At 69.4% G+C, this 54,546-nt stretch carries 54 protein-coding genes, 1 tRNA gene and 1 rRNA gene; 34 read left to right on the forward strand and 22 right to left on the reverse strand.

Going from position 1 to position 54,546, the window contains the following annotated elements; all coding sequences use genetic code 11:
• The first annotated feature begins 130 nt into the window (after positions 1 to 130).
• A 5S ribosomal RNA gene (rrf, locus tag CVH10_RS02885) occupies positions 131 to 245 on the forward strand.
• A gap of 523 nt (positions 246 to 768) precedes the next feature.
• On the opposite strand, the gene CVH10_RS02890 is transcribed toward rrf, so the two are convergent.
• Positions 769 to 1,599 (reverse strand): Tim44 domain-containing protein, encoded by an 831-nt coding sequence (locus tag CVH10_RS02890; protein ID WP_035599827.1) that lies wholly within the window; start codon positions 1,597 to 1,599, stop codon positions 769 to 771.
• 107 nt (positions 1,600 to 1,706) lie between these two features.
• Here CVH10_RS02890 and CVH10_RS02895 point away from each other — a divergent pair, with 107 nt between their 5' ends.
• Complete coding sequence (locus CVH10_RS02895; protein WP_035599825.1) at positions 1,707 to 2,285, forward strand: isochorismatase family protein; 579 nt, start codon at positions 1,707 to 1,709, stop codon at positions 2,283 to 2,285.
• Between the two features lie 6 nt (positions 2,286 to 2,291).
• Here the strand turns inward: CVH10_RS02895 and yaaA are convergent, their stop codons facing one another.
• Positions 2,292 to 3,074, reverse strand: coding sequence for a peroxide stress protein YaaA (gene yaaA / locus CVH10_RS02900; protein WP_106487780.1), 783 nt, complete (start codon positions 3,072 to 3,074; stop codon positions 2,292 to 2,294).
• 104 nt (positions 3,075 to 3,178) lie between these two features.
• Entirely contained in the window at positions 3,179 to 4,210 is a 1,032-nt protein-coding gene (locus tag CVH10_RS02905) for an NADP(H)-dependent aldo-keto reductase (RefSeq protein WP_035599820.1), read from the reverse strand.
• Positions 4,211 to 4,431: 221 nt separating this feature from the next.
• Here CVH10_RS02905 and CVH10_RS02910 point away from each other — a divergent pair, with 221 nt between their 5' ends.
• Both CVH10_RS02910 and CVH10_RS02915 read left to right on the forward strand, forming a co-directional pair.
• A complete protein-coding gene (locus CVH10_RS02910) occupies positions 4,432 to 4,947 on the forward strand; it encodes a tetratricopeptide repeat protein (protein ID WP_035599818.1) in 516 nt (171 codons plus the stop codon).
• A gap of 79 nt (positions 4,948 to 5,026) precedes the next feature.
• Positions 5,027 to 5,521, forward strand: a complete 495-nt coding sequence (locus CVH10_RS02915; RefSeq protein WP_035599816.1) for a hypothetical protein — start codon at positions 5,027 to 5,029, stop codon at positions 5,519 to 5,521.
• Between the two features lie 72 nt (positions 5,522 to 5,593).
• Here the strand turns inward: CVH10_RS02915 and CVH10_RS02920 are convergent, their stop codons facing one another.
• The 6 genes from CVH10_RS02920 to CVH10_RS02945 all read right to left on the reverse strand — a co-directional run bounded on the left by CVH10_RS02920 (position 5,594) and on the right by CVH10_RS02945 (position 8,898).
• Positions 5,594 to 6,145 carry a TIGR00730 family Rossman fold protein gene (locus tag CVH10_RS02920; RefSeq protein ID WP_106487781.1) on the reverse strand — a complete coding sequence of 184 codons (552 nt, stop codon included), beginning with the start codon at positions 6,143 to 6,145 and terminating at the stop codon, positions 5,594 to 5,596.
• A 103-nt stretch (positions 6,146 to 6,248) separates the two neighbouring features.
• Positions 6,249 to 6,770: a DUF501 domain-containing protein gene (locus CVH10_RS02925; RefSeq protein ID WP_106487782.1), complete on the reverse strand. Its 522-nt coding sequence runs from the start codon at positions 6,768 to 6,770 to the stop codon at positions 6,249 to 6,251.
• Positions 6,754 to 7,071 (reverse strand): hypothetical protein, encoded by a 318-nt coding sequence (locus tag CVH10_RS02930; protein ID WP_016856333.1) that lies wholly within the window; start codon positions 7,069 to 7,071, stop codon positions 6,754 to 6,756. Before CVH10_RS02930 ends, CVH10_RS02925 begins: the two co-directional genes overlap by 17 nt.
• 60 nt (positions 7,072 to 7,131) lie before the next feature.
• The gene (gene ybaK, locus CVH10_RS02935; RefSeq protein ID WP_035599810.1) at positions 7,132 to 7,599 is read right to left on the reverse strand and encodes a Cys-tRNA(Pro) deacylase; all 468 of its coding nucleotides are present in this window, start codon (positions 7,597 to 7,599) and stop codon (positions 7,132 to 7,134) included.
• On the reverse strand, positions 7,596 to 8,006 hold the full coding sequence (locus CVH10_RS02940) for a thioesterase family protein (RefSeq protein WP_035599808.1): 411 nt from the start codon (positions 8,004 to 8,006) through the stop codon (positions 7,596 to 7,598). Before CVH10_RS02940 ends, ybaK begins: the two co-directional genes overlap by 4 nt.
• Positions 8,007 to 8,079: 73 nt before the next feature.
• Positions 8,080 to 8,898 (reverse strand): hypothetical protein, encoded by an 819-nt coding sequence (locus CVH10_RS02945; RefSeq protein ID WP_035599806.1) that lies wholly within the window; start codon positions 8,896 to 8,898, stop codon positions 8,080 to 8,082.
• Positions 8,899 to 8,943: 45 nt separating this feature from the next.
• Between CVH10_RS02945 and CVH10_RS02950 the strand changes: the two genes are divergently transcribed.
• Positions 8,944 to 9,282, forward strand: coding sequence for a hypothetical protein (locus tag CVH10_RS02950; RefSeq protein ID WP_106487783.1), 339 nt, complete (start codon positions 8,944 to 8,946; stop codon positions 9,280 to 9,282).
• Positions 9,283 to 9,359: 77 nt separating this feature from the next.
• Here CVH10_RS02950 and CVH10_RS02955 read toward each other — a convergent pair whose 3' ends face one another.
• Positions 9,360 to 9,794 carry a hypothetical protein gene (locus CVH10_RS02955; RefSeq protein ID WP_106487784.1) on the reverse strand — a complete coding sequence of 145 codons (435 nt, stop codon included), beginning with the start codon at positions 9,792 to 9,794 and terminating at the stop codon, positions 9,360 to 9,362.
• Positions 9,795 to 9,836: 42 nt separating this feature from the next.
• Between CVH10_RS02955 and CVH10_RS02960 the strand changes: the two genes are divergently transcribed.
• Positions 9,837 to 11,012, forward strand: coding sequence for a MalY/PatB family protein (locus CVH10_RS02960; protein ID WP_106487785.1), 1,176 nt, complete (start codon positions 9,837 to 9,839; stop codon positions 11,010 to 11,012).
• Positions 11,013 to 11,069: 57 nt separating this feature from the next.
• Here the strand turns inward: CVH10_RS02960 and CVH10_RS02965 are convergent, their stop codons facing one another.
• Complete coding sequence (locus tag CVH10_RS02965) at positions 11,070 to 12,017, reverse strand: tetratricopeptide repeat protein (protein ID WP_035599796.1); 948 nt, start codon at positions 12,015 to 12,017, stop codon at positions 11,070 to 11,072.
• Between the two features lie 332 nt (positions 12,018 to 12,349).
• Positions 12,350 to 12,426, reverse strand: a tRNA-Met gene (locus CVH10_RS02970).
• A gap of 202 nt (positions 12,427 to 12,628) precedes the next feature.
• On the opposite strand from CVH10_RS02970, the gene phbB reads away from it, so the two are divergent.
• A complete protein-coding gene (gene phbB, locus CVH10_RS02975) occupies positions 12,629 to 13,375 on the forward strand; it encodes an acetoacetyl-CoA reductase (protein WP_106487787.1) in 747 nt (248 codons plus the stop codon).
• Between the two features lie 125 nt (positions 13,376 to 13,500).
• Here phbB and CVH10_RS02980 read toward each other — a convergent pair whose 3' ends face one another.
• Positions 13,501 to 16,284, reverse strand: coding sequence for a DUF349 domain-containing protein (locus CVH10_RS02980; protein WP_106487788.1), 2,784 nt, complete (start codon positions 16,282 to 16,284; stop codon positions 13,501 to 13,503).
• A 257-nt stretch (positions 16,285 to 16,541) separates the two neighbouring features.
• On the opposite strand from CVH10_RS02980, the gene minC reads away from it, so the two are divergent.
• The 4 genes from minC to sbcB all read left to right on the forward strand — a co-directional run bounded on the left by minC (position 16,542) and on the right by sbcB (position 19,995).
• On the forward strand, positions 16,542 to 17,291 hold the full coding sequence (gene minC, locus CVH10_RS02985) for a septum site-determining protein MinC (RefSeq protein WP_106487789.1): 750 nt from the start codon (positions 16,542 to 16,544) through the stop codon (positions 17,289 to 17,291).
• A 71-nt stretch (positions 17,292 to 17,362) separates the two neighbouring features.
• Positions 17,363 to 18,181 (forward strand): septum site-determining protein MinD, encoded by an 819-nt coding sequence (gene minD, locus CVH10_RS02990; protein ID WP_035592796.1) that lies wholly within the window; start codon positions 17,363 to 17,365, stop codon positions 18,179 to 18,181.
• Complete coding sequence (gene minE, locus CVH10_RS02995) at positions 18,178 to 18,429, forward strand: cell division topological specificity factor MinE (protein ID WP_016856346.1); 252 nt, start codon at positions 18,178 to 18,180, stop codon at positions 18,427 to 18,429. Before minD ends, minE begins: the two co-directional genes overlap by 4 nt.
• Before the next feature lie 75 nt (positions 18,430 to 18,504).
• Positions 18,505 to 19,995 carry an exodeoxyribonuclease I gene (sbcB, locus tag CVH10_RS03000; RefSeq protein ID WP_106487790.1) on the forward strand — a complete coding sequence of 497 codons (1,491 nt, stop codon included), beginning with the start codon at positions 18,505 to 18,507 and terminating at the stop codon, positions 19,993 to 19,995.
• A 94-nt stretch (positions 19,996 to 20,089) separates the two neighbouring features.
• Here sbcB and CVH10_RS03005 read toward each other — a convergent pair whose 3' ends face one another.
• The gene (locus CVH10_RS03005; RefSeq protein WP_106487791.1) at positions 20,090 to 22,924 is read right to left on the reverse strand and encodes an insulinase family protein; all 2,835 of its coding nucleotides are present in this window, start codon (positions 22,922 to 22,924) and stop codon (positions 20,090 to 20,092) included.
• A gap of 2 nt (positions 22,925 to 22,926) precedes the next feature.
• Entirely contained in the window at positions 22,927 to 23,607 is a 681-nt protein-coding gene (locus CVH10_RS03010) for an SOS response-associated peptidase (protein WP_106487792.1), read from the reverse strand.
• A gap of 183 nt (positions 23,608 to 23,790) precedes the next feature.
• On the opposite strand from CVH10_RS03010, the gene CVH10_RS03015 reads away from it, so the two are divergent.
• Both CVH10_RS03015 and CVH10_RS03020 read left to right on the forward strand, forming a co-directional pair.
• Positions 23,791 to 24,408 (forward strand): TetR/AcrR family transcriptional regulator, encoded by a 618-nt coding sequence (locus tag CVH10_RS03015; protein ID WP_035592789.1) that lies wholly within the window; start codon positions 23,791 to 23,793, stop codon positions 24,406 to 24,408.
• Between the two features lie 77 nt (positions 24,409 to 24,485).
• Complete coding sequence (locus CVH10_RS03020; protein WP_181244352.1) at positions 24,486 to 25,112, forward strand: 1-acyl-sn-glycerol-3-phosphate acyltransferase; 627 nt, start codon at positions 24,486 to 24,488, stop codon at positions 25,110 to 25,112.
• A 1-nt stretch (position 25,113) separates the two neighbouring features.
• Here CVH10_RS03020 and CVH10_RS03025 read toward each other — a convergent pair whose 3' ends face one another.
• Complete coding sequence (locus tag CVH10_RS03025; protein ID WP_106487793.1) at positions 25,114 to 26,400, reverse strand: HlyC/CorC family transporter; 1,287 nt, start codon at positions 26,398 to 26,400, stop codon at positions 25,114 to 25,116.
• A 59-nt stretch (positions 26,401 to 26,459) separates the two neighbouring features.
• A complete protein-coding gene (locus tag CVH10_RS03030; RefSeq protein ID WP_035592785.1) occupies positions 26,460 to 27,260 on the reverse strand; it encodes an inner membrane protein YpjD in 801 nt (266 codons plus the stop codon).
• A gap of 220 nt (positions 27,261 to 27,480) precedes the next feature.
• Here CVH10_RS03030 and ffh point away from each other — a divergent pair, with 220 nt between their 5' ends.
• The 10 genes from ffh to CVH10_RS03085 all read left to right on the forward strand — a co-directional run bounded on the left by ffh (position 27,481) and on the right by CVH10_RS03085 (position 37,859).
• On the forward strand, positions 27,481 to 28,911 hold the full coding sequence (gene ffh / locus CVH10_RS03040; RefSeq protein ID WP_035592783.1) for a signal recognition particle protein: 1,431 nt from the start codon (positions 27,481 to 27,483) through the stop codon (positions 28,909 to 28,911).
• 206 nt (positions 28,912 to 29,117) lie between these two features.
• Complete coding sequence (gene rpsP, locus CVH10_RS03045; RefSeq protein ID WP_035592782.1) at positions 29,118 to 29,366, forward strand: 30S ribosomal protein S16; 249 nt, start codon at positions 29,118 to 29,120, stop codon at positions 29,364 to 29,366.
• A gap of 36 nt (positions 29,367 to 29,402) precedes the next feature.
• A complete protein-coding gene (gene rimM, locus CVH10_RS03050; RefSeq protein WP_035592780.1) occupies positions 29,403 to 29,948 on the forward strand; it encodes a ribosome maturation factor RimM in 546 nt (181 codons plus the stop codon).
• A gap of 17 nt (positions 29,949 to 29,965) precedes the next feature.
• Complete coding sequence (trmD, locus tag CVH10_RS03055; protein WP_035592778.1) at positions 29,966 to 30,730, forward strand: tRNA (guanosine(37)-N1)-methyltransferase TrmD; 765 nt, start codon at positions 29,966 to 29,968, stop codon at positions 30,728 to 30,730.
• Positions 30,731 to 30,883: 153 nt separating this feature from the next.
• Positions 30,884 to 31,240, forward strand: coding sequence for a 50S ribosomal protein L19 (gene rplS, locus CVH10_RS03060; protein WP_035592776.1), 357 nt, complete (start codon positions 30,884 to 30,886; stop codon positions 31,238 to 31,240).
• A 111-nt stretch (positions 31,241 to 31,351) separates the two neighbouring features.
• A complete protein-coding gene (gene xerD, locus CVH10_RS03065) occupies positions 31,352 to 32,257 on the forward strand; it encodes a site-specific tyrosine recombinase XerD (protein WP_369335716.1) in 906 nt (301 codons plus the stop codon).
• A gap of 3 nt (positions 32,258 to 32,260) precedes the next feature.
• Positions 32,261 to 33,001 (forward strand): DsbC family protein, encoded by a 741-nt coding sequence (locus CVH10_RS03070; protein WP_035592775.1) that lies wholly within the window; start codon positions 32,261 to 32,263, stop codon positions 32,999 to 33,001.
• 72 nt (positions 33,002 to 33,073) lie between these two features.
• On the forward strand, positions 33,074 to 34,387 hold the full coding sequence (locus CVH10_RS03075) for a homoserine dehydrogenase (protein WP_035592774.1): 1,314 nt from the start codon (positions 33,074 to 33,076) through the stop codon (positions 34,385 to 34,387).
• A 161-nt stretch (positions 34,388 to 34,548) separates the two neighbouring features.
• Complete coding sequence (thrC, locus tag CVH10_RS03080; RefSeq protein WP_106487795.1) at positions 34,549 to 35,937, forward strand: threonine synthase; 1,389 nt, start codon at positions 34,549 to 34,551, stop codon at positions 35,935 to 35,937.
• 119 nt (positions 35,938 to 36,056) lie between these two features.
• The gene (locus CVH10_RS03085; protein WP_106487796.1) at positions 36,057 to 37,859 is read left to right on the forward strand and encodes a DHH family phosphoesterase; all 1,803 of its coding nucleotides are present in this window, start codon (positions 36,057 to 36,059) and stop codon (positions 37,857 to 37,859) included.
• Between the two features lie 194 nt (positions 37,860 to 38,053).
• Here the strand turns inward: CVH10_RS03085 and CVH10_RS03090 are convergent, their stop codons facing one another.
• From CVH10_RS03090 to CVH10_RS03100, 3 genes are all read right to left on the reverse strand, one after another.
• Positions 38,054 to 38,473, reverse strand: coding sequence for a VOC family protein (locus tag CVH10_RS03090; protein WP_106487797.1), 420 nt, complete (start codon positions 38,471 to 38,473; stop codon positions 38,054 to 38,056).
• Positions 38,474 to 38,603: 130 nt separating this feature from the next.
• Entirely contained in the window at positions 38,604 to 41,159 is a 2,556-nt protein-coding gene (locus tag CVH10_RS03095; RefSeq protein WP_106487985.1) for a heavy metal translocating P-type ATPase, read from the reverse strand.
• Positions 41,160 to 41,425: 266 nt separating this feature from the next.
• On the reverse strand, positions 41,426 to 41,878 hold the full coding sequence (locus tag CVH10_RS03100) for a MerR family transcriptional regulator (protein WP_035592768.1): 453 nt from the start codon (positions 41,876 to 41,878) through the stop codon (positions 41,426 to 41,428).
• Between the two features lie 267 nt (positions 41,879 to 42,145).
• Here CVH10_RS03100 and CVH10_RS03105 point away from each other — a divergent pair, with 267 nt between their 5' ends.
• The 8 genes from CVH10_RS03105 to rimI all read left to right on the forward strand — a co-directional run bounded on the left by CVH10_RS03105 (position 42,146) and on the right by rimI (position 50,251).
• The gene (locus CVH10_RS03105; RefSeq protein ID WP_106487798.1) at positions 42,146 to 43,489 is read left to right on the forward strand and encodes an OmpP1/FadL family transporter; all 1,344 of its coding nucleotides are present in this window, start codon (positions 42,146 to 42,148) and stop codon (positions 43,487 to 43,489) included.
• A gap of 187 nt (positions 43,490 to 43,676) precedes the next feature.
• Positions 43,677 to 44,775 (forward strand): peptide chain release factor 2 gene (prfB, locus tag CVH10_RS03110; protein WP_106487799.1). Its coding sequence is split into 2 segments (ribosomal slippage): positions 43,677 to 43,751 and positions 43,753 to 44,775, totalling 1,098 coding nucleotides; the frame shifts between segments, so codons are not numbered across the junction.
• Positions 44,776 to 44,938: 163 nt separating this feature from the next.
• Positions 44,939 to 46,474, forward strand: a complete 1,536-nt coding sequence (lysS, locus tag CVH10_RS03115) for a lysine--tRNA ligase (RefSeq protein WP_035592765.1) — start codon at positions 44,939 to 44,941, stop codon at positions 46,472 to 46,474.
• A 264-nt stretch (positions 46,475 to 46,738) separates the two neighbouring features.
• Positions 46,739 to 47,125 (forward strand): hypothetical protein, encoded by a 387-nt coding sequence (locus tag CVH10_RS03120; RefSeq protein WP_035592764.1) that lies wholly within the window; start codon positions 46,739 to 46,741, stop codon positions 47,123 to 47,125.
• A 73-nt stretch (positions 47,126 to 47,198) separates the two neighbouring features.
• Entirely contained in the window at positions 47,199 to 48,611 is a 1,413-nt protein-coding gene (locus CVH10_RS03125; protein ID WP_106487800.1) for an MFS transporter, read from the forward strand.
• Positions 48,612 to 48,640: 29 nt separating this feature from the next.
• Positions 48,641 to 48,952: a BolA family transcriptional regulator gene (locus CVH10_RS03130; RefSeq protein ID WP_035592761.1), complete on the forward strand. Its 312-nt coding sequence runs from the start codon at positions 48,641 to 48,643 to the stop codon at positions 48,950 to 48,952.
• On the forward strand, positions 48,949 to 49,800 hold the full coding sequence (locus CVH10_RS03135) for a hypothetical protein (RefSeq protein ID WP_106487801.1): 852 nt from the start codon (positions 48,949 to 48,951) through the stop codon (positions 49,798 to 49,800). Before CVH10_RS03130 ends, CVH10_RS03135 begins: the two co-directional genes overlap by 4 nt.
• A complete protein-coding gene (gene rimI / locus CVH10_RS03140; protein WP_035592758.1) occupies positions 49,793 to 50,251 on the forward strand; it encodes a ribosomal protein S18-alanine N-acetyltransferase in 459 nt (152 codons plus the stop codon). The genes CVH10_RS03135 and rimI overlap by 8 nt, the downstream gene beginning before the upstream one ends.
• Before the next feature lie 39 nt (positions 50,252 to 50,290).
• On the opposite strand, the gene CVH10_RS03145 is transcribed toward rimI, so the two are convergent.
• Positions 50,291 to 50,500, reverse strand: a complete 210-nt coding sequence (locus tag CVH10_RS03145) for a cell division protein ZapB (protein WP_035592757.1) — start codon at positions 50,498 to 50,500, stop codon at positions 50,291 to 50,293.
• A 79-nt stretch (positions 50,501 to 50,579) separates the two neighbouring features.
• A complete protein-coding gene (gene rsmD, locus CVH10_RS03150; RefSeq protein WP_106487802.1) occupies positions 50,580 to 51,245 on the reverse strand; it encodes a 16S rRNA (guanine(966)-N(2))-methyltransferase RsmD in 666 nt (221 codons plus the stop codon).
• Positions 51,246 to 51,336: 91 nt separating this feature from the next.
• Between rsmD and ftsY the strand changes: the two genes are divergently transcribed.
• Genes ftsY through ftsX form a run of 3 tightly spaced genes read left to right on the forward strand, consistent with a single transcriptional unit; the run spans position 51,337 to position 54,454 of the window.
• The gene (gene ftsY / locus CVH10_RS03155; RefSeq protein WP_106487803.1) at positions 51,337 to 52,821 is read left to right on the forward strand and encodes a signal recognition particle-docking protein FtsY; all 1,485 of its coding nucleotides are present in this window, start codon (positions 51,337 to 51,339) and stop codon (positions 52,819 to 52,821) included.
• On the forward strand, positions 52,818 to 53,486 hold the full coding sequence (gene ftsE, locus CVH10_RS03160; RefSeq protein WP_035592751.1) for a cell division ATP-binding protein FtsE: 669 nt from the start codon (positions 52,818 to 52,820) through the stop codon (positions 53,484 to 53,486). Before ftsY ends, ftsE begins: the two co-directional genes overlap by 4 nt.
• Positions 53,483 to 54,454 carry a permease-like cell division protein FtsX gene (ftsX, locus tag CVH10_RS03165; protein ID WP_046078389.1) on the forward strand — a complete coding sequence of 324 codons (972 nt, stop codon included), beginning with the start codon at positions 53,483 to 53,485 and terminating at the stop codon, positions 54,452 to 54,454. The genes ftsE and ftsX overlap by 4 nt, the downstream gene beginning before the upstream one ends.
• Positions 54,455 to 54,546 lie beyond the last annotated feature (92 nt).

A 54,546-nucleotide genomic window follows, 5' to 3' on the forward strand; every position in this document is an offset into this window, starting at 1 on the left:
TTGAGCTAACCGATACTAATGGCCCGTGAGGCTTGACCATATAACACCCAAGTGGTCTGTGACTGACAACAGACGACAGCGGATACGCGAGAGACATATCTCGTCAGCATGATTCGCATTGCCTTTTTCGCCTGACGACCATAGCGTGCGGGAACCACCTGATCCCATGCCGAACTCAGCAGTGAAACCGCTCAGCGCCGATGGTAGTGTGGGAGTTCCCATGCGAGAGTAGGTCATCGTCAGGCACTTATCCCGAGAAAACCCCGAGCCCAAAAGGCTCGGGGTTTTTTCATGTCTGGCCGGCAGGTCGCGTATATGATCGGGGAGTTCCCATGGAGAGTATCGGAACGCCGACCGGGACATCGTCAGGCACTTATCCCGAGAAAACCCCGGCTCATCGAGTCGGGGTTTTTCATGTCTGGCCGGTCGAACAGGGTGCCGAGACTGAGCCTGGATCGATATCCGAAAAAACGCCCCGTCCTCTTCAAGAGGGCGGGGCGTTCGTGTATTTGGTCCGAGGAAGATGATGCCCTGAATGCCGTCACATGGCAGGTGTCACGGTCCGTCAGGATCGAAGGGGATAGGACCAGGGGCGAGAGCGCGGCTTGCTCTGAGGGGAATGACGAGCCAGGAGAGGCGTGTTGCGGTGGAGGCTCGAGAGGCTGATGAAGACCGAGGGCTGCGCCGATGGTGGGGTCTCTGAATGGCAAAAGGCCGGGCTATTGCCCGGCCTTTCTTGTGCCTGTCGTGGTCTGTGAAAGACGCGTATCAGGCGGGGTTCTGCTCGATGCCCTGAACGTGCCAGGGGGCGCCTTCGCGAAGCTCGCGCACCAGGTGCCAGGTCTCGTTGAAGGCGTTCTGCTCGCCGTTCTCGTCGAGAATGCCGTGGAAAAGCACCGTGGCCTCGGCCTGGGAGCCGATTTCCTGGATGCTGCCGAGCTCGGCGAACAGACGCACGACCTCGGTGCGGTTGTTCGCCGGCTGCTGGTCGCGTTCCTCGCGCAACAGGTTGTAGAGCTCCGGTGTCACGTAGTCCTGGATCTGCGAGAAGTCGTTGTTGTCCCAGGCGCGCTGCAGGGTCATGAAGTGCTCCTTGGCGCCGCCGAGGAAGCGCTCACGGTCGAACCACGCCGGCTCCTTGGCGAGACCGCCGCCGAGTGAACCGGTGAAGGCCTGGGGCTGAGCCTGAGCCTGCTCGTGAGACTCGCGTGTCTCCATGCCAGGGCCGCCTGCCGTTGCCGGGCGCCGCTTGCGGGCGAACAGCCTGAACAGCAGGAACAGCGCACCGCCGATCAACAGGATGTCGAAGAAGCGCAGGTCGTCGAAGGCGCCGCCGAAGAACAGCGAGGCCAGCAGGCCGCCGGCCAGCAGGCCGGCGAAGGGCCCGGCGAAGCGCGACAGGCCGCTGGACGGCTTGCGCTGGGTCGCGGCCGCACCGGCGGTGCCGTTGGTGCGCGTGCTGGTCGCGCTCGGCGAGTCCGCCGAGCGCGAATAACTGCCGAAGCTCTTGCCGCCACCCAGGCGGCGCGCGTCGGCATGGTCGACGGCGAGGCCGAAGCCCAGCAGGCCGACGACGAGCATGACGAAGAGTTGACGCATCGTGTGTCTCCAGGGAATGTGACGGGAGAGCCCGCCGGGAAGAAGCCGAAGCCACCATTCTAGCGACTTGGGGCGACACCGGCACCGTTTGCCGTGGAGGATCATCGATGCGTCTTGTTCGAGAGAAGAGCCTGCTGCTGATCGTCGATCTTCAGGCCGGGCTGCTGCCGGTGCTGGACGGCGGCGAGCAGGCCGTCGGGGAAGCGAGCTGGCTGGGTGGGGTCGCCTCTGCACTGGAGGTGCCGGTATGGCTGACCGAGCAGTATCCGGCGGGCCTCGGGGGCAGCGAGCCCCGGCTGCGCGAGGCACTCGAAGGCGCCCTTTATTGGGAAAAGAGCCGCTTCGATGCCCATGCGGAGCCTGACTTCGCCAAGGCGCTGGCTCAGAGCGGGCGGCATCAGGTGGTACTGTGCGGGGCCGAAGCCCACGTCTGCGTGCTGCAGACGGGGCTCGGGCTTCGTGAGGCGGGCTACGAGGTCTTCTGGTTGGCCGAGGCCACCGTCAGCCGGCGGCGCGAGGAAGCGTCCCTGGCCCGGCGGCGGATCGAGCGGGCCGGCGCTTGGGCGGTGAGCGCCGACATGGCGGCCTATGAGTGGCTCGAGCGCTGCGACGATGCCCGCTTCAGGGACGTGCATCGCCGCTTCCTCAAACCGCGCTCTCCGCGGCCGCTGCGCTTCTTCGACTGAGGTACGTTACGGGCGATCCTGTTCGGCGCGGCAGAACACCAGGGTATTGCCCTGGGACTCGGCGGCGCTGTAGCGATAGCCGGCCACGTCGAAGTCCTTGAGGCCTTCCGGATCGTCGAGGCGCTGCTGGATCATCCAGGCCGCCATCAGGCCGCGGGCCTTCTTGGCGTAGAAGCTGATGATCTTGTACTGGCCGTTCTTCTCGTCCTTGAACACCGGTGTGATCACACGGGCGTCGAGCTTCTTCGCATCGACGGCCTTGAAGTACTCGTTGGAGGCCAGGTTGACCAGTACCTTGCTGCCGCTCTCGGCGATGGCCCGATCGAGGGCATCGGTCAGGGTCGGCTTCCAGTAGGCATAGAGATCCATGCCGGCCGGGTTGGCGAGCTTGGTGCCCATTTCCAGCCGGTAGGGCTGGATCAGATCCAGCGGTCGCAGCAGGCCGTAGAGGCCGGAGAGGATGCGCAGGTGCTCCTGGGCGAAGGCGTTGTCGCCTTCGTCGAAGGTGGCGGCTTCCAGCCCCACGTAGACGTCACCCTGGAAGGCCTGGGCGGCGGGCTTGGCGTTGTCCGGCGTGAAAGGCGTCTGCCAATCGGCGAAGCGGGCCGCGTTGAGCCCGGCGATCTTGTCGCTGACGCCCATCAGCTCACCGATCTGCTGGGGCGAGAGGTCGCGCAGGATGCCGATCAGCTCACGGCTGCGGTCGAGAAAGTCGGGCTGGGTGGCCTGGGCCGTGGTCGCCGGGGTCTCGAAGTCCAGTGTCTTGGCGGGCGAGATCACGCTCAGCATGGGGCGCTCCTGTGCCTGAATTGAGTCGGCTACGAGTATATCAGGCAGTGTCCCGGGCCGGGGCTATCGCGCTCATAGCCTTGGCCCGGGAGGGAGCATCGGCCTCAGGGGCTGGGGTTGGGGTGACGCTGGTGCACCTCCTCAATGGCCGCGAGCACCTCGTCGTCGAGGCGCAGCGACTCGCTCTCCAGGTTGCTCTCCAGCTGCGCCATGGTGGTGGCGCCGATGATATTGCTGGTCAGGAAGGAGCGCGAATTGACGTAGGCCAGGGCCATCTGGGCCGGGTCGAGGCCATGCTGGCGAGCGATCTCGACGTAGGCGCGGGTCGCCTCCTCGGCCTGCGGCGAATTGTAGCGCTGGAAGCGCTCGAAGAGCGTCAGGCGCGCGCCTTCCGGCCGCGCGCCGTCGAGATACTTGCCGGACAGCTTGCCGAAGGCCAGCGGCGAGTAGGCCAGCAGGCCGACGTCCTCGCGATGGGCGATCTCGGCCAGTCCCACCTCGAAACTGCGGTTGAGCAGGCTGTAGGGGTTCTGCACCGAGGCGACCCGCGGCAGGCCCTGGCGCTCGGCCAGCTGGAGGGCATGCATCACGCCCCAGGGCGTCTCGTTGGAGAGGCCCACGGCGCGGATCTTGCCGGCCTGCACCAGCTCCTGCAGTGCCGACAGGCTCTCCTCGAGGGAGGTGGCGTCCTCTTCGGCGTCGTGCTCGTAGCCGAGACGGCCGAAGAAGTTGGCACGGCGGTCCGGCCAGTGCAGCTGGTAGAGGTCGACGTAATCGGTCTGCAGCCGGGCCAGGCTGGTGTCGATGGCCTGGTGCAGGTGTTCGCGGGTCAGGCGCGGGCCGCCGCGGATGTGGTCGAGTCCCGGGCCGGCGGCCTTGGTGGCGATGATGACGTCGTCCCTCGCGCCGCGGGCCTTGAGCCAGCTGCCGACGTAGGACTCGGTCAGGCCCTGGGTCTCGGCCCTGGGCGGCACCGGGTACATTTCGGCGGTGTCGATGAAGTTGACGCCGAAGGCCACGGCGCGGTCGAGCTGCTCGTGGGCCTCGGCCTCGCTGTTCTGCTCGCCGAAGGTCATGGTGCCGAGGCACAGCCGGCTGACGTCGAGGCCGGTTCGGCCCAGGGGGCGGGTCTGCATCCGTTTCTCCTCATCAAGGGGGGGCAGTGCCCTGGCATGGTAGCGCCGGGGGAGCGATATCGTAAACGCCGAGGGGTTGAGTCACTGCCGGGGCGGGCGTATGCTGCGCATCCGCTGCCTGGGAGGAGCCCACAAGGCGGCCGATTTTTCCGTACAGGACGCCGAGCACGGGAACATGCTCGACGTCATCAACCGACCCCCAGGACGCAAGGTTGTTTGTCATGCCGCAGGCATCGTCACTGTTCACTCGGCTCGAGTACCATCTGGCGCGCCAGCTGTTTCATACGCGCTGGCTGCCTCGCTCGCCGCGCACGCAGCGCCTGACCATGCATCTCTTCCAGCGCTGCGCGGATGCCGGCCACCCGGCTGCCCTGTCGCTGTACGGCCATATGCTGTTCCATCGTGCCGTCACGCCCCAGGACAAGGCACGCGGTGCCCGCTATGTGCTCGAGGCCGCCCAAGGGGGCGACCTGCATGCCCAGTATCAGGCCGGGCAGATCTACGAGCATGGCTGTGCCCAGTACCCGCATCGCGCCGACCGTGCGGTGACCTGGTACGCTCGGGCCGGCGAGGCGGGGCATCGTCTGGCGGCGGAGCGCCTGGCGCGGGCTTACCGCGACGGCGAGCTGGAGCTGCCGCAGGATCCCGAGCGTACCGCGCACTGGACGGCGCTGGCCGAACGCAACGCCGTGCCGGTGGCGCCACTGGACAGCGACGAAGCCGGGACGCGACACTAGGATGATGGCGCCTCATCCGGGGCAGTGACTTCGGCCGCCAATGATCGGCGGTCCTACATCATCAAGGACTCAGCAGCCCGTGACGTTACCGACACTGCTGGATATCGAAGCGTCCGGATTCGGACGCGGCAGCTACCCCATCGAGGTCGGCCTGGCTCGCGCGGACGGCAGCACCTGCGCCTTCCTGATCCAGCCCCTGGACGAGTGGACGCACTGGGATCCCAAGGCGGAACTCCTGCATGGCATCTCGCGCAATCGCCTGGCGCGCGAGGGCCACCCGGTACGTCAGGTGGCGCGCTGGCTAAACGACGAGCTGGCCGAGGTCGGCGTGGCCTACAGCGACAGCTGGGGCTACGACAACACCTGGCTGTCGCTGCTCTTCCACCACGCGGGCATGCTGCCCGCCTTCCGCCTCGAGGCCCTGCGCCGCCTGCTCAGCGAGGCGCAGATGGCGCGCTGGAGCGACATCAAGGAAGCGATCATCGAAGAGCGCGGCATCCATCGCCACCGCGCCGGGGAAGACGCCCTGCTGCTTCAGCTCACCTACCAGCGCACGCTGGAGATCGTCGACTGAGGCGACACCCCTGACTCTCCCTGACCGCCCGGCCCCGTGCCGGGCGGTCTGCGTCGTGGGGCGTGAAACGCCTCAGGCGGCGGCCAGGCGCGCCTCCAGGGCGTCGAGCAGCGACTCGGGCGCCTCGGCGGCGAGCAGGTCCTGGCGGGTGCGGGCGTTGAGGAAACCGTGCTCCACGGTGCTGTCGAGGAAGGTCAGCAGCGGCGAATAGAAACCGGCGGTGTCGAGCAGGCCGATCGGCTTGTCGTGCAGTCCCAGATAGCGCCAGGTCCAGGCCTCGAACAGCTCCTCCAGGGTGCCGATGCCGCCGGGCAGGGCGATGAAGGCATCGCAGTGGGCGGCCATGCTGGCCTTGCGTTCGTGCATGTTGCGCACGCGAATCAGCCGGGTCAGCGCCAGGTGCGCCTGCTCGCGCTCCACCAGGTGATCCGGCATCACGCCGATCACCTCACCGCCGGCCCCCAGCACGCTGTCGGCCAGCTCGCCCATCATGCCCACGCGGGCGCCGCCGTAGACCAGCGAGTGGCCTCGGCGGGCCAGCGCCTCGCCCAGCGTCCGGGCGGCGGCGAGAAAGCGCGGGTCGTGGCCGTCCCGCGAGCCCAGATAGACGCAGAATCTCGACATGATGTCCTCCTTGATGCGTGGTCGCCGGCAGCGGGCCGACGCAAGAAGGGCGCCGTCAGGCGCCCTCGTGTGATCTCGCTATGCCACGGCCGGCCGCGGCTGCTCAGGGCAGCAGGTCGATGACGCCATATTCGGCGTCCACCCACTGACCGATGACGTTGTGACCGCACAGATGATGGGCGTACTGGGTGTGCAGGCAGCGCACCTGGTCCCAGTTGGCGATGCCGCCGATGCCGCGCTGGCGAAGCACGTCGCCGTAGCCGCGGCGCTCGACCTCGGCGCGCTGGGCCTCGCTCATGTAGCCCCAGCGCGCGGCCACGTAGTCCTCGTGGCTCTGGTGATAGGCGGCCAGGAACTCGGGGTCCTCCTTCAGCCGGGCCTCGAGGGTCTTGATCACGCCGGCGGCCTCGATGCGCGACAGCTCGACCTTGAGCCGCTCGTCGCTCAGCCAGTAGAGCGTCGGGAAGGGCGTTTCGTCGACGATGGGCGCCATGCGCAGCACCAGCGGCGTGCCCTCGCCGTCGGTGGCGGCCAGGGCCTCGATGCCGCGGGGCGCGCGGCCGAGCTGCGCGGCGATGACGGCGAGCTGGCGCTCGTCGGGCAGGGTGTCAGGTTGAATCACCATCGTCGGGGTCGTCTCGTATGAACTTGGTCGAGCGTCCCACGGCGCGAAAGAAGGTGCGGTTGAGCTGCTCGGGGGTGGGCACGTAGTGCCAGTGCCGTTCGCAGTACTCGCCGCCGCGCGCGATCAGGACATCGTAGAGGCGGTTGAAGGGCGCATCATAATCGTAGGGGTCTGCCCCGAACAAGCGGATATGCGGGTAGTCGGCGAAGCGCTCGAGGAAGAAGTTCTCCAGGTCGGCCTCGACGGCGCGATGGCGGGCGACGTCGTCGGGATCGAGCCAGAGGTCGTAGCGGATGGCCATGGGGCTTCCTTGGGATCGATGGGGCGGATACGACTGGGACCGCAGACGGCGGCGTTCGGCTCAGCGTGCCAGGGGGGCGAAGGTCGCCGACAGCAGTCGCGCCAGGTCGGCCGGGGCGAGGGCGAGCTCCAGGCCGCGGCGTCCGCCGCTGACGTGGAAGCGCGCCAGCGCCTCGGCGCTGGCGTCGATGAAGGCCGGCAGGCGCTTCTTCTGGCCCAGCGGGCTGATGCCGCCGACCACATAGCCGGTGGCGCGTTCGGCCTCGGCGGACTCGGCCATCTGCGCCTTGCGGGCACCGGCCGCCCGGGCCAGCGCCTTGAGGTCGAGCTGGCCGGAGACCGGCACGATGGCCATCGCCAGCCGGCCGTCGTCGAGGCGTGCGAGCAGGGTCTTGAACACCGACTCGGCGGGAAGGCTCAGGGCTTCGGCAGCCTCCTCGCCGTAGGCGGGGCGGCGCGGGTCATGCTCGTAGCTGGCCGTCTCGAAGGCCACGCCGGCCTTTTCCAGGGCCTTGATGGCGGGGGTCATGCGTCCTGGGTCTCCGTGTCCTGCAGGTGGGCGGCGAGGGCCTCGCGGAGCGCGCCCTCGAGGGGGACCGCTCCCTTGGCCTGATGATCGTAGTGGACCAGTACGGTATGCCCCAGGTTGGCCAGCCGGCCCGACTGCCAGGCCTCCTGGGTCACGGTGAAGGAGCTGGTGCCGAGGCGAGTGAGATAGGTGCGGATCTCGATGTCGTGGCCGTAGTAGAGCTCGGCCCGGTAGTCGATCTCCATGCGCGCCATGATCAGCCGCCAGCGGCCCGGGTCGAGGTCCGGCGTGAACAGCCGGAAGAGGTCATTGCGCGCCAGCTCGAACCAGGCCGGCAGGCGGGTGTTGTTGATGTGCCCCAGGGCATCGGTGTCGTAGAAGGCGGGTTCGATGGTGCGCGTGAACATGGGCGTCCTCGTCGGTCATGGCCGGCCTGTCAGCATCGCCGCCGAGCAAGCGCTTGGTCAATGGGCGGCCCGTTCAGCCGCGCGCTGACGGCGTGCGGCGCTCGCGCCACCAGCGCTGCAGCCGGGTCCAGCCGAGCAGCCACAGCGTGGCCGCGGCGAAGCCCAGCAGCGTGCCCGGCCACAGGCCGAGGCTGTCGTAGGTCAGCGAGACCACCAGGGCGTACCACAGCAGCGAGCCGAGCCCCGCGGGATAGTGCTTGATCACGGTGGCCGTGGGCGCGGCGCCCTGGGTCAGGTGCAGGATCACCAGGAACGGATACATGGTCACCGGGAAGGCCGCCATCACCCCGGCCCAGGCCGAGGGCACCACGTGGGCGAGGCCGGTGATCAGGAAGATGATGCCCGCGGCGAGGCCGGCGCGCAGCGCCAGGGCGGGCCAGGAGAAGCCGCCCTTGGGACTGGCCTTGATGTCCGGCACCCGGCGATAGAGCCAGGTGAACACGGCGATGGCGGCCAGCGTCGTCAGGGTGCCGGTGACGCGATCGAAGTCGATCCGGGTCAGCACCAGGCTGGTGGCGAGCCAGCAGGCAAGCCCTGTCAGGGTGCCCAGCGCGATGCCCGCCAGGCCGTCGCGACGGCCGCCGAGCAGGTAGCCGCCGCCCAGCGCCAGGGTCGCCGTGAAGCCGGCCAGGGTGTGCACCGCGCTGTCGGCGGCGAAGGCGGGCGAGAGCTCGAGGCCGATGAAGAACAGGGCGATGGCGGTGCCCAGCGGATAGCCGGAGAGCAGTCCGGCGACGCGGGTGCTGACGCGCTCGGCGATCATCGACAGGCCGAGCACCACGCCGATCGAGACCGCGAGCTTGGCCAGCTGCCAGGTAAGCGGAACGTCCATGTGATTTTCCTTATCCTAGGGGCATGTATCGTCGTGGAGAGGGCCATGGCCGGACACGATCTCTCGCCGCCGCCCCGCCCCGAGGGCTGCGAGCTGTGCGGCCGGGCGGCGCCGCTGACCCGGCATCATCTGATTCCCCGCGCCCTGCACGGCAAGGCGCGCTACCGGCGTCGCTTCGATCGCGCCGAGCGGCTGACGGCGATCCTGTGGCTGTGTCACGCCTGCCACAAGCACATCCACGCGGTGCTCGGCGAGCGCGAGCTGGCCGAGCATTATCGCAGCCGGGAGGCGCTGCTGGCGCATCCGGAAGTTCGTGCTTTCGTCGAATGGCTGGCCACCAAGCCGGCGGGCTTCAAGCCCAAGAAGGCCGCGCGCCGGCGCTGATATGGTGGGCAGGCATCACACCAGCCCGAGGCCCTGGCGGTCCGTCCTGGCCGCCTCCTGAAGGCATCGGCGCGGCGTCACACCAGCCGCAGGCCCTGGCGATCCGTCCAGGCCGCCTTGAGAGCGGCGTCCAGCGGTTGGCGCAGGTGCTCGGGCAGGGCGTCGCGGGCGGCCTCGAAGCTGTCCGGATCGCGGTTGCGCAGCCAGCAGTAGGCCCAGGCGCAGGCCTCGTCATCATCGACCGGCAGCGGCCGGGCCGGCATCTGCACCAGCAGGAACAGCGCGGTACGGCCGGCCCACAGCGGCACCTCGTCCGGCGCCTCGGGATCGGCCCAGGCGGTGAGGGTGGCGGCGTCGGGCGTGGCCTCCGGCTGGCCCAGCTTGGCCACCCGGGCGGTTTCGGCCAGGATCAGCGCCAGGCGATCCGGCGAGTCGCGGCCGATGTCCTTCCAGCGGGCGATGAGGCCGGGCAGGCCGCGGCGTACCTTGGCATAGAAGCCGCCTTGCGGCATGGTTTCAGTCATGGTTCATGGCCTCTGGGAGCAGGGAACGCAATGGAGTTCGATTTTGCCACGCCCGTGGAGCGACGCCACCCGCCCGAGGGCGACTGGCCGTCACAGAAATGGCATCGGTACGGCGAGGACGTGCTGCCGCTGTGGGTCGCCGACATGGACTTCCGCTCGCCGCCGGCGGTGATCGAGGCGCTGCGCGCCCGGGTCGACCACGGCGTCTACGGCTACGGCCGGGTGCCGGATAGCCTGGGCCAGGCACTGTGCGACTGGAGTGCCACGCACTACGGCTGGGACATCGCGCCCGGCTGGCAGCTGTGGCTGCCGGGCGTGGTGCCGGCGCTGCACGTGGCCAGCCTGGCGCTGACCGAGCCGGGCGACGGCGTGCTGACGGTGACGCCGATCTATCCGCCCTTCCTGCAGGTGGCCGAGCGCACCGGCCGCCTGGCCCAGCAGGCCGCGATGCGCCCGCCCGAAGCGCCGGGCGACGACTGGCGGCTGGACCTCGATGCCCTGGAAGCGGCGATCACCCCCGAGACCCGGCTGCTGCTGTGGTGCCAGCCGCACAATCCCACCGGCCGCGTGTGGCGCGACGACGAGCTCGACGGCCTGGCCGAGCTGGTCGAACGCCACGATCTGATCGTGGTCTCCGACGAGCTGCACGCCGACCTGATGCTCGACGAGGGGGCACGGCACCGGCCGCTGGCCGCCGCCTATCCGCAGCTCGCCGAGCGGATCCTGACGCTGTGGGCGCCGTCGAAGACCTTCAACCTGGCCGGGCTGACCGCCGCCTGCGCGGTGATTCCCGATGCCGGCCTGCGTCGCCGTTTCGCGGCCATGGCCAAGGGGCTGCAGCCGGACGGCAACGTGCTCGGCCTGGTGGCCGCCGAGGCCGCCTATCGTCACGGCGATCCCTGGCGCCAGGCGCTGCTCGAGACCCTGCGCGGCCATCGGGCGCGGCTGATCGAGCGCGTGGCGCGCTGGCCGGGCGTGACCATGACGCCGCCCGAGGCCACCTATCTGGCCTGGCTCGACCTGCGCGAGGCGCCGGCACTGCAGGGCGTGGCCTCGCCCCAGCGGGCGCTGCTCGACCGCGCCGGGGTGGCGCTGTCCGACGGGGCGCCCTTCGGTCGGCCGGGCTTCGCGCGGCTCAACTTCGGTACCACCGCGACTCAGCTGGAAGCGGCGCTGGCGCGGCTGGACGGCGTGCTGGGGGCCTGACGCGACGCCGCCGCCCTCCGGAGAAGGGCGGCGGCGTTCGCTCGGTTCGGTCGCGGCTCAGTAGAGCAGGGCGAACAGCTTGCGGCGGTAGGTGGCGGTCAGCGGATGATCGTTGCCCAGAGCGTCGAAGACCCGCAGCAGGGTCTTGCGGGCGGCATCGTCGCCATAGGCGCGGTCCTGCTTCATCAGCGTCAGCAGCGCCTCGAGGCCGGCCTCGTACTGGCCGTCGGCCACCTGGCGCAGGGCGCGCTGGTACCGGGCCTCGCTGTCGTCGCGGCCTTCCAGGGCGGCCAGTGCCTCGCGGGACGGGGCCTCCTCGCCGAACTCGATGCTGGCGCGCACGCCGCGGGCCGGCGCGGCGTCGCGCTCCTCCGGCGGCAGGGCGTCGAGCAGCGCGCGGGCCTCGTCCGGATTGCCGGCGGCCACCAGGGCGCGGGCCAGCTCCACCTTGTAGGGGCCGTAGTCCGGCCACTGCTGGGCGAGCTCCGAGTAGATCGCACGGGCGGTCTCGGCATCGCCGGCTTCCAGCGCCGCGGCGGCCTGCTCCTCGGGGCTCTCCTGCACGCCCTCGGGCTCCGGGAAGTACTTGCCCAGCCACTCGCGGATCTGCTTCTCGGGCAGCGCGCCCTGGATCTGGTCGACCAGGCCGCCCTGGCTGATCAGCTTGACGTCCGGTACCGAGCGCACGCCCAGCTGGGCGGCGATGTCCTGATTGTCGTCGATGTTGAGCTTGGCCAGCAGGAAGGCGCCGTTGTACTCGCGGGTCAGCTTCTCCAGCACCGGCATCAGGTTCTTGCACGGCTCGCACCAGGGCGCCCAGCAGTCGAGCAGCACCGGCACCTGCATGGAGGTCTCGAGCAGCTGCTGGATGTTGCTGCGGTCGACGTCGATGATCAGATCATCGCGCTGCGCGGCCTGGCTTCCGCCCTGGGCGGCACCGGAGTTGGCGTCGGCCTGGCTGTCGGAGGTGAGCGGCTCACCGGTACGGGGATCGACGATCGGCATGGTGATCTGGCCTTGAACGGAGTGTGTTTGTCCTATGTTATGCGGGCGAGGGGGCGGAGATTCAAGGCCGGCCGGCTGGGCCGGATATGAACTGATGCTCTCCCCGGAGTTGTGAAGAGCCGAGCCCGACGAACGGTTTGATGACATCCGCAAAAACGAAAAAGGCCGATGTGCTGAGACATCGGCCCTTTTCTGAAATTTGGCGGCTGGGATCGGGTTTGAGCCGATGACCTTCCTGGGTTTGTGAAGAGCCGAGCCCGGCGATCGGATTGATAATATCCGCAAAAACGAAAAAGGCCGATGTCCTGAGACATCGGCCTTTTTCTTATGTTTGGTAGCGGGGACCGGATTTGAACCGATGACCTTCGGGTTATGAGCCCGACGAGCTACCAGACTGCTCCACCCCGCATCAACGTGAGGCACATTATACAGAGAACCTGACCTGCGTCAACCCTGCCTCGAGCGATCTTTGGGGGCCTCGTGTTGTCCGCGCTGACTGGTCCATACTCGGGACGAGCTGTCACGAAAATGACAGCCGGGCAGACGAGACTGTCTCGAGGGGCCGGGCCCGCCGCCCGGCCGCAGGTTGTATAACACCAGGGAGAGCATCAATGACAACATCCACTGCCGTAGCCTGGGTCACCGGAGGCACCGGGGGAATCGGAAGCGCCATCTGTCGCGCGCTGGCCGATGCCGGTTACCAGGTCGTCGCTGGATATCACAATCCCGAGAAGGCCCAGGCCTGGCTCGAGCAGCAGAAGGCCGACGGCTACGAGAATATCGCCCTGTCCGGCGTGGACCTCGCCGACTTCGATGCCTGCATGGCCGGCGCCAAGGAAATCCGCGAGACCCATGGGCCGATCAGCGTGCTGGTCAACTGCGCCGGCATCACCCGCGACGGCACCCTGAAGAAGATGAGCTCGGAGCAATGGAGCGAGGTCATCGACACCAACCTCAACAGCGTCTTCAATACCTGCCGCAGCGTGATCGAGGACATGCTCGAGCATAACTACGGGCGCATCGTGAACATTTCCTCGATCAACGGTCGCAAGGGGCAGTTCGGCCAGGTGAACTACGCCGCGGCCAAGGCCGGCATGCACGGCCTGACCATGTCGCTGGCCCAGGAGACCGCGACCAAGGGCATCACCGTCAACACGGTGTCGCCGGGCTATATCGCCACCGACATGATCATGAAGATTCCCGAGAAGGTGCGCGAGGCGATTCGCGAGACCATTCCGGTCAAGCGCTACGGCACGCCGGAGGAGATTGCTCGCCTGGTGGTGTTCCTGGCCGATCAGGAGTCCGGCTTCATCACCGGCGCCAACGTCGACATCAACGGCGGCCAGTTCATGGGCTGAGCCGAGAACAACAGGCGGCCCGACGAGGCCGTGCCCGGCAGGAGAAGAACGCGAGGCCAAAGGCCTCGCGTTCTCGTTTCGGGATAGTACACAGGCGCCGCGGTGTCTGGATGCTGCGCGGTGGGTCAGGGTGGCGGCAGCCGCGTCAGGCTCTCCAGGGTATGGTCGAGTTCGCCGACCTCGCGCTCCCACAGCGTCGGCGCGACCGGGCCGGTGGCCAGCAGCTCGATCAGCACGCCGCGCAGCTCCTCGGCGCGGGAGGGCGTGTGCCCGAGGTTCTCGTTGAGCCGCTCGACCTGGATGGCCAGCCGCAGCGGGTCGTCCTGGCGGTGGCTGGTGTCGCCGGCCAGCAGCGCCAGATGGACGCGCAGGCGCGCCAGACGCTCCTCGACCTCGGTCGCCGGCGGCGGATCGCGGCGGGCGGCGTTGCGCGCGTCGTGGGCGTCCTTCAGCGTGTCGGGCAGCTCGGCGGGGGCCGGCACGTCCCGGCATTCGCCGTCGTTCTGCGCGGCCGCGTCCGCTTCCAGGTGGGCCTCCAGCAGCGGGCGTGCCCGGCGCCAGCGCTCGACCACTTCGGCGAGCGCCAGGCGCGCCAGGCGCTCGCGCCTAGCGCGCACGATGCCGGACCAGCGGCGGCGCATGCCCTCGCTGCGGCGCCCGGCGGGCAGCGGCTCCAGCGCAGCGGCTTCCTGGACGGCCTCGTCGAGCGACGCCGTGTCGTCGCTGCGCGCCGGCTGCCAGGCGTCAATGCGGTCGATCAGCGCCTGCATGGTGTCGAGCCGGTCGCGGTGGCGCTGGGCCTGGTCGCTGCGGTCGGCGTCGCGCTGGGCGAAGATCTCGTCGCACAGGTGGCGAAACTCGCGCCACAGCGTCTGCTCCTCCCCCTTGGGCGCGCGGCCCAGCTCGCGCCAGCGGCGCTGTAGGGCCTTGGCCTGCTCCGCACGGCGCTTCGCCGGTTGGTCGCCGTCGCGCAGGGCCCGGGCCTCCTCGATCAGCCCGCGCTTGGCCTCGGCGATCTCGCCGGCGCGCTTCTCGATCAGCGCCTGGAGAGCGTGGCGGATGCGGCCGAAGCGCCGGCCGATGGCCTCGGCCTCACTCCGCGGCACCGGTGACAGTCGTCGCCACTGCTGGCGGGCGCGGTCGCGAATCTCCCGTAGCGCGTCCGGATCGGCCGCGGCGGCGGGCTGGTCGAGCAGGTGCTCGAGCTGGTCGCACAGGGTCTGACGGGCCGTCAGATTGGCCTGTCGCTGGCGGTCCTGGTGAGTCCGCCACTCGCGCAGGCGTTCGTGGATGTGGTCCGAGGCGGCCCGGAAGGCCGTGGACTGATCGCGGTTGGCGGCGGCGTCGCCCAGGTCGCGCCATTCCTTGACCAGCCGGCGGTGGCGCCGGTCGAGCTCGGCGTCGTCCAGCTCTTCCTCCTCGGCCAGGGCCTGGATGGCCTCGCACAGCTGGGTGCGCTTGGGGCCGGCGACGAAGCCGCGCCAGTCGCGCAGCTCGGCCAGTCGGGCGCCGAGGCGCTTGAGCCGGGCGGCTGGCTCGCCGCGCCGGGCCTCGGGCAGGTGGTCGATCTGCTGGCGCAGGCTCTGGTGGAGCCGGTTCGCGCCCTTGAAGGCACCGTTGTCGAGCAGGCGTTCCAGGCGGTCCAAGTCATCGCCCACGCGGGCCAGGCGCGCCTCGAGATCACCGGGCTCGGCCGCTTCGCCGGCCTCGTCGGCCAGGCGCCAGCCGGCGCGCTGCAGCAGCGGGGATGGCGGCAGGTCGTCGGGCCAGTCGCAGTCCTCGACGAGTTCGGCCAGCCGGTCGTCGTCGCCGTCGCGCAGCGCCTGTTCGATGGCCTCGGCACGCTCGTCGAGGCGCTCCCGGGCCTCGACGATGCGGGCGAAATCCGCCAGCGCCGCGTCATAGCGCTGGCGCAGCGTCTCGTCGGCGAGATGCTGTTCGGAGAGCGCCTGCCAGCGGGTCGCCAGCAGCTGTTTCTGGGCGCGCAGGCTGGCGATGTCCTGATCGGCGAGGCGCTGGGCGTTATGTAGCCCGTCGAGGCTTTCCTCCAGGGCGTCGATCAGTGCCTCGCGGGCCTGGTCGGCGTCCTCGCGACGTCGCTCGGCCGCGTCCTGGGCCTGTTCGTGGGCCTCGTGGTCGCTGAGCGTCTTGCGGCAGCGCAGGCAGGCCTCCTGATAGCGACGTTCCTGCTCGGCGTTCGGCATGTCGGACAGGCTCGCCCATTCGCGCATCAGATGGCGGAAGCGGGCACCGAACATCGGCTCCCAGGCGGAGTGGCCGAGGGTCTCCAGCTTGCCCAGCAGCGCTTCGCGGCGTTCCCGAGCCGCGGCCAGCGAGGCCGCGTCGGCACGTCGCCGCTGCAGGCGCTCCCGGGCCTGGCGCACCACCTGGCGGTCGCGTCTTGCGCCCTGGATCAGCCGCTGCAGGCCGGCCTCGCTCTCGACCCGGGCCGCGGCCGCCTGGCGCACGGCGGCGATGCCGTTGTCGCAGGCCTGGCGGATCAGGGCCTCCTCGTCGTCGAGGCGAGCCAGGGCGGCCAGGCGCAGTTGCTGGTTGTCTCCCTCCAGGACGAGGCGCTCGGCCAGGTCGGCGTCGTCCAGGGATTCCGCCAGGGCGATGCGGGCGGGCAGGTCCAGCTCGCCGTCGCGGCCGCTCAGCAGGGCCACCAGCCGCTCGCTCAGCTCCGCGCTCTCGCCCCCCTCGTGTCGCAGGGCCAGCAGCCGCTGCGGTTCCTCGAGCCGCGCCAGCGCCTCGCGACGGACGTCGGGATCGGCGTCCGTCGCCAGGCGCTCGAGCCGGGCGAGCTGAGCGGTCTGTGCGGGATCGAGGCGGGCGATGGCCTGGCGGCGTACCTCGGGGTTCGGGTGCTGCCAGCGGGGGGCGAACAGGCGGCGGAGGAGTCCTGGCATGGGAGATCCTGAGAGTGGTCGGCGAGCCTGGCATGACGGACCGGCGCGCAGATGCGTGAGACGCGCCGCAATGGCGCGCTATCATTGAATTATCTAAGCATGCGGCGTGCCGGCAGAAAAGGGCGCGATGTGCGACTGTAGCCGTTACGAGACACTGACAAGCCGCCCGGGCGTGACATATGATCGGTTGCGGGATCGGGGGGACTCGCATAGCTTGTGAGCAGGTCCCCGACCATCATCCGACGTGGAGTTCGGCCATGAGCCTCAAAGTGGACAGGGATGGGATGGCTTTCACCTTCAAGGGCGGCATGCTGCCGATGACGGTCATGGAACTGACCAGCGCCGACCCCGAACGCATTCGCGAACAGCTTGCCGGCAAGCTCAGCCAGTCACCCGCTTTCTTCCAGCATACCCCGGTGGTGCTCAGCGTCGAGCAGCTCGACGAGCCGCATCTGGCGCTCGAGCGGATCTGCGCCGTGTGCCGGGCCCACAAGCTGCTGCCGGTGGCGGTGCGGGGCGGTGCCGACCCCGTCAAGCAATCGTCCTGGGCGCTGGGGCTCGGCTGGTTCCCGCCCCAGGAAGCCGGGCGACCGCGCACCCTGGAAAGCGTGCCCGTCGGCGACGACGCTCCGGCGGCCGAGGCGCCCATCGCGGACGAGCCGGCACCGTCGACCGGTGCGGTGGGGCGCATCTATCGCGGCACCGTGCGTTCCGGACAGCAGGTCACCGCGCCCGAGGGTGATCTGGTGGTGGTAGGCGCGGTCAACGCCGGCGCCGAGGTGCTGGCCGGCGGCAGCGTCCATGTCTACGGGGCCCTGCGCGGTCGGGCCCTGGCCGGCATCCATGGCGATGCCGGGGCGGCGATCTTCTGTCGCGAGCTGCGCGCCGAGCTGCTCTCGGTGGCCGGCAACTACAAGCGGCTCGAGGACATCGATCCCCGGCTGCTGGGCATCGGGGTGCAGGTGCGCCTGAACGACGACCAGCTGGGCATCGCCCCGCTGGACTGACGCGCGGGCGTCGATGCGGCGGCCCGAGACCGGGCCGCCCTTTCCATTACATGACAGACAGGATGTGACACTTGGCCAAGATCATCGTTGTGACCTCCGGCAAGGGTGGGGTCGGCAAGACAACCAGTGCGGCCGCCATCGCGACGGGCCTGGCGCTGCGGGGCCAGAAGACCGCCGTCATCGACTTCGACGTGGGGCTGCGTAATCTCGACCTGATCATGGGCTGCGAGCGGCGCGTGGTCTATGACCTGGTCAACGTCATCCAGGGCGAGGCCGGGCTCAACCAAGCGCTGATCCGTGACAAGCGGGTCGACAACCTGCATATCCTGCCGGCCTCCCAGACCCGCGACAAGGACGCCCTGACGCTGGAAGGCGTCGAGACCGTGCTCAACACGCTGAACAAGGACTTCGACTACATCGTCTGCGATTCTCCGGCGGGCATCGAGCGCGGCGCCCAGCTGGCCATGTACTTCGCCGACGAGGCGATCGTGGTCACCAACCCCGAGGTGTCCTCGGTGCGTGACTCCGACCGCATCCTCGGGCTGCTGGCCTCCAAGACCCGGCGCGCCGAACGCGGCGAGGAGCCGATCAAGGAGCACCTGCTGATCACCCGCTACAACCCGAACCGGGTGGACAGCGGCGACATGCTCAACCTCGAGGACATCCAGGAGATCCTGGCCATCAAGCTGGTCGGCCTGATCCCCGAGTCCGAGGCGGTGCTACGGGCCTCGAACCAGGGCGTGCCGGTCACCCACGACGATCAGAGCGACGCGGGCCAAGCCTATTCCGACACCGTGGCCCGCCTCATGGAAGAAGACGTGCCGCTGCGCTTCCACCAGTATCAGAAGAAAGGGCTGCTCAGCCGCATGTTCGGAGGAAATCGCCGGTGAAGCTACTCGAATTCCTGAAGCGCGAGCGCAAGAAATCCGCCTCCGTCGCCAAGGAGCGGTTGCAGATCATCGTCGCGCACGAGCGCAGCCAGCGCGGCCAGCCGGACTACATGCCGATGCTCGAGCAGGAGCTGCTGGAGGTGATTCGCCGCTACGTCCAGGTCGACGATGAAGCGGTCAACATCTCCCTCGACAGCGAGGACAACTGTTCCGTGCTGGAGCTCAACGTCACCCTGCCACGGGGCTGAGCAGCGGCTGAGTCGTCGTGCCCCCTGTGCTAGGCTTGGGGGCCGTTTTCCTATGCCCGCTCGGAGAGCTCGCCCATGGCGAAGTCGCAAGCCGCCCCCCTGACCTTCCTCTGGCACGACTACGAGACCTTCGGGGCCGACCCGCGCCGCGATCGGCCCTCCCAGTTCGCGGCGATTCGCACCGACGCCGAGTTCAACGAGATCGGCGAGCCCATCGAGCTGTTCTGCAAGCCCGCCGACGACTACCTGCCGCATCCCCAGGCCTGTCTGATCACCGGCATCACGCCGCAGCAGGCGCGCCGCCGCGGGCTGCCCGAGGCCGAATTCGCCGGCCGGGTGATGGACGCCATGAGCCAGCCCGGCACCTGCGTGGTGGGTTACAACAACGTGCGCTTCGACGACGAGGTCGGTCGCCACCTGTTCTACCGCAACCTGCTCGACCCCTATGCCCGGGAGTGGCAGAACGGCAACTCGCGCTGGGATCTGATCGACGTGGTGCGGGCCTTCCACGCCCTGCGCCCCGAGGGCATCGAGTGGCCGACCCGCGAGGACGGCTCGCCGAGCTTCAAGCTCGAGCATCTGACCGCCGCCAACGGCATCGAGCATGCCGGCGCCCACGATGCGCTGGCCGACGTGCGGGCGACCATCGCCCTGGCCCGCCTGCTGCGCGACTGCAACGCCAAGCTCTTCGATTACCTGCTGGCCCAGCGCGGCAAGCGCCAGGTGGCGCGACAGCTCGACGTGCCGGGCCGCAAGCCGGTGCTGCACGTTTCGCGGCGCTACCCGGCCAGCCGCGGCTGCAGCGCCCTGGTGATGCCGCTGGCCGAGCATCCGACCAATCCCAACGGGGTGATCGTCTACGACCTCTCGGTGGACCCCGAGCCGCTGCTGACGCTCACGCCCGAGCAGATTCGCGAGCGGGTCTTCGTCAGCAACGACGACCTGGCCGAGGGCGAGTCGCGGATCCCGCTCAAGGTCATCCACATCAACAAGTGCCCTGTGGTGCTGCCCGCCAGCGCGCTCAAGGACGTCGCCGGCCCCCGCCAGGGCGAATACGGCGACATCGTCGAGCGCCTCAGCCTGGACATGGCCGCCTGCCGCCGGCACTGGAAGACCCTGGCCGATCACCCCGAGGTGATCGCTCGGGTCAGCGAGGTGTTCGCCGCGCCGCCGCCCGAGCCGCCCCACGATCCCGATCTGATGCTCTACTCCGGCGGCTTCTTCTCGCCCTCGGACCGCCAGCAGATGGAGCGGGTGCGGGCCACCGATCCCTGGGATCTGGTGGGGGCGGGCTTCGCCTTCCAGGATCCACGGCTGGAGGAGATGCTGTTCCGCTATCGGGCGCGCAGCTACCCGGACACCCTGACCGGCGAGGAGCAGGCGCGCTGGGAGGCCTTCCGCTGGGAGCGCATGAACGACGCCGCCGTGGCCGGCTTCACGCTCAAGGAGTTCGCCCGCGAGATCGACCGCCTGAACCAGGGGGCGCTCGGCGACCGCGAGCGTCAGATCCTCGAGGAGCTGGTGATGCACGTGGAGGCGATGATGCCGGCCCAGGCCTTCGGCTGACCGGCCTCGCCTTTTCGCTGCCCTGATCCTTTGCCCCTGAACGACGACGCCCGGCCAATCGGCCGGGCGTCGTCGTGTCGGGGAAGGCGATGCCTCAGTCGTCGCCGTCGGGCAGCGGCGGCAGGTCGGCCTTGAGCGCCATGACGTCACTGGCGGCGTCGCCCGGGTCGTGAGTGATCTGCACCGCGGCGCCGTCGATCAGGTTCGGCCACAGCTCTCGCAGCGCCTCGGGCGTCACCGTCAGGGCGCGCTCGGCCAGGCGCCGACGACGTTCGAAGTCGCCGCCGCTGATCGCCAGGGCCTGCCACAGCCGGTTGGTGCGGGCCGAGAGGCTGGGATCGCGGGTCAGCAGGTCGTCGTGGACCGCCTGGCGATAGGGCGCCAGGGCCTCGTCGTCGAGCTCGCCCAGGCGGTCGCCGAAACCGCTCAGGAAGGCGTCGATACGCTGCTGGATGGTGGTGCTGTCGGTGCCGGGTGACTGCACGAGGAAGCCGAGGCCCGGGGCGTCGAGCAGCGGCCGGTAGCCGGCGTTGACGATGTAGCCGAGCTGCTGCTCGGTGCGCAGCTGCTGATAGAAGGGCGTCTCCAGCAGGCGGCCGAGCACCGCCAGCCGGGCCTGGCTGTCCAGCGAGCGGTCCGGCCCCTGGAGGTAGCGCATCACCAGGTATTCATCGCGGGCGGTGTCCGGGGTCAGCGCCGGCAGGCCCTCGCCGACGCGCAGCGGCGTCAGCTCGGGGATCGCCGAGGTTTCCAGCCGCGGCGACAGCGCCTCGGCCACCGCCCGGGCCTGGCGGGTCGCGGCCTCGGTGTGCTGGTTGCCCACCGCCATGGCCTCCAGGTGCAGGTTCGCCAGGAAGTCGTCGCGGAAGTCGCGAAGCGCCTCGGCGTCCAGCGCGTCGCTGGCGTCGAGCAGCGCCTCCGGCGACCACTGCGGGCGGATCAGCGCCTCGGTCAGGGTGCGGCCGGCTTGGCGATAGAGATCGTCCTGGGGCGCGTTGCGCCACCGCTGGCGCAGCTGATGGCGGACCCGGGCGACGTCGGCGGCCTCGATCGTGCCGTTCTGCAGCTGATCGAGCACCCGCTCGATCAGCGCCTGCTGGCCGTCCCGCCAGCCGGAGAACGACAGGGTGATGCCGCGGGCGTGGGCATAGGCCTCGAAGCCGTGGCCGGCCAGGCGGGCGGGGTAGAGCGCCTCGTTGAGGCTGTCGCCGAGCCAGCCGGCGAGCAGGCGCGACAGGGCGGCGTCCCGGGCGTTCCGGCTGGCATCGGGATACTGCAGGCTGAAACGCCATTCGACCCGCGGCGTGCCGAAGCTGTCATCGCGCATCTGCCAGAAGGCGAACTCGGGCGTGTCGATGCGCTGCACCGGCGCCTCGTCCTTGCCGTCCAGCAGGGTGAAGTCCTCGGCCACGTAGGGGTTGGGCTCGGGCAGGGCGAGGCCGGCCAGGGGCTCGGCCTCGCCGACGCCGGGGTCGGCCGGCGACCAGCCGACGTCGAACCAGGGCGTCTGCGCGTCGCCCTCGACCTCGGGGCCGCTGTACAGGCGCAGCATGTTGGCGGGGCGCAGCGCGTCCAGCCACTCGTTGATGCGCTCGGCGTCGAAGCCGTCCATGCGATAGGGAGCGTAGATGACGTCCTCGAGCGGATAGCGGGACAGGCCGGTGGCCAGGCGCATGGCGGTGCTCAGGGCGCTGCCGTGCTCCTGGAAGCGGAAGTCCTGCTCGGCGAGGCGGGCCTGCTCCTCATAGCGCCAGGCCTCGACGCCGTGATCGCGGATCGCGCCGATGGCGGCGAACAGGCTGGCCTGGATGCGTTCGCGGTGCTTCGCGCCTTCCGGCGTCAGGCTGATGTCGACGCTGAACAGGGCGTGGCGACCGTCGCCGCGGGTGGTGCCGGCGGAAAGCCCGTCGGCCCAGCCGGCCTCGCGCAGGGCGTCGAGCAGGCTGCCTTCGCCCTCGTGGCCCAGCAGGTTGGCCAGATAGCTGGCCGGCTTCAGGCGATAGGCCGTCTCGGGATCGGCGACCGGGAAGTAGAAGGTCAGACGGCGGTCATCGCGAAGTGCGTGCAGCTCGGCGGCGGCGGGCGTCTGCGCCGGTGTCGCCAGCGGGGCGGCGATCTCGGGGCGCGACAGGCCGCGGTCGGGAGCGTCGGCGAAGTCCTCCCGCACCAGGGCCTCCATCTCGTCCAGGGGCTGGGGCGCGACCACCGCCAGGTGCATGACGTTGGCCCCGTAGTGCTGCTGGTAGAAGTCGATCACGCGCTGTCGCAGCGGTGTCTCGCCCTCCGGCCGATCGGCCAGCGTCTCGTTGCTGCCTACCGAGAAGCGGGTCGTCGGGTGTTCCGGATTCAGCAGCGCCTCGAGCACCGAGGCGTGGCGGCGGCCGGCGTTGCGCTTGCGGGCCTGATACTCGGAGTGCACCACCTGGCGCTCGCTGGCCAGCCGATCGGCGTTGAACAGCGGGTCGACGAAGAAGTGGCTGAAGCGATCCAGGGTGCCGTCCAGGGCCTCGGGGTCCACCGAGAAGAAGTAGTTGGTGTCCTGGGAAGCGGTGTAGGCATTGTGCTGGCCGCCGTGGCGCGACAGATAGCTTTGGTAGGCGTCGGCCTCGGGATAGGCCTCGGTGCCCAGGAACAGCATGTGCTCCAGGTAGTGGGCCAGGCCGGCCAGGTCGTCCGGGTCCTGGGCGCTGCCCACGTCCACGTTCAACGAGGCGGCGGCCTTGTCCGCCTCGGGGTCGCTGACCAGCAGCACGGTGAGGCCGTTGTCCAGGGTCAGCGCCCGGTAGTCGCGGTCATCCGAGGGACTGGCGATCGGCACGTCGACCGTTGCCTGGGTATCGGCGGCGGCCGGGACGGCGACGAGCGTCGGCAGCAGGGCCGCGGCCAGGGCGAGGGACAGTACCCGGTGAGGGCGGCGGTGTCGGGTCATCTTCACTCCTTCGATGGACGGCGCAGCATGGGGCCGACGGGATGGGCGCAGGCGGCCTCCTGGCAGCCGGGATCGTTCACACGTCTTGATACCGGAAAGGCGCCCAACAGTTCCCCGGGCGCCGGTGTCAGCAGCGCGTGAAGCGTCGCCGGCGGGGTGGCCGGATCGAGCCACTGCCCGGCCTTGGCGGGGGGGATCACCGCCGGCAGGCGGTCGGTGAGCGGCGACAGCAGGTCGTTGGCCGGCACCGTGATCAGCGCCAGGGAGTCATGGAAGGCGGTGAGATCGGTGTGGAAGCGGCACCACAGCCCGGCCAGCAGCAACGGGCCGCGGTCGGCCCGGGTCACCAGGAAGGGCTGCTTGGCCCGGGGCTGGGGCTTCCAGACATAGACGCCGGCCGCCGGCACCAGGCAGCGCCGGGCGGCGAAGGCCTCGCGGAACATGGGGCGCGAGGCGATCGACTCGGCCCGGGCGCAGTGCGGCGCGTGGTCCAACACGTCCAGCCAGGGCGGGGTGAGCCCCCAGAAGGCCTGGCCCAGCCGGGGGCGGCCGGCCTCGAGACGGATCATCGACAGCGGGCGGCGCGGGGCCAGATTGACGCCGGTGATCGGCGTCTCGTCCATGCCCAGGTCGGGCATCAGGCGGGCGAGGTCGAGAGGCGGAATGTAAAGACGGCCGGCCATGGAACCTCCGCGGGCAGGGTGCGTCAGGGTAACCAAGACGTCTCGGCCTGGAAAGCGTCGTGGCGTGGTGGACTTGCGTTGCGCTTCAGGCGCGATATGCTAGCGGAAACAGTGTTTTCATTTCAGATCGTGGCCGGCGCCGCCCATGGTGGTGCCGCGCCGTCCCGGCCCGCGAGGATGTCGATGGCTCGTCCCAGACAGCACGCCCCCGAGGCGCTTCATGCCCAGGTGATGGCCGCCTGCGATGCCTGGCTGCAGGAGCGGCCGGTGCATACGCTGTCGCTGCGTTCCCTGGCGCGTGACGTCGGCTGCGCTCCCAGCACCTTGCTCAAGCTGTACGGCAGCTTCGGCAACCTGCTGCAGCACGTGAACATCGAGTCGCTGGCGAGCCTGCGCGCCGCCATCGACCCGCTGCTCGACGAGGCGGCGCCGGATGGTCGCCTCAAGGCCCTGGCTCGGGCCTACTGGGAGTTCGCCCGTCACCAGCCGTTCCGCTGGCAGCTGATGTTCGATTATCCGCTGGCCCAGGAGGGCGAGCTCGACCAGCGTCAGAGCGACATGATCGAGGCGTTGTTCCTGCGCGTCGAGAACACCCTCAAGGAATACCAGCCAACCCTCGACGACCTCGAGGCACGCCGGCTGGGGCGTACCCTATGGGGTAGCGTCCATGGCCTGGTGCAGCTGGGGCTAAACGAGCGCCTCGGCTACTGGCAGAGCGAGCCGCTGGAGGTCGAGGAGCTGCTCGACCAGCTGCTGACGACCCTGCTGGCCGGCCTGAAGGCGGGGTCCGACATCTCTTGACCGGTCTGCCGATCTGGGCGCTCCCGGCGCTGGTGGCGACCGCCGCGCTGGGCTGGTGCCTGCGCTCGCCGCGCCGCATGCTGCGCCGGCTGGTGTTCCTGATCATCCACCTGCTCTACCGGCTGCGCTTCCGTGGCCGCCGCCACATTCCTGCCCACGGCCCCGCCCTGGTGGTCTGCAACCACGTCAGCTTCGTCGACGCCCTGGTGGTGGGCGGCGCCAGCCCGCGCCCGCTGCGTTTCCTGATGGACCGGCCGATCTACGAGTCGCCCTGGCTGCACTGGCTGTTCAGGCTGGTGGGGGCGATCCCGGTGGACTCCGAGCGCCGGGATCCGGGCGGGCTGCGCCGTTCGCTGGATCAGGTCAGCCGGGCGTTGCGCGCCGGCGAGGTGGTGATGGTGTTTCCCGAGGGGCGGTTGACCACCGACGGCGAGATCCATCGCTTCCGGCGTGGGCTGGACCTGATCCTCGCCCGGGATCCGGTACCGGTGGTGCCGGCGGGGCTGGCCGGCCTGTGGGGCTCCTGGACCTCGCACTACGGCGGTCGGGCGTTGACCAAGCCGCCGCGCCGCTTCCGGGCTCGGGTGGCGCTTTACTTCGGCACCCCGCTGGCGCCGGCCGAGGCCGATCGCCAGCGGGGCGAGGAGGGCGTCCGGGCGCTCAAGGCCGAGGCCGATCGCTGGGTCGCGTCTCGCGGGCGTTGAGTCAGACGTTCGCCGTTGCCGGCAGGCGTACCGCCTGCCAGCAGCGCGCCGAGGTGATCAGGTTGTCGCGCACCTCGAGGATCTCCATGCGCACCGCGCCGATCTGCAGGCACGCCGGGCCGTCGGGGAAGGATTCCAGGTGCTCGAGGATCAGCCCGTTGAGGGTCTTGGGGCCGTCGGTGGGCAGCTGCCAGCCCAGCGACTTGTTGATGTCGCGGATGTTGGCGGTGCCGTCGATGACGTGGCTGCCGTCGTCCTGCGGGTGAATCTCCTGGTCCTGGCCGGCCACGTCGGTGGTGAACTCGCCGACGATCTCCTCGAGGATGTCCTCCAGCGTCACCAGGCCTTCCACGTCGCCGTACTCGTCCACCACGATGCCGATGCGCCGCTTCTGCTTCTGGAAGTTGAGTAGCTGGGTGTGCAGCGGCGTCGACTCGGGGATGAAGTAGGGCTCCCTCGCCTCCTGGACGATGGCCGCCTTGGTCACCTCGCCACGGGACAGGAAGCGCGCCGCGTTGCGCAGGTGCAGCATGCCGATGATGTTGTTGATGTCGCCCTTGTAGACCGGCAGGCGGGTGTGCTGGCTGGTGCGGATCTGGGTCAGGATGGCGTCGAGGTCGTCGTCCAGGTCGATGCCCATCACCTCGTGGCGGGGCACCATGATGTCGTTCACCGTGACGTTCTCGAGATCGAGGATCGATACCAGCATCGCCTGGTGGCGGCGCGGGATCAGCGGCCCGGCCTCATGGACCACGGTGCGCAGCTCGTCGCGGGTCAGGTTGTCGCCGCCGCCCTCGAGGGTCTTGACCCCGAGCAGCCGCAGCAGGCCGTTGGAGATGGCGTTGACCAGCCACACCAGCGGGTAGAGCAGCTTGAGCAGCGGCTCCAGCACCCGCGAGGCCGGATAGGCGATGCGCTCCGGCTTCACCGCGGCGTAGGTCTTGGGCGTGACCTCGGCGAAGATCAGGATGGCGATGGTCAGCAGGCTGGTGGCGACGGCGGGCCCGGAGACCTCGCCGAAGAAGTGGATTGCGATGATGGTGGCGATCGAGGCCGCGAGGTTGTTGACGAAGTTGTTGCCGATCAGGATCACGCCGATCAGGCGATCGGGGCGGCCGAGCAGACGCATCACCCGCTGGGCCCGGCGCTCGCCTTCGTTGGCCCGGTGGCTCAGGCGATAGCGATTGATCGACATCATGCCGGTCTCGGAGCTCGAGAAGAAGGCAGAGAGGCAGATGAGCAGCAGCAGCAGGCCGAACAGCAATCCCAGGGGGAAATCGTCGTTCAAGTCGAAGGATCCTCAATCGCGTATCAAGGCTTGAGTTGTAGGGACGGGGACCGGTGGTGTCAAGGACGCGCCAGCAGGATCTCGAGCACGAACTTGCTGCCGAAATAGGCCAGCAGCAGCACCAGGTAACCGCCCAGGGTCCAGCGCACCGCGCGCATGCCGCGCCAGCCCAGGCGATGGTGGCCGGTCAGCAGGGCGGCGAAGATCACCCAGGCGACCAGCGACAGTACCGTCTTGTGGACGAGGTGCTGGGCGAACATGTTGTCGACGAAGGCGAAGCCGCTGGCGATCGACAGGGTCAGCAGGATCATGCCGCCCCAGAGCAGTTCGAACAGCACCCGTTCCATGGTGGTCAGCGGCGGCAGCGACTGGACCACGCCGCGGATGTGGTGGTGACGCAGCGCCTGGTTCTGCACGCCGAGCAGCACCGCCTGGACGGCGGCGATGGCCAGCAGGGCGAAGGCCAGCGCCGCGCTCAGGGCGTGAAGGGCGATGCCGGGCGTCATGGTGCTGCCCTTCTCGGGGCTCGGCCACTCGATGGCCAGCAGCAGTACCGCGCCGGCCAGCGGGAAGAGCCCGGTGGCGACGTTGAGCACCGGCTTGAACAGGCTGACGAGCAGCAGCACCAGAACGGCGAGGGCGCCGGCCAGCACCACGCTGGTCGAGAAGCCCGGCTGCAGTGAATCGCCTGCGTCGAGCAGGCCCACGGCCAGCGGCAGGTGGCAGAGCAGGCCGGCGGCGCCGAGGCCGCGGACCAGGGTGTCGCGCGGTGCCACGCGTCGAAACAGGGTCAGGCCCTGCCAGGAAGCGGCGGCGATGTAGAAGATGAAGGCCACCAGGGCCAGGGGGAGCGCGTACATCGATGGCTATCCGTGCGCCTTCGCCAGCGTCCAGCAAGAGGAAATGGAGGTGCCACTATACCGAATCCTCCACGCGCCGCCCAGCCGGGCGCTGGCCGCTGCCATGGAGACTCGCGGCCACAAGGCGTATAATTTCGTCCCATTGTGGGAAAGTCCCGCCCGGACGCGTCATGCCGGGGGCTGATGCGGCTTCCCAGGCCATCGTTTGCGGAGAGGCCCCATGTTTCAGAATCTCAGCGATCGTCTGTCCCAGACGCTCAAATCGATCAAGGGTCAGGCGCGCCTGACCGAGGACAACGTCAAGGACACCCTGCGCGAGGTCCGGCGGGCGCTGCTCGAGGCCGACGTCGCCCTGCCGGTGGTCAAGGCGTTCATCGACCGGGTGCGCGAGCGTGCCGTGGGCCAGGAGGTCTCGAAGAGCCTCTCGCCGGGCCAGCAGTTCGTCAAGATCGTCCAGCAGGAGCTCGAGGCGATCATGGGCGAGGCCAACGAGGGGCTGACCCTCAAGGGTCGCCCGGCGGTGGTGCTGATGGCCGGCCTGCAGGGCGCGGGCAAGACCACCTCCGTGGCCAAGCTGGCGCGCTACCTGCGCGAGCGCGAGAAGAAGAAGGTGCTGGTGGTGTCCGCGGACGTCTACCGCCCGGCGGCCATCGACCAGCTCGAGACCCTGGCCAAGGAGGTCGAGGTCGACTTCTTTCCGTCGAGCAGCGACCAGCAGCCGGTGGCCATCGCCGAGGCGGCGATCAAGCACGCCAAGATCCAGTTCCACGACGTGGTGCTCGTCGACACCGCCGGCCGTCTGGCCATCGACGAGGCGATGATGGCCGAGATCCAGGCCCTCGAGAACGCCGTGTCGCCGGACGAGACGCTGTTCGTGGTCGACTCCATGACCGGCCAGGACGCCGCCAACACCGCCAAGGCCTTCCACGAGGCGCTGCCGCTGACCGGTGTCATCCTGACCAAGGCCGACGGCGACGCCCGTGGCGGTGCGGCGCTGTCGGTGCGTCACGTCACCGGCAAGCCGATCAAGTTCATGGGCGTGGGTGAGAAGGTCGACGCCCTCGAGCCCTTCCATCCGGACCGCGTGGCCTCGCGCATCCTCGGCATGGGCGACGTGCTGTCGCTGATCGAGGAGGCCGAGCGCACCGTCGACAAGGGCAAGGCCGAGCAGCTGGCCAAGAAGGTCAAGAAGGGCGACGGCTTCGACCTCGAGGACTTCCGCGACCAGCTCCAGCAGCTCAAGAAGATGGGCGGCATGGGCGGCCTGCTCGGCAAGCTGCCCGGCATGGGGCAGATGGCCGAGATGGCCCAGGGCCCGGGTCCCGAGAAGGAGATGGGCAAGCTCGAGGCGCTGATCAACTCGATGACGCCCAAGGAGCGCCGCAACCCCGACATCATCAACGGCTCGCGCAAGCGTCGCATCGCCGCCGGTGCCGGCCTGCAGGTACCGGATCTCAATCGCCTGCTCAAGCAGCACAAGCAGATGCAGAAGATGATGAAGAAGGCCGGCAAGAAAGGCGGCATGCAGAAGATGATGCGCGGCATGTCCGGCATGATGGGCGGCGGCGGCCCGGGAGGCCCCGGCGGCATGGGGGGGATGGGCGGTCCCGGCGGCATGGGCGGCCCTGGCGGCGGTCTGCCGCGACGCTGAGGGCCCCGTCCCGCGGCCCAAAAAGGTTTCCAAGCCGGGGAGATTTCCGTAGAATGCGGCGTCTTCACTGGCAGGTCCGCGTTTTTCGCGGGCCTTCTCGTGACCGAACACCCGGCGGCGCACCCTCCGGGGTGCGGTCGATCCGATTGTCGAGGGCCTAGCCCCGACCGACAACCTCCGTAACTCAACCGAAGGACAGTCAACGCATGGTTACCATTCGTCTGGCACGTGGTGGCGCCAAGAAGCGTCCCTTCTACCACCTCACCGTGACCGATTCTCGCAAGGCCCGTGACGGCCGTTTCATCGAGCGTCTCGGCTTCTTCAACCCGGTCGCCCGCGGCCAGGAAGAGCGTCTGCGCGTCGACCTCGACCGCGTTCAGCACTGGCAGGACCAGGGCGCCCAGCTGTCCGGCCGCGTCGCCGAGCTGGTCAAGGAAGCCCGCAAGCAGGCCTGATCGGCCTGTTGCCCCGAATGTCTGAGGCAGGATGCGATGAGCGCAGGCGTCGAGCCGACACCGGCCAATGAGCACGTGGTGCTGGGCAAGTTGACCAGCCCCTACGGTGTGAAGGGCTGGCTGAAGGTGTATTCGTACACCAGCCCGATGGAAGGCATCCTCGAGTATGACGAGTGGGTGCTGCGTCATCAGGGCCGTCTCGTGCGCTATCGTCTCGTCCAGGGACGCCCGCAGGGCAAGGGCCTGGTGGCCCGCCTGGAAGGCGTCGACGGTCGAGATCAGGCCGAGGCCCTGGCTGGCGCCGAAGTGCTGCTGCCCACGGCCGAGCTGCCCGAGCTCGACGGCGACGACGAGTTCTACTGGTACCAGCTGGAAGGCCTGCGGGTCGTGACCCGCGACGGCGTGACGCTGGGCCGCGTCGACTACCTCTTCGAGACCGGCGCCAATGACGTCATGGTCGTGAAGGGGCATGACGCCATCGACGATCGCGAGCGACTGCTGCCCTTCCTGCCCGACGAGGTCGTGCAGAAGGTGGATCTCGAGGCCGGCGTGATGACCGTCGACTGGGATCCGGACTTTTGAGTCGCAGCGACGCCTCCATGTGGGTCGGTGTGGTATCGCTGTTCCCCGAGATGTTCGAGGCGCTGACCCGTCAGGGCGTGACGGGCAGAGCGGTGGACAAGGGGCAGATCGCCCTGGAGTTCTGGAATCCCCGGGACTACGCCACCGACCGGCATCGCACCGTGGACGACCGCCCCTACGGCGGCGGACCGGGGATGCTGATGAAGGTCGACACCCTGCGCTCGGCCATCCACGATGCCCGCGAGAGGGCCGAGGACGCCACCGGGCAACGCCCGAAGGTGATCTATCTTTCGCCCCAGGGGCGTCAGCTGGATCAGCGCGGCGCGCAGGAGCTGGCGGAAGGCCCCCCCCTGGTGGTGGTGGCCGGACGCTACGAAGGCATCGATGAGCGGGTCGTTGAAGCCGACATCGATGAAGAATGGTCGATCGGCGACTATGTGCTGAGCGGCGGCGAGCTGCCGGCGATGGTGCTGATCGATGCCGCGGCAAGGCTGGTGCCTGGCGTGCTGGGCCATCAGGATTCCGCGGTCGAGGACTCCTTCAACGACGGACTGCTGGACTGTCCGCACTACACGCGCCCCGAGGTGATCGACGGGCGGCGGGTGCCGGATGTCCTGCTCAGCGGCCACCATGGCGCCATCCGGCGCTGGCGGCTCAAGCAGTCCCTGGGGCGGACCTGGCTCCGGCGACCCGACCTGCTCGAGGGCAGGACGCTGGACGCCGAGCAGCAGGCCCTGCTCAAGGAGTTCATCGAGGAGTACGTGCCGGCCGAAGGCGACTAGGCCGGGCGGAGGTGCAGGACACGCCTCAAGAGGCGGTGACCTGCGTCACCAACAGGACTCCCGCGCGTCGAGGCATTCGAGCGCCGGGATCACGATTCGCCGGCCATCCACTGCCGGATCGGCGAATCATGTATGTTATCGAGGAGTTAAGTCATGAGCAGCAAGAACAAGGTGATCCAGGCGCTCGAAGCCGAGCAGATGAGCAAGGAAGTGCCGGAATTCGCCCCGGGCGACACCGTGACCGTCCAGGTCAAGGTCAAGGAAGGCAGCCGCGAGCGTCTGCAGGCCTTCGAAGGCGTCGTCATCGGCAAGCGTAACCGCGGCCTGAACTCCGCCTTCACCGTGCGCAAGATCTCCCACGGTGTCGGCGTCGAGCGGACCTTCCAGACCTACAGCCCGCTGGTCGACTCCATCAGCGTCAAGCGCCGCGGCGACGTTCGCCAGGCCAAGCTGTACTACCTCCGCGAGCGCAGCGGCAAGTCCGCCCGCATCAAGGAAAAGCTGGCCTGAGGCGACGCCTCGCCGGCCAGAGGTGACGCGGCTTGTCAGTCCGCGTGACATCGCAACCCCGTCACCGCAGTCGCGGGGCGGGGTTTCGTCGTTCAGGGGGCGAGGAACGCCATGACGACCATCGCTGACGAGGCCCTGGCGCTGATCGAGGCCTGCCTCGATGACCTGTGGCTGGGAGAGGGCGCCAGCGACAACACCCTGGCGGCCTATCGCCGTGACCTGAGCGCCTGGGCGGCCTGGCTCGACGGGCGCAACGCCACGCTGCTGGCGCCCGGCGCCGAGGCCCTGCCGGCCTGGCTCGACGCCCGGCGTGACGACGGCTACAAGCTGCGCAGCAATGCCCGGCTGCTGTCGAGCCTGCGACGCTTCTACCGCTGGGCGCTGGCCGAGGGGCGCATCGACCACGACCCGATCGCCGAGGTGAAGCTGCCGCCGGCCCGGCCGTCGCTACCGGACACCCTGGAAGAGGACGAGGTGGAGCGGCTGCTGGCCGCGCCGGACCTCGGCAGCGACCTGGGGCTGCGCGATCGCACCATGCTCGAGGTGCTCTATGCCGCCGGGCTGCGCGTCAGCGAGCTGGTCGGGCTGACCACCGACGCCGTCAATCTGCGCCAGGGCGTGGTGCGGGTGCGCGGCAAGGGCGACAAGGAACGCCTGGTGCCGCTCGGCGAAGAGGCGGTGGACTGGCTGTCGCGCTACCTGCGCACCGGGCGTGCGGCGCTGATGGACGACCCGTCTCGGCCGGCGTTGTTTCCCGGTCGGCGTGACGCCTGCCTGACGCGCCAGGCCTTCTGGCACCGTATCAAGGCCCATGCCCTGGTCGCCGGCATCGATCGCCCGCTGTCGCCGCACACCCTGCGCCACGCCTTCGCCACCCATCTGTTGAATCATGGGGCCAATCTGCGTGTCGTACAGCTGCTGCTCGGTCACAGCGACCTGTCGACCACGCAGATCTATACCCATGTCGCGCAGGCCCGGCTCGAGGTCCTGCACGCCGATCATCATCCCCGAGGCTGAATCATGAGATCCATCCCCCGTGTTGTCGCCGGCGGCCTGTTCGCCGCCCTGTCGCTCCCCGTCCTGGCCCAGGACCCGGCCATCGAGCGGCTGACCGAACGTCTCGAGGTCGACGGCCAGCAGATGCCGGTGGAGCGCATCCAGGAGACGCCGCTGGAGGGCTTCTACGAGGTGCGCCTGGAAACCGGCGAGCGCTTCTATACCGATGCCGATGGCGGCTACTTCCTGGTCGGCGACCTCTACGAGAACGCCGAGGGAGGGCTGGTGAACCTCTCCGAGCAGGCGCGCAACGCCGAGCGGGCCGCCCGCGTCGCGGCGATCCCTGACGAGGAGCGGGTGATCTTCCGCGGCACCGACGAGCCGAAGGCGCGGGTCACGGTGTTCACCGACACCACCTGCCCCTACTGCCGCCGCCTGCACGAGGAGGTGCCGCGCCTCAACGAGATGGGTATCGAAGTCGACTACCTGGCCTTTCCGCGCGGCGGGATGAGCTCGCCGGGGGCCCGTGAGCTGCAGCAGGTCTGGTGCGCCGACAATCCCAGCGAGGCGATGTCGACGGCCAAGCGCGAAGAGGCGCTCGAAGGCAACGCAAGCTGCGACAATCCGGTCGAGGAACAGTATCATCTGGGCATGCAGCTGGGCGTGCAGGGCACCCCGGCCATCGTGCTGCCCGACGGGCGCCTGGTGCCCGGCTACGTGCCGGCCGAACGCCTGGCGACCATGCTGGGCCTGAACGACGAATAGGCGCGCCATCGAGCGCGCGGGCCTTCGGGCCGAACATCGCTGAGACACCAAGCAGTAACGAGGGGAAAGACATTGAAACCGGTGAGAGTGGGAATCTGTGGCCTGGGCACCGTCGGCGGCGGGACCTTCAACGTACTGACGCGCAACGCCGACGAGATCGCCCGTCGAGCGGGGCGCCCGATCGTCATCGAGCAGGTGGCCTTCCGCACGCCGAACCCCGAGTGTGACGTCACCGGCATCAAGACGACCCATGACATCTTCGAGGTCGCGGCCAATCCCGACATCGACGTCGTCGTCGAACTGATCGGCGGCTACGACGTGGCCCGCGAGCTGGTGCTGACCGCCATCGAGAACGGCAAGCACGTGGTCACCGCCAACAAGGCGCTGATCGCGGTGCACGGCAACGAGATCTTCCAGGCCGCCCACGAGAAGGGCGTGATCGTGGCCTTCGAGGCCGCGGTGGCCGGCGGCATCCCGGTGATCAAGTCGCTGCGCGAGGGCCTGGGTGCCAACCGCATCGAGTGGCTGGCCGGCATCATCAACGGCACCGGCAACTTCATCCTCACCCACATGCGCGACGAAGGCCGCGCCTTCGAGGACGTGCTGGCCGAGGCCCAGGCGCTGGGCTACGCCGAGGCCGACCCGACCTTCGACGTGGAAGGCATCGACGCCGCCCACAAGCTGACCATCCTGGCCTCCATCGCCTACGGCGTGCCGCTGCAGTTCGAGAAGGCCTACACCGAGGGCATCTCCCGGGTCACCGCCGAGGACGTCGAGCAGGCCGACAACCTGGGCTACATCATCAAGCACCTGGGCATCTCCAAACGCACCGACGAGGGCCTGGAGCTGCGCGTGCATCCGACCCTGATTCCCAAGGAGCGGCTGCTGGCCAACGTGCACGGCGTCAAGAACGCCATCGCCGTGATGGGCGACGCCGTGGGCCCGACCCTCTACTACGGCGCCGGCGCCGGCGCCGAGCCGACCGCCTCCGCGGTGGTCGCCGACGTGCTCGACGTGGCCCGCGACATCGCCACCGACCACCACTACCGCGTGCCCTATCTGGCCTTCAGCGGCATCGGCGAGAACGCCGATCAGCCGCCGATCCTGGCCATGGAAGAGATCAGCACCGCCTACTACCTGCGCCTGCTGGCGGTCGACCGCCCCGGCGTGCTGGCTCGCGTCGCCACCATCCTCTCCGAGGAAGGCATCTCCATCGAGGCGCTGATCCAGAAGGAGGCGACCGAAGGCGAGCTGGTGCCGATCATCCTGATGACCCACCGCACCCGCGAGAAGCACATGAACGAGGCGATCCGCAAGATCGAGGCCATGGCCGACATCGCCGGTTCCGTCACGCGGATTCGCGTCGAGTCGCTGGAAGAGAACTAATCGGCCAGGCTGCGCCTGGAGCTGTCAGCCATAAGCTTGAAGCTGGAAGGAAAAAACCAGGATCGCTCCTTGTGGCTGGTACAGGCTGGCTTCGAGCTTCGAGCTTTTCGCCGGATAACCGCTGCCGGTGGCTTCGGGCCACCGGCGCAAGGGATCAGAGAATGCGCTATATCAGTACTCGCGGGCAGGCGCCCGCGCTCTCCTTCGAGGAGGTCGTGCTCACCGGCATGGCCAGCGACGGCGGCCTCTACGTGCCCGAGACCGTCCCCCAGCTGAGCCACGAGCAGCTCGCCGACATGGCCGGCTGCTCCTACGCCGAGATCGCCTTCCGGGTGATGCAGCCCTACGTGGGCGGCGAGATCGACGACGACACCTTCCGCGAGATCGTCCGCGACGCCTACGCCACCTTCAGCCACGACGCCGTGGTGCCGCTGAACCAGCTCGATGCCAACCACTTCCTGCTCGAGCTGTTCCACGGCCCGACGCTGGCGTTCAAGGACGTGGCCCTGCAGCTGCTCGGCCGGCTGCTCGACCACTTCCTCAAGAAGCGCGGCGAGCGTGCGGTGATCATGGGCGCCACCTCCGGCGACACCGGCTCGGCCGCCATCGAGGGCTGCCGCCACTGCGACAACCTGGACATCTTCATCCTCCACCCCCACCAGCGGGTGTCCGAGGTCCAGCGTCGCCAGATGACCACCGTGCTGGCGGACAACGTGTTCAACGTCGCCATCGAGGGCAACTTTGACGACGCCCAGGCCATGGTCAAGGCCAGCTTCGCCAACCAGGACTTCCTGAACGGCACTCGGCTGGTGGCGGTGAACTCGATCAACTGGGCGCGCATCATGGCCCAGATCGTCTACTACGTGGCCTCCGCCGTGGCGCTGGGCGCGCCGCACCGCAAGGTGAGCTTCTGCGTGCCGTCGGCCAACTTCGGCAACGTCTTCGCCGGCTACATGGCCTACCGCATGGGCCTGCCGGTCGAGCGCTTCGTGATCGCCACCAACGCCAACGACATCCTGCACCGCACCCTGGCCGACAACGACTTCTCCAAGAAGGCGCTGGTCGCGACCCTGGCGCCGTCCATGGACATCGTGGTGTCGTCCAACTTCGAGCGCCTGCTGTTCGAGGCCTACCAGCGTGACGGCGCGGCCGTGGACGCGCTGCTCGAGCGCTTCCAGGACGAGCCCTCGGCGCTGGCCGATGCGCCGCTGGCACGGCTGCGCGAGATGTTCGCCAGCCACAGCATCGACGACGCCACCATCCTGGAGGTGATCCGCGAGGCGCATCACCGCACCCAGGAGATCCTCGATCCGCACACCGCCACCGGCTATCGCGCCGCCGAGCGCGAGCGCGGTGACGGCAGCGTGCCGATGGTCACCCTGGCCACCGCGCATCCCGCCAAGTTCGCCGAGGCGGTGGTCAAGGCCGGCTTCCCGGGCGTGCCGCTGCCGCCGCACATGGACGACCTGCTGGAGCGCGAGGAGCGCTACAGCGTGCTGCCGGCCGAGCTCGCCGCCGTGCAGCAGTTCGTGGCCGACAACCGGCGCTGAGCCGGTTCCGGCTCGCAGGCCGATCCGGGGGCGCCCGTCCCCGGCGGCTCCCCGGTATCACCGTTGCCCCCATGACGCCCGGTTCGCCGGGCGTCTTGCCGTCATCTCCAGGAGTTTCCGTGGACGCTATCCCGACGCCCGACCCCGACGCTTCGCTGACGCCCCGCATCCTGCCGCGTCCCCGCGACGAGGCCCTGGAGGCCCGCGCCCTGGCGGAGGGGCTGACGCCGCTGCAGGCCCGCGTGCTGGCCGGGCGCCTGCCCGGGCACAGCGGCGAGCTCGCGCCGCTGGTGTCGCCCAGCCTGCGCCACCTGGCGCATCCCGAGCTGCTCAGGGACGCGCGGCCCGCCGCCGAGCGCATCGCCAAGGCGGTGGTCGAGGGCGAGCACATCGGCATCCTCACCGACTACGACGTCGACGGCATCACCTCCCACGTGGTGATCCGGCGCACCCTGAACGAACTGTTCGGCGTGCCGGAAGACAGGCTGCACAGCCTGATCGGCCACCGCATCCACGACGGCTACGGCATCAGCCTGCCGCTGGTGGAGCGCACGCTGAAGCTCTCGCCGCGGCCGAGCCTGGTGATCACCGCCGACTGCGGCAGCAGCGACGAGCCGCGCATCGCCCGGCTCAAGGCCGCCGGCATCGACGTGGTCGTCAGCGACCACCACGCGCTGCCGGTGGAGGGGCCGCCGGCCTCGGCCTTCGCCACCGTCAACCCGACCCGCGACGACTGCGACTACCCGGACCCGACCATCGCCGGCTGCATGGTCGCCTGGCTGACCATGTCGCTGGCCCGGTCGGTGCTGATCGAGTGGGGCGTGCTGCCGGCCGCCACCCCCAAGCTGTCGCCCTGGCTGTCCTACGTGGCACTGGGCACCGTGGCCGACTGCGTGTCGCTGGGCGGCAGTGCGGCCAACCGCGCCGTGGTCACCCAGGGGCTGGCGCTGATCAATCGCATGGAGGCGGCCTGCTGGCGGACCATGGCCGAGCGGCTGGGCGCCGACAGCGTGCCCTTCGACGCCGAGACCCTGGCCTTCCAGATGGGCCCGCGGATCAACGCCCGCTCGCGGCTCGACGACCCCTACGCCGCGCTGCATTTCATGCTGGCGGCGGACGATGCCACGGCGGCGCGGCACCTGGAGACGCTCGATCAGGACAACCAGTCGCGCAAGGCCATCGAGGCGGACATGGCCGAGCAGGCGAGGGCGCTGGCCCGGCCGCAGCTGGCCGAGGACGCGCCGGCGCTGGTGGTCTATCTCGAGGATGGCCATCCCGGGGTGCAGGGCATCGTCGCCTCACGCTTGGTGCAGGCCTTCGGTCGGCCGACCCTGGTGCTGACCCCGGCCGCCCAGGCCGGCATGCTGACCGGCTCGGGGCGCTCCATCGAGGCGCTGCACCTGCGCGACGCCCTGCAGCGCACCTTCGAGCTCGCCCCCGAGGCGCTGCCGCGCTTCGGCGGCCACCGCGGCGCCGCCGGCGTCGGCGTGCCGATGGAATCCCTCGAGGCCTTCCGCACCGCCTTCCTGCAGGCGGTTCGCGAGCAGCTCGGCGACACCGAGCTGTTTCCGAAGGTCTTCACCGACGGCGAACTGGCACCGGCCCAGCTGAGTCTCGCCACCCTCGACGAGCTGGAGGCGCTCGGCCCTTACGGCCGCGAGTTCGACCCGCCGCTGTTCGAAGGCGAGTTCCTGGTCGAGTCGCTGCGCCCGGTGGGCGCCGAGGGCAATCACCTGATGATGGAGCTCTCGGCCGGCCCGGTGTCGACCAGGGCGATCTGGTTCCGGGCGCTGACCCCGGGCGAGGTGCCGGCCTTCGGCGTCGGCGACCGGCTGCACTGCGCCTACAAGCTCAACCGCAACCGCTGGCGCGGCCGCGAATCGCTGCAGCTGATGGTCGAGCATGCCGCGCCGGTGCGTTAAGCGATCAGTAGGTCGGCCATACCCCCGGGGTCGCCAGCTCCAGCAGGTGGCCGTGGGGGGCGCGGCCGAATAAAGAGCACGCTCTCCAGAGAGCGGTCTCAGTAGGTTGGCCATACCCCACCGGGGTCGCCAGCTCCAGCAGGTGGCCGTCGGGGTCGCGGCCGAATAAAGAGTACGCTCTCCAGAGAGCGGCCTCAGTAGGTCGGCCATACCCCCGGGGTGGCCAGCTCCAGCAGATGGCCGTCGGGATCACGGAAATACACGCTTTCCCCGCCCCGCGGCCAGTGGGTGCGGCCCTCGATCGCCACGCCATGCTCGCCCAGCCGGGCCTCCCAGTCGGACAGCGCCGGCGCGGCGATGGCGAAGGCCATGTGCACCCGGCCGGCGCCGTCGTGGGGCGGGATGGTGCCCATCTCGCCGGGCAGCACCACCGTCTCGCCGGTCTCGCCGTCGAGAAACAGCAGCAGCACCGTGCCGGCGCCGGCGTCATAGGCGGTGAAGCGATGGTCGGCGGTGAAGGGGCTGAGCCCCATCACCGTCTCGAAGAAGCGCCGGGCCCGGGGCATGTCCGCCACGTAGAGGGCCGTTTCCAGCACGCCGTTGAGTTCGGGCATCGGGCATCCTCCCTTTGGCTTCGTCTCTTAAGCGTAGCGTCGGCGGCCCCGGGCGTCGGTCAGCGCTGGCCCCAGAACCACCAGGCGATCAGGGCGATCAGCGCCAGGCCGGCGAGATTGACGATCCAGCTCATGCGGATGCCTCCTGTTGCGCGGAAGAAGTGGTCTCGTCGGGCGCGGCGGCCCCCTGGGGGCGGAACCTGCGCAGGCGACTGGCGTTGCCGACCACGGTGATCGACGAGGCCGACATGGCGGCGCCGGCGATCACCGGCGACAGCAGGCTGCCGGTCAGCGGATAGAGCGCGCCGGCGGCGATGGGGATGCCGAGCACGTTGTAGCCGAAGGCGCCCACCAGGTTCTGCTTGATGTTGGTCAGGGTGGCGCGGCTGATGGCTATGGCGTCGGCCACGCCGTGCAGCGAGTCGCGCATCAGGGTGATGCCGGCGCTCTCGATGGCCACGTCGGTGCCCTGGCCGATGGCGAAGCCGACGTCGGCCCGGGCCAGGGCCGGGGCGTCGTTGATGCCGTCGCCGACCATGCCGACCGTCTCGCCGTTGGCCTGGCGCCGCTCGATCTCGGCGTGCTTGTCCTCGGGCAGCAGCCCGGCGCGAACCTCGTCGATGCCGACCTCGTCGGCGATGGCGCGGGCGGTGTGTTCGTTGTCGCCGGTCAGCATCACGAGGGTCAGCCCCTCGTCCCGCAGGCGCGCGACCGCGGCCCGGGCGTCGGCGCGCAGCGGGTCGCTGACGCCGAACAGGGCGACGAGCTCACCGTCGACGGCCAGCTGGACCACGGTACGTGCCTGGCCCTCGAGCTCGTCGACGCGCGCTTGGCCCGCGCCGAGGTCGATACCGGCCTCCTCGAGCAGCCGAGTGTTGCCCAGCAGCAGCGTCCGGCCGTCGGCCGTGCGGGCGCGCACGCCGCCGCCGGTCACGCTGGTGAAGTCCTGGATCTCGGCCGCCTCCGCGCCTTGCTGCTCGGCGTGGGCGAGCAGGGCGGTGGCCAGCGGGTGCTCGGAGCCGCGCTCCAGCGCCGCCACCCAGCCGAGCGCCGCCCGCTCGTCACCGGCGAGGCCTGTGTCGGAGAAAAAGTGGGCCTCGGTCAGCCGGGGCTTGCCCTCGGTGAGGGTGCCGGTCTTGTCCACCACCAGGGTGGTGAGATGGCTGGCGGTCTGCAGCGCCTCGCCGCTTCTCACCAGCACGCCGTGCTCGGCGGCCTTGCCGACGCCGATCATGGTGGAGATCGGCGTCGCCAGGCCCAGCGCGCAGGGGCAGGCGATGATCAGCACCGTGCTGGCGGTGACCAGCATGTGCAGCACCCGCGGCTCGGTGCCGACGTTGAACCAGATCAGCGCGGTGAGCACGGCGATGATCATCACCGACGGCACGAAGATGCCGGAAATGGTGTCGGCGAGCCGGCCGATGGGCGGCCGTGAGGCCTGGGCGCGGGCCACCTGCTCGGTGATGCGGCCGAGCCGGGTGTCGGCGCCCACGCGGGTGGCCCGATAGACCAGCCCGCCCTGGCCGTTGACGGTGCCGGCGCTGACCTCGTCGCCGGCCGCCTTGGCCACCGGGTTGGGCTCGCCGGTGAGCATGGACTCGTCGAGATGGCTCTCGCCCTCGAGCACCTCGCCGTCCACCGGCAGGCGCTCGCCGGGGCGCACGCGCAGCCGGTCGCCCTCGCGCACCTCGTCGATGTCGACCTCCTGCTCCTGGCCGTCGCGGATCACCCGGGCGGTGCGGCTCTGCAGGTCGAGCAGGCGGCGCAGGGCGTCGCTGGTGCGGCCCTTGGCCTTCAGCTCCAGGGCGTTGCCCAGCAGCACCAGGCCGATCACCATCGCCGAGGCCTCGAAGTAGAGGCCGCGGGCCATTTCGGGCAGGGCCTCGGCGAAGGTCACCACCGCCATGGAGTAGAGCCAGGCGGTGCCGGTGCCCATGGCGATCAGGGTGTCCATGTTGGCCTGGTGATGGCGCAGGTTCTTCCAGGCGTTGCGGAAGAAGTGCCGGCCGGGCCCGGCCATCACCGCCAGGGTCAGCAGGCCCACTGTCAGCCAGAACCAGCGCCCGGCGCCGAGCGGCTGGGGATGGTAGACGAACATGCTGACCATCAGCGGCACGGCCAATGCCAGCGACAGGACGCTGCCGCGCATCCGGCGGCGATATTCCTCGACGTCGCGCTCGGCCCGGACCTGCTCGGCCTGGCGCAGGTCGAGGATCGGCTCGGCGCCGTAGCCCACCGCGTCCACGGCGTCGATCAGCGCCTGGGTGTCGGCGCTGCCGCGTACCTGGGCGGTATGGTTGCCGAGGTTGACCGTGGCCGATTCGACCCCCGGCGTGCGCTCCAGCGCCTGCTGCACGCTCTTCACGCAGCCGGCGCAGGTCATGCCGGTGATCGACAGGCGCTGAGTGGTGGCGCCGTCGCCAGCGGACGCCGCCGTCGATGTCGGCGCCGGTTCCGGTGCGGAGTCGGGGGCCGGCTCGGCATTGGTCTCGGTGTTGGCGGTCGGCTCGATGGACGACGCCTCGGCAGGATAGCCGGCGTCCGCGAGCACGCGGTCGAGCTCGGCATCGCCGAGCGAGGAGATGACCTGGAGGCGACGCTCGGCCGGCGTGCCGGTGACCTCGGCCTCAGCGTCTTCGGCCTGGATGGCCTCGCGCATGCGCTTCACGCAGCCCTGGCAGCTCATGGCGGGCACGGTGCGCTCGCGCGGGGCAGGCGCCCCGTCGCCGCTGTCCGCGGGGTCGGAAGGCGACTCGGCAGGATAGCCGGCGTCCGCGAGCACGCGGTCGAGCTCGGCATCGCCGAGCGAGGAGATGACCTCGAGGCGACGCTCGGCCGGCGTGCCGGTGACCTCGGCCTCGGCGTCTTCGGCCTGGATGGCTTCGCGCATGCGTTTCACGCAGCCCTGGCAGCTCATGCCGGGCACGGTGCGCTCGAGGCGTATCGTTGTGCTCATGACGATGTCTCCTTGGGCGTCGCTTTCCTGGCGGTAGGCTCCAGCGGCTCGGGGAAGCTCTCGATCAGGCGACACAGGCTGTGGCCGTCCGGGGTGCCGTCGGGCAGGTGCTCCCAGGCCGCCAGCGCTTCCTCCATGCGCTCGGCCAGGGCCTCGAGCTCGCGGATGCGGTGGCGGATCTCCGGCAGGCGCCGAGCCAGCAGGTCGCGCACCAGCGGGCAGGGGGAGTCGCCGTGGTCGGACTGCTCAAGGATCTCGCGAATCTCGGCGACACCGAAGCCCAGGGTGCGGGCGCGCTGGATGAAACGCAGCCGGCGCAGGTCGGCATCGTCGAACAGCTGGTAGCCGTTGTCCGGGTTCCGCTCGGGTCGCAGCAGCCCCTCGCGGGTGTAGTGGCGCACGGTCTCGGCGGTGACGCCGGCCTGGCGGGCGAGTTCGCTGACCTTCATGCCTTGCGTCTCCTGATAAGGGAATACTCAGAGTGTAAAACCCTTGGGTTACACAAGGGTCAAGATGCAGGCGCAGGGCTCGGAAGGGTGGGCAGGATGAGAAGGCAAGTCATTGTTGCGCATGAAGATGAAACGAACGTGCCACCAAAGTATTAGGAAAAATTGGATTTAAACGGTCGTTTGTCCTTGATCCGTGCGATGAGTTCTGACGACACTGTCGGGCAGCCGCGTCATCACCATAACAACAGCAACGTTAGGAGCCGCGCCATGCCCCTGCCTTTCACGTCTCGCAAGCTCGCCGCCGCCGTCGCCCTGGCCTCCGCGGCGCTCGTTTCCGCCCAGGCCTCCGCCGCGGGCTTCCAGGTGCGCGAGCAAAGCGCCAAGACCCTGGCCAACGCCTTCTCCAACACCGCCGCCGGTGCCGAGGACGTCAGCTTCATGGCCCATAACCCGGCCGCCATCGGCAACATCGACGGCAGCCAGGTGGCCGGCGGGGTGTCCTACATCGACGCCACCTTCGAGCTGCACGATGCCGACGCCTCGAACGTGGCCGGCATGCCCTACACGGCCGGAGCCTCCGGTGAGGGGGGCGAGTCCGCTTGGGTGCCGAGTTTCGCCGCCAAGACCCGGTTGAACGATCAGTGGGATCTGGGGCTGGCGATCTACTCGCCCTACGGGCTCTCCACCAAGTACGACGAGGACTGGATCGGCCGCTATCACGCCATCGAGACCGAGCTGAAGACGATCGATTTCCAGCCGACCCTTAACTATCGCGCCACCGAGCGGCTCAATCTGGCCGTGGGGCTGCGGGCGCAGTACGCCGATGCGACGTTATCTAACGCGATTGATCTCGGTAGTCAGTCCGGCAATCCAGCGTTGGTTGGGAATGCGGATGGTATGGCCGAGGTCACGGGCGATGACTGGGGTTATGGTTATACCCTCGGGGCTCTCTACCAGGCTACCGAGCGGACCCGCTTCGGGATCAGCTATCGCTCAGAGATCGATCTGACGCTCGACGGTGACGTTGAATATAGTGCCGACAGTGCCGCGGGTCAGATGGTGCTGGCTGGTGCACAGGCCGGTGGGCAGCTGCAGGACGCCGGCGGAAAGGCCGACCTGACCACGCCGGCCAACCTGAATCTGGGGGTCTATCACCAGCTGACGGATCGATTGGCGCTGATGGCCAACGCCGAGTGGACCGAGTGGAGCAGCTTCGACGAGCTCGTCGTCGAATCTGAGGGGCGGGAACTGAGCACCACCACCGAGAACTGGGATGATACCTGGGCCTTCTCGGTGGGGGCGAGCTACGCGCTGAACCCGCAGTGGACGCTGCGCGGCGGCCTGGGCATCGACCAGACCCCGGTGCCGGATGCACGGCATCGCACCCCGCGGGTGCCGGACGCCGATCGCCGCTGGGCCTCCCTCGGCGCGACTTACCAGCCGACCGAGAACCTCGGCATCACCGCCGGCTATCTGCGCATCTTCGGCGACGACGTCGACATGGACCAGGACGCCACCCTGACCAACGAGAACGCCAGCCGCGGCAACCTGTCCGGCGAGTACGAGGTGGAAGCTGACGTCTTCGCGCTGTCGGTGGACTATCGCTTCTAGCCGACGCCTTGCCAGACACCGCGGACGCTCCGCCTCGCGCGACCCGGCCACCGGCCGGGTCGCCGTCTTTGTGCCGCTGCGCGGGATGGCCGCTGGCGGCGCATTTCGCTACAATGCCCGTCTTTTCTCCGCCGCTGGCGCCCGGCGCCGGCGCGCGCCTCATCTCCCTTGGATTCAGGCGAACCCCATGCTGGAAACCAATCCGATCAACCACCTCATCAAGGACCTGTCTGAGCGGACAGACGTCCTGAGGGGGTATCTTTGACTATGCCGAAAAGAAAGATCGGCTAGAGGAAGTCACCCGCGAGCTCGAGGACCCCGACGTCTGGAGCGACCCGGACCATGCCCAGAAACTGGGCAAGGAACGGGCGACCCTCGAGGCCATCGTCGCCACCATCGATGAGCTGGACCAGGGGCTGGCGGACAGCCAGGACCTGCTGGAGCTGGCCGAGATGGAAGAGGACGAGGGCACCGTCGAGGAGGTCCAGCGCGAGCTGGAGAACCTCCAGGCAAGCCTCGAGAAACTCGAGTTCCGGCGCATGTTCTCCGGCGAGATGGACGAGAACAACGCCTATCTCGACATCCAGGCGGGCTCCGGCGGCACCGAGGCCCAGGACTGGGCCAACATCCTGCTGCGCATGTACCTGCGCTGGGTCGAGCATCACGGCTTCAAGGCCGAGATCACCGAGCTCTCCGCCGGCGAGGTGGCGGGCATCAAGTCCGCTTCCGTGCATATCCAGGGCGAGTACGCCTTCGGCTGGCTGCGCACCGAGACCGGCGTGCATCGCCTGGTGCGCAAGAGCCCGTTCGACTCCGGCGGCCGTCGCCACACGTCCTTCGCCTCGGTGTTCCTGTCGCCGGAAGTGGACGACAGCTTCGAGATCGAGATCAATCCCTCGGACCTGCGTGTCGATACCTATCGTTCCAGCGGCGCCGGCGGTCAGCACGTCAACACCACCGACTCGGCGGTACGTATCACCCACGAGCCGACCGGCATCGTGGTGGCCTGCCAGAGTCAGCGCAGCCAGCACGCCAACCGCGACTTCGCCATGAAACAGCTCAAGGCGAAGCTGTGGGAACACGAGATGGAGAAGCGCAACGCGGCCAAGCAGGCCGCCGAGGACTCCAAGGCCGACATCGGCTGGGGCAGCCAGATCCGCTCCTACGTGCTGGACGACCAGCGCATCAAGGATCTGCGCACCGGCGTGCAGTCCAGCAACTGCGACAAGGTGCTGGACGGCGATCTGGACCCGTTCATCGAGGCGAGCCTCAAACAAGGCCTATAGCCTGCTGCGCTCGCCGATACGGCGTTGCCCCTCGGCCAGAGATGCTCATTGACGACTCGTCAACTCCGCGCTCTGTCCGAGGGGCGCCTTGTCTCGGCGTCGCTCGCGCGGCTCTAGGTGAGATGTCTCTGTATTCGACACCATGATTTCAACAGGTAGCGACATGGCTAACCAGGACACTTCCCAGGACGAGAACCACCTGATCGCGGAGCGCCGCGGCAAGCTGGCCGAGCGCCGCGAGCGCGCCGCCACCGACGGCGGCAGTGCCTTCCCCAACGATTTTCGTCGCGACAGCACCGCCGCCGAACTGGCTGCCGAGCTGGGTGACAAGGACAAGCCCGAGCTCGAGGCGCTGGCGCGTCCCGCGGCCGTGGCCGGGCGCATCATGCGCAAGCGCGGACCGTTCATCGTCATCCAGGACGCCAGCGGCCAGATCCAGCTCTACGTCGACAAGAAGGGCCTGCCGGCGGACGTGCTCGAGGACATCAAGGGCTGGGATATCGGCGACATCGTGGCCGGCCGCGGCCCGGTGCACAAGTCGGGCAAGGGCGACCTCTACGTGATGATGGAAGAGGCGCGCCTGCTGACCAAGAGCCTGCGCCCGCTGCCGGACAAGTTCCATGGCCTGACCGACATGGAAGCCCGCTATCGCCAGCGCTACGTGGACCTGATCATGAACCCGGATTCCCGCGAGGTCTTCCAGACCCGCGCCGGCGTGATCAGCGCCATGCGCCGCTTCTTCGAGGATCACGGCTTCATGGAAGTCGAGACCCCGATGCTGCAGCCGATCCCCGGCGGCGCCACGGCCCGGCCCTTCATCACTCACCACAACGCGCTGGACATCGACATGTACCTGCGCATCGCGCCGGAGCTCTACCTCAAGCGCCTGGTGGTGGGTGGCTTCGAGCGGGTGTTCGAGATCAACCGCAACTTCCGCAACGAGGGGCTGTCGACCCGGCACAACCCCGAGTTCACCATGGTCGAGTTCTACCAGGCCTACGCCGACTACCAGGACCTGATGGATCTGACCGAGGCCATGTTGCGCGAGGTCACCCAGAGGGTGCTGGGCAGCACCGTGGTCACCAACACCGTGCGCGACGCCGAGGGCGAGGTGCTGGAGAGCTACGAGTACGACTTCGGCCAGCCGCTGCGCCGGCTGAGCGTGTTCGACGCCATTCTCGAGTACAACCCGGACATCCATGCCGAGTCGCTGGCCGACGAGACCGCCGCGCGCCAGATCGCCGAGCGCCTGGACATCGACGTCAAGGACGGCTGGGGCCTGGGCAAGGTGCAGATCGAGATCTTCGAGAAGACCGTCGAGCATCGCCTGCAGCAGCCGACCTTCATCACCGACTATCCGACCGAGGTCAGCCCGCTGGCGCGTCGCAAGGACAGCGATCCCTTCGTCACCGAGCGCTTCGAGTTCTTCGTCGGCGGCCGCGAGATCGCCAACGGCTTCTCGGAGCTCAACGACGCCGAGGACCAGGCCGAGCGCTTCGCCGCCCAGGTGGCCGAGAAGGAGGCCGGCGACGACGAGGCCATGTACTACGACGCCGACTACGTGCGCGCGCTGGAGTACGGCCTGCCGCCGACCGCCGGCCAGGGCATCGGCATCGACCGCCTGGTGATGCTGCTGACCGACAGCGCTTCCATCCGCGATGTGCTGCTGTTCCCGGCCATGCGCCCGCAGGTGGACTGAAACTGTTCGACGCTCCAAGGCTGGCACAGGGATAAGCGAACCTCCTTCTTCAGGGATGAAGAAGGGAGCGCCCAGGGAAGGGTTCATAGCGTGTTCGCGTTGCCCTGCGCCAGCCGACGTCGCCTACTCGGGTCTAGCTCGCTTCCTTCCGCGGGCTTCTTGGGTGACCGCTCAGCCCTACATACGGCAGGTTGATCGGGAAGTGTTGGTAAGGAGCGCCCCTGGCGCCCATAATGGCAGCGTTTCGACGTCGAGGAGACCGTGATGAAACTGCTTAACCGTTCCGCCCTGAGCGTCAGGCCGACCCAGCACTTCGTCGACTGGGTCAACGCCCTGGAGCCCACCCTGGGTGACGACGACCTCTCGCTCGGCGACGTCGAAAGGGAAAGCACCGTCTATCTGATCCCCGAGATGGATACCCCCGAGGCCCTCGAGGCCTTCGTCCGCGAGCGCTATCTCGAGATCCTCGAGACCGAGCTGCGCGCCTGGGAAGAAGACGAGCGTCAGTGGCCCGAGACCCTCGACTGGGCGCTGTTCCAGCGCTTCCTGCACTTCGAGTACAGCTACCTGGCCGTCGACCTCGATGACGAGGCGGCCCTGGAAGTGGCCGAAGTGGACGATAATCTGCTGCTGGAAACGGACCAGGACTGATCCTGATTCCGCCTGGCAGGCAAACCTCGAGAAAACCGGCTTCGGCCGGTTTTCTTGTCAGCGACGATCACACATGAGCCGACTCTTCTCGAACCGCCCCGGCGACGATGGCCTGCCGGGTTCCGAACGCCGTCTCGCCGTGCTGGCGCTGATTCTCGGCACCACCATGGCGGTGATGGACAACTCCATGGTCAACCTGGCGCTGCCCTCCATCGCCGCCGATCTCGAGGTGGCGCCGGCCGATGCGGTGTGGGTGACCAACCTCTTCCAGGTGACCTGCGCGGCCTTCCTGCTGGTCTTCGCCGCCTTGAGCGAGCTGGTCGGCCGGCGCCGGATCTACATGGGCGGGCTGGTGCTGTTTGCCATCGCCGCGCTGGGCTGCGCGCTGTCGCGCAGCCTGGAGGCGCTGCTGGCGTTCCGCGCCCTGCAGGGCGTGGCGGCGGCGGCGACGCTGTCGATCGGACCCTCGCTGTATCGCGCCATCTTTCCCTCGCGGCTGCTGGGCAGTGCCCTGGGGCTGAGCTCGCTGGTGGTGGGCATCGGCTACGCCGCGGGTCCCGCGCTGGGCGGTTCGATCCTCTCGGTGGCCCGCTGGCCGTGGCTGTTCGCGCTGCCGGCGCTGCCGGCGATGGGAGCGGTCGTGCTGGCCTGGCGGGCGCTGCCCAGGGAGCCGGGCCGCCGCGGCGGCTTCGACGGCTGGGGGGCGCTGCTGGCCATGGTCACGCTGGGCGCTTTCTTCGTGGCCATGGACGGCAACGGCGCCGAGCTCCCCGGTCTCGAGACGCTGGGCTGGCTTGCCCTCAGCCTGATCGCCGGCGCCGCCTTCCTGGCCCGCCAGCGCCGCGCGCCCTATCCGCTGATGGCGCTGTCGATGTTCGCCGAGCGCCGCTTCAGCCTGGCGGTGTCCTCCCAGGGGCTGGCCTTCGTCGGCCAAGGGCTGGCTTTCGTTGCCCTGTCCTTCCTCTACCAGCAGGAGATGGGCTTCTCGCCGCTGGAGACCGCCTGGCTGTTCACCCCCTGGCCGCTGACGATCATGGTGGCCGGGCCGCTCGCCGGTCGGCTGGCCGATCGTTTCAACCCCAGCCTGTTGAGCTCGGCGGGCCTGGTGCTGCTGATGGTCGGCCTGGGCAGCCTGGCGATGCTCGAGGCCGACGCCGAGGTGATCGACTGCCTGTGGCGCACCGCGCTGTGCGGGCTCGGCTTCGGCTTCTTCCAGCCGCCCAACAATCGCGAGCTGATGGGCAGCGTGCCGGCCGAGAAGAGCGCCAATGCCTCCGGCGTGATGAGCACCACGCGCACCGTGGGGCAGTCCCTGGGCGTGGCGCTGGTCGGCGCCTGCCTGGCCGCCGGGGCACCTGTGCAGGCGACGCTGTGGGCCGGCATGGCGGCCACCGGCCTGTCGCTGCTGGCCAGCCTCGGGCGTGTCTCGCTGGCCGGCGAGGCGCTGCGCGCCCGTCGTCGCGCCGCGGCCGAAAGCGTACAATGACTCCCGACACTCACCAGCGGAACGCCGAGATGAGCATCCAGTCGACCATCGAGCACAAGCTCCAGGCCCTCGAGCCCACCTACCTGACGGTGGAGAACGAGAGCCACATGCACCATGTGCCGCCGAATTCCGAGACCCACTTCAAGGTGACCGTGGTGTCGCCGCGTTTCGCCGGCATCATGCCGGTCAAGCGTCACCAGCAGATCTATGCGCTGCTGGCCGACGAGCTGGCCGGCCCCGTGCACGCCCTGGCGCTGCACCCTTACACCCCGGAGGAGTGGCAGGCCCGCGGCGCAGCGCGCCCGGACTCCCCGAACTGCCGGGGCGGCGGTCAGTCGTGACCACCGAGCCCCAGCGGCTGCAGTACCTGGAGGCCATGGGCCTGACGGCCTGGACGGCGCGCTACCGGCTGCCCAACGCCCGAGAGACCGAGGCCTGCGAGTGGGAGCTGCCGACGCCGGACGATGGCGCCCGGCAGGCGCCCGGCGAGCGCCTGCAGGCGTTGCTGGACGCGCCCGCGGAGGCGTCTCCTGCACCGACCGTCCCCGCGTCGCCTGCGGCGGAGGCGCCCGTGCGTCCGCCGCCGGGCGAGCGCAAGGCGCGTGCGCTGCTTGGCGGGCTGGTGCCCGAGGCGGCTCCCGAGGAGACGCCGCCGCCCGTTGCGTCGGCACCTGCCCGGGAGGCTGCCGCCGACGAGTCCCGGGAGGCCCTGCGCTTCGCCCTGCAGGTGGCCTGCCTGGACGGGCGCTGGCTGGTGGTACAGCCTGGCGAGGCGTCCCCCTCGCCGCTGGCGCAGCGGCTGCTGGTCAACCTGCTGCGGGCCGCCGGTGTCACCCCGGAGCATGCGCCGGCCTTCGAACCCTTCCACTGGCCCCAGATCGAAGGCCTGGAGGTGCAGGCGCCGCTGGACGAGGCGCGCCAGGGGCTCGGGGCCTTCCTGGCCGGCCGCGCGCGTCGCGGCTGGGCGCCGGAACGGCTGCTGGTGTTCGGTGACGACGCCACCCTGACGCGGGTGCTGGCGATCGACGACGGGCGCTCGACGGCGCTGGACCTGCCGGCCTGGCAGGGGCCGGCGCTGGAGACCCTGGCGGAAAGCGCCGAGGCCAAGCGCGATCTCTGGCCGCGGCTGCTCGACTGGCGTCGTGAGTGGAAGGGTGAGGCAAAGGGTGAGGCGAAAGGCGATGCCTGAGCCTCGCCTGCGCGCGCTGGGCCTTCCCGATCTTTCGGCGCTGATCGAACTTGAGGCGAGCGGCCAAGCTCATCCCTGGTCGGCGACGCGGCTCGAGCAGGCGCTGGCGGCGGCGGAATACGCGGTGCTGGGGCTGGAAGATGCGGCAGGGCTGATCGGCCACGCGGTGGTGTCGCGTCAGCCCTTCGATGCCGAGCTCGAGAGCATTCTCATCGCACCGGAACGGCGCGGCGAGGGGCTGGCAGGAAAGCTGCTGGCCGCGGTCGTCGAACGCGCCCGCGAAGGGGGCGCCGAGCGGCTGCTGCTGGAGGTCAGGGCAGGCAATGCCGCGGCGATCGCGCTGTATCGGCGGGCGGGATTCGCGGAAGACGGGCGCCGGCGCGGCTACTATCCGCCGCTGGCCGGCACCGAACGCGAGGACGCGTTGCTGATGTCCCGCCCCCTGGCCTGACGCACGACGGACCGGCCAGGGGCGGAGCGGTCCGGGACGTCAGCCGGCCTGCTGTTCGGCGGTGTTGCCGGTCTCGACATCGTCGAACTTGCCCAGCAGCGCGGACAGGCGACGCTCCCATTCCTCACGCTCCTGCTTGAGGCGGGCGTTTTCCTCGCGCAGCTCCTCGGCTTCCAGTTTCATCAATTCCAGTGCCTCGACGGCGCTGGATACCTTCTGTTCGAGCTGGTTGAAGAGTTCGATGCTCATCCGTTTCTCCTGACGATGTCGGCGGGGCGGGGCCCGTGATTGGCGTCCTGCAGCGGCAGACTAACGCCGTGGAGGGGGCTCAGCAAGCGTCGTCGTCGGGCGACGCGCCGGCCGTGTCCGGGCGGTGATAGAGCCGCCCGGTGCTGTCGCCGGCCCGCACCTCGCGATGCAGCCGCCAGCCGCTCGGCACCGCCGGCGTGAGCTCCGACTCGGTCTCCACGTAGATCCAGGCGTCCGCCGCCAGCCAACCGGCCTCGAGCGCGCGGCAGCAGGCCGCGGCGAGGCCCTGGCGGAAGGGCGGGTCGAGGAAGACCAGCGAGAAGGGCGACCGCGCCTCGCCGAGTCCGGCCTCGAGGTAGCCGAGCGCGTCGGCGACGGCGACCTCGGCGGACGCGATGCCAAGCGTCGCCAGGTTGTCCGACAGCGCCCGGGCGACCCGCGTGTCGCGCTCCACCAGCGTCGCCTCGGCGGCGCCGCGCGAGAGCGCCTCCAGGCCCAGGGCGCCGGTGCCGGCGAACAGGTCCAGCACCCGGGCGCCGGGCGTGGCCATGCCCAGCCAGTTGAACAGCGTCTCGCGGACCCGGTCCGGCGTGGGGCGCAGGCCCGGGCTGTCCAGCACCGGCAGCCGGCGGCGGCGATGGTCGCCGCCGATGATGCGCAGCTGCCCGGCGGGGCGGGAGGTCGCCTGCTTGCCGCGGGGGCGGCCAGGCGTCGAGGAACGGGAGGAGGGGCGTCGTCGGCTCATGGGCGCCGATTGTAGCGGGCGCCTTGTCCACAGTCATGGTGCGCGATGGTAGGATGTGGCGATTCGTTCACCCGCGAGGCTGAATCCCCCCATGTTCGGTTTTTTCAAGCGCAAGAAGAAGCAGCAAGAGCAGCAGCAGGAGCCCCAGCAGACCCCCGAGGTCGAGCAGGAGGAGGCGCCTGATGCCGCGACGGCCGAGCCGGAGGCCGAGACGCCGACCGAGGCGCAGCCCGCCCCGGCGACCGAGCCCGCCCCCGTCGCCGAGCGCGACGATGAAACCGAGGCGTCCGCAGCGCCCGAGCCGGCCGTTGAGCCTGAGCCGGTCGAGGAGCCCGAGGCCCCCGCGTCAGACGCCGAACCCGCGCCGGTAGAGGCGCCCGGAACGCCCCGGGCGTCCGAGCCCGAGACGCCCGAGGTGGCAGACGCCGAACCGCCGGCCGCGGAGCCCGAGGCCGAGTCCGTCGTTCAACCGCAGGCCGAGCCGGAACCTGAGCCAGAGCCAGAGCCAGAGCCAGAGCCCGAACAGGCCGCCGAGCCCGAGCCTGCCGTTGAGCCCGAGCCCGAGCCCGAGCCCGAGCCCGCTCCGGCGCCGAGGGAGACGCCCAGGGCCGAGGCCCGCGAGAAGCCCAAGGGCAAGAAGAAGGGCCTGTTCGCGCGCATGCGCGAGGGGCTGGGCAAGACACGCGCCAACCTGACCGAAGGGCTCGCCGGCCTGTTCATGGGCCGCAAGCAGATCGACGACGATCTGATGGAGGAGCTCGAGACCCAGCTGCTGATGGCGGACGTGGGCATCGAGGCCACCACCGAGATCATCGACCGCCTCACCGACCGTGTGTCGCGCAAGGAGCTCAAGGACCCCGAGGCGCTGTACAAGGCCCTGCAGGAGGAGCTGGCGACCCTGCTCGAGGGCGTCACCGCGCCGCTCGAGCTGCCGCCCAAGGGCGAGGGGCCGTTCGTGATCCTGGTGGTCGGCGTCAACGGTGTCGGCAAGACCACCACCATCGGCAAGCTGACCCAGCGCTTCCAGCGTGAGGGCCGCAGCGTGATGCTGGCCGCCGGCGATACCTTCCGCGCCGCCGCCGTGGAGCAACTCAAGGTCTGGGGCGAACGCAACGACGTGCCGGTGGTGGCGCAGCACACCGGCGCCGACAGCGCCTCGGTGGTCTACGATGCCCTGGCCGCGGCCCGCGCCCGAGGCGTCGACGTGCTGATCGCCGACACCGCCGGCCGGCTGCACAACAAGGCGCACCTGATGGAGGAACTCAAGAAGGTGCGTCGGGTGATGGGCAAGCTCGACGAGCAGGCGCCCCATGAGGTGATGCTGGTGCTGGATGCCGGCACCGGTCAGAACGCGCTGTCCCAGGCGTCCACCTTCAACGAGGCGGTGCCGGTCTCCGGCATCACCCTGACCAAGCTCGACGGCACCGCCAAGGGCGGCGTCATCTTCGCCCTGGCCCAGCAGCTGGGCACGCCGATCCGCTTCATCGGCGTCGGCGAGACCCTGGACGATCTTCGTCCCTTCCATGCCCGGGAGTTCGTCGACGCCCTGTTCGACCGCGACGACGCCTCGGCATGATCGCCTTCGAGCACGTCGGCAAGCGCTACGGCGGGCGCTTCGAGGCGCTCGCCAATCTCGACTTCCGCGTGCGCCGCGGCGAGATGGTGTTTCTCACCGGCCACTCCGGGGCCGGCAAGAGCTCGCTGCTGCGGCTGCTGATGCGCCTGGAGCGGCCCAGCCGCGGGCGCATCCTGGTCGCCGGTCATGACATCGACCGCCTGCATCACAGCCAGGTGCCGTTCTACCGGCGCCAGATCGGCGTGGTGTTCCAGGATCACCAGCTGCTGTTCGACCGCTCGATCTATCACAACGTGGCGCTGCCGCTGGAGATCCAGGGCGCCGAGCCGAGGGAGGCGGCGCGGCGGGTGCGCGCCGCGCTGGACAAGGTGGGGCTGCTGCACCGCGAGAAGGCGCTGCCGATCGAGCTTTCCGGCGGCGAGCAGCAGCGCGTGGGCATCGCCCGGGCGGTGGTCAACAAGCCCTCCCTGCTGCTGGCCGACGAGCCCACCGGCAACCTGGATCCCCAGCTTTCGGCGGACATCATGCGCCTGTTCGAGGATTTCCACCGCATCGGCACCACGGTGATGATCGCCAGCCACGATCTGGCGCTGATCGCCCGGCTGCGCCACCGTACCCTGCGCCTCCACGAAGGGCGTCTGGTGGCCGACGAGGAGGCCTCATGAGCCGAGAGACGCCTGCCCGCCGTGGCGCCCGTGCCCAGCGTCCGTCCTCCGGCGGCCGCTGGCGCAGCTGGCTGCGCCACCACCGGGCCATGGCGCTGGACAGTGCCCGTCGGCTGCTGCGCCACTCGCTGAGCAGCCTGCTGACCATGCTCGCCATCGCCATCGCCCTGGTGCTGCCCGCGGGCCTGTGGCTGACCCTGGACGGGGCACGACTGCTCGATGCCGAGCTCGACGAGAGCGCGACCGTCACCGTTTACCTGGAGGATCGCGTCGGGGACGCCGAGGCGGGGCGCATCGTCGAGGCCCTCGCCGCCCACGATGGCGTGGCCGGCACGCGCCTGATCACCGCCGCCGAGGGCATGGCCGAATTCCAGCAGGCGCTGGGGCTGGAGGATGCCCTGGCGCGGCTGCCGGGCAATCCGCTGCCGGCCAGCGTGGTGATTCGCCCCGACGACCCCGCGCCGGCGGCGGTGAAGCGCCTGGCCGGCGACCTGGAGGAGGTGGCCGGGGTCGAGGAGGTGCGCCTGGACCTGGCCTGGCTGGAGCGCCTCGGTCGCCTGGCCGAGCTGGGCCGCCGGGTCGGCCTGGGGCTCGCCGTGCTGTTCGGCCTCGGGGTGCTGCTGGTGGTCGGCAACACTGTTCGCCTGGCGGTGGAGAATCGACGCCAGGAGATCGAGGTGGTGACCCTGATCGGCGCCACCCATGCCTTCGTGCGCCGTCCCTTCCTCTACAGCGGGGCCTGGTATGGCTTGGGCGGCGGCCTGCTCGCCTGCGGGCTCTTGACCCTCGGCGGCAACTGGCTGGCGGCGCCGATTTCCGCGCTGGCGGCCAGCTACGGCGCGACGTTCACGCTGCCGGGGCTCGGCTTCACGGGGTCGGCAACCCTGCTCGGCTGTAGTACACTGTTGGGCTGGCTGGGCGCCTGGATCGCCGTGAGTCGGCACCTGGCTCAGATCCGGCCCCGCTAGCGACGCATTTGCGAATCGGGAATACTGCCGGAACCAAATCGGTAAGCCGCTATCCAATGCGGCGACTCAGGTTCCCAGTACGGGTTTCCATA

It is taken from the genome of Halomonas sp. ND22Bw, from assembly GCF_003011945.1.
In the GTDB taxonomy this organism is placed as follows: Bacteria; Pseudomonadota; Gammaproteobacteria; order Pseudomonadales; family Halomonadaceae; genus Halomonas; species Halomonas halophila.

Bases quoted from the DNA above. Each gene is read 5' to 3' on its own strand.
- CVH10_RS02940 (WP_035599808.1), bottom strand. From the start codon at position 8,006: ATGTTCACGCGCACCATCGAACCCGCCTTCTACGACACCGATGCCCTG.
- ybaK (WP_035599810.1), bottom strand. From the start codon at position 7,599: ATGACCCCCGCCATCAAGGCCCTGGAAAAGGCCGGCGTGGCCTTCGAG.
- CVH10_RS02910 (WP_035599818.1), top strand. From the start codon at position 4,432: ATGCCGCAGGCATCGTCACTGTTCACTCGGCTCGAGTACCATCTGGCG.
- rplS (WP_035592776.1), top strand. From the start codon at position 30,884: ATGAGCAGCAAGAACAAGGTGATCCAGGCGCTCGAAGCCGAGCAGATG.
- CVH10_RS03030 (WP_035592785.1), bottom strand. From the start codon at position 27,260: ATGTACGCGCTCCCCCTGGCCCTGGTGGCCTTCATCTTCTACATCGCC.
- CVH10_RS02955 (WP_106487784.1), bottom strand. From the start codon at position 9,794: ATGCCGCAAGGCGGCTTCTATGCCAAGGTACGCCGCGGCCTGCCCGGC.
- CVH10_RS02945 (WP_035599806.1), bottom strand. From the start codon at position 8,898: ATGGACGTTCCGCTTACCTGGCAGCTGGCCAAGCTCGCGGTCTCGATC.
- CVH10_RS03100 (WP_035592768.1), bottom strand. From the start codon at position 41,878: ATGAAGGTCAGCGAACTCGCCCGCCAGGCCGGCGTCACCGCCGAGACC.
- CVH10_RS02890 (WP_035599827.1), bottom strand. From the start codon at position 1,599: ATGCGTCAACTCTTCGTCATGCTCGTCGTCGGCCTGCTGGGCTTCGGC.
- CVH10_RS03020 (WP_181244352.1), top strand. From the start codon at position 24,486: ATGCTGCGCCGGCTGGTGTTCCTGATCATCCACCTGCTCTACCGGCTG.
- CVH10_RS03145 (WP_035592757.1), bottom strand. From the start codon at position 50,500: ATGAGCATCGAACTCTTCAACCAGCTCGAACAGAAGGTATCCAGCGCC.
- rimI (WP_035592758.1), top strand. From the start codon at position 49,793: ATGCCTGAGCCTCGCCTGCGCGCGCTGGGCCTTCCCGATCTTTCGGCG.
- ftsX (WP_046078389.1), top strand. From the start codon at position 53,483: ATGAGCCGAGAGACGCCTGCCCGCCGTGGCGCCCGTGCCCAGCGTCCG.
- CVH10_RS03095 (WP_106487985.1), bottom strand. From the start codon at position 41,159: ATGAGCTGCCAGGGCTGCGTGAAGCGCATGCGCGAGGCCATCCAGGCC.
- CVH10_RS02930 (WP_016856333.1), bottom strand. From the start codon at position 7,071: ATGGCCATCCGCTACGACCTCTGGCTCGATCCCGACGACGTCGCCCGC.
- CVH10_RS02905 (WP_035599820.1), bottom strand. From the start codon at position 4,210: ATGCAGACCCGCCCCCTGGGCCGAACCGGCCTCGACGTCAGCCGGCTG.
- CVH10_RS03070 (WP_035592775.1), top strand. From the start codon at position 32,261: ATGAGATCCATCCCCCGTGTTGTCGCCGGCGGCCTGTTCGCCGCCCTG.
- trmD (WP_035592778.1), top strand. From the start codon at position 29,966: ATGTGGGTCGGTGTGGTATCGCTGTTCCCCGAGATGTTCGAGGCGCTG.
- CVH10_RS02925 (WP_106487782.1), bottom strand. From the start codon at position 6,770: ATGGTGATTCAACCTGACACCCTGCCCGACGAGCGCCAGCTCGCCGTC.
- CVH10_RS02965 (WP_035599796.1), bottom strand. From the start codon at position 12,017: ATGCCGATCGTCGATCCCCGTACCGGTGAGCCGCTCACCTCCGACAGC.
- minC (WP_106487789.1), top strand. From the start codon at position 16,542: ATGAGCCTCAAAGTGGACAGGGATGGGATGGCTTTCACCTTCAAGGGC.
- yaaA (WP_106487780.1), bottom strand. From the start codon at position 3,074: ATGCTGAGCGTGATCTCGCCCGCCAAGACACTGGACTTCGAGACCCCG.
- CVH10_RS02980 (WP_106487788.1), bottom strand. From the start codon at position 16,284: ATGCCAGGACTCCTCCGCCGCCTGTTCGCCCCCCGCTGGCAGCACCCG.
- rpsP (WP_035592782.1), top strand. From the start codon at position 29,118: ATGGTTACCATTCGTCTGGCACGTGGTGGCGCCAAGAAGCGTCCCTTC.
- ftsE (WP_035592751.1), top strand. From the start codon at position 52,818: ATGATCGCCTTCGAGCACGTCGGCAAGCGCTACGGCGGGCGCTTCGAG.
- CVH10_RS03010 (WP_106487792.1), bottom strand. From the start codon at position 23,607: ATGGCCGGCCGTCTTTACATTCCGCCTCTCGACCTCGCCCGCCTGATG.
- ffh (WP_035592783.1), top strand. From the start codon at position 27,481: ATGTTTCAGAATCTCAGCGATCGTCTGTCCCAGACGCTCAAATCGATC.
- rsmD (WP_106487802.1), bottom strand. From the start codon at position 51,245: ATGAGCCGACGACGCCCCTCCTCCCGTTCCTCGACGCCTGGCCGCCCC.
- CVH10_RS02960 (WP_106487785.1), top strand. From the start codon at position 9,837: ATGGAGTTCGATTTTGCCACGCCCGTGGAGCGACGCCACCCGCCCGAG.
- lysS (WP_035592765.1), top strand. From the start codon at position 44,939: ATGGCTAACCAGGACACTTCCCAGGACGAGAACCACCTGATCGCGGAG.
- xerD (WP_369335716.1), top strand. From the start codon at position 31,352: ATGACGACCATCGCTGACGAGGCCCTGGCGCTGATCGAGGCCTGCCTC.
- sbcB (WP_106487790.1), top strand. From the start codon at position 18,505: ATGGCGAAGTCGCAAGCCGCCCCCCTGACCTTCCTCTGGCACGACTAC.
- CVH10_RS02920 (WP_106487781.1), bottom strand. From the start codon at position 6,145: ATGTCGAGATTCTGCGTCTATCTGGGCTCGCGGGACGGCCACGACCCG.
- CVH10_RS03005 (WP_106487791.1), bottom strand. From the start codon at position 22,924: ATGACCCGACACCGCCGCCCTCACCGGGTACTGTCCCTCGCCCTGGCC.
- ftsY (WP_106487803.1), top strand. From the start codon at position 51,337: ATGTTCGGTTTTTTCAAGCGCAAGAAGAAGCAGCAAGAGCAGCAGCAG.
- CVH10_RS03015 (WP_035592789.1), top strand. From the start codon at position 23,791: ATGGCTCGTCCCAGACAGCACGCCCCCGAGGCGCTTCATGCCCAGGTG.
- rimM (WP_035592780.1), top strand. From the start codon at position 29,403: ATGAGCGCAGGCGTCGAGCCGACACCGGCCAATGAGCACGTGGTGCTG.
- CVH10_RS03130 (WP_035592761.1), top strand. From the start codon at position 48,641: ATGAGCATCCAGTCGACCATCGAGCACAAGCTCCAGGCCCTCGAGCCC.
- CVH10_RS02950 (WP_106487783.1), top strand. From the start codon at position 8,944: ATGGCCGGACACGATCTCTCGCCGCCGCCCCGCCCCGAGGGCTGCGAG.
- phbB (WP_106487787.1), top strand. From the start codon at position 12,629: ATGACAACATCCACTGCCGTAGCCTGGGTCACCGGAGGCACCGGGGGA.
- CVH10_RS03090 (WP_106487797.1), bottom strand. From the start codon at position 38,473: ATGCCCGAACTCAACGGCGTGCTGGAAACGGCCCTCTACGTGGCGGAC.
- CVH10_RS03105 (WP_106487798.1), top strand. From the start codon at position 42,146: ATGCCCCTGCCTTTCACGTCTCGCAAGCTCGCCGCCGCCGTCGCCCTG.
- CVH10_RS02895 (WP_035599825.1), top strand. From the start codon at position 1,707: ATGCGTCTTGTTCGAGAGAAGAGCCTGCTGCTGATCGTCGATCTTCAG.
- CVH10_RS03125 (WP_106487800.1), top strand. From the start codon at position 47,199: ATGAGCCGACTCTTCTCGAACCGCCCCGGCGACGATGGCCTGCCGGGT.
- thrC (WP_106487795.1), top strand. From the start codon at position 34,549: ATGCGCTATATCAGTACTCGCGGGCAGGCGCCCGCGCTCTCCTTCGAG.
- CVH10_RS03120 (WP_035592764.1), top strand. From the start codon at position 46,739: ATGAAACTGCTTAACCGTTCCGCCCTGAGCGTCAGGCCGACCCAGCAC.